43 protein-coding genes (1 of these 43 only partly in view) are annotated in these 57,671 nt (G+C 54.4%); 27 read left to right on the forward strand and 16 right to left on the reverse strand.

Going from position 1 to position 57,671, the window contains the following annotated elements:
• Positions 1-106 precede the first annotated feature (106 nt).
• The 9 genes from ACFPOF_RS11685 (at position 107) to ACFPOF_RS11725 (ending at position 13,253) form a co-directional block, all read left to right on the forward strand.
• Positions 107-4,600, forward strand: coding sequence for an S-layer homology domain-containing protein (locus tag ACFPOF_RS11685; protein WP_378132700.1), 4,494 nt, complete (start codon positions 107-109; stop codon positions 4,598-4,600).
• Positions 4,601-5,010: 410 nt separating this feature from the next.
• Positions 5,011-5,634, forward strand: a complete 624-nt coding sequence (locus ACFPOF_RS11690; RefSeq protein ID WP_378132702.1) for an SGNH/GDSL hydrolase family protein — start codon at positions 5,011-5,013, stop codon at positions 5,632-5,634.
• A gap of 48 nt (positions 5,635-5,682) precedes the next feature.
• Positions 5,683-6,729, forward strand: a complete 1,047-nt coding sequence (locus ACFPOF_RS11695; protein WP_378132703.1) for a phosphotriesterase family protein — start codon at positions 5,683-5,685, stop codon at positions 6,727-6,729.
• A gap of 33 nt (positions 6,730-6,762) precedes the next feature.
• Positions 6,763-7,548 (forward strand): amidohydrolase family protein, encoded by a 786-nt coding sequence (locus tag ACFPOF_RS11700; protein WP_378132705.1) that lies wholly within the window; start codon positions 6,763-6,765, stop codon positions 7,546-7,548.
• Positions 7,545-8,372, forward strand: coding sequence for an amidohydrolase family protein (locus tag ACFPOF_RS11705; RefSeq protein WP_378132707.1), 828 nt, complete (start codon positions 7,545-7,547; stop codon positions 8,370-8,372). The genes ACFPOF_RS11700 and ACFPOF_RS11705 overlap by 4 nt, the downstream gene beginning before the upstream one ends.
• 310 nt (positions 8,373-8,682) lie before the next feature.
• Positions 8,683-10,170, forward strand: coding sequence for a hypothetical protein (locus ACFPOF_RS11710; RefSeq protein ID WP_378132709.1), 1,488 nt, complete (start codon positions 8,683-8,685; stop codon positions 10,168-10,170).
• A gap of 64 nt (positions 10,171-10,234) precedes the next feature.
• On the forward strand, positions 10,235-11,452 hold the full coding sequence (locus ACFPOF_RS11715) for a M24 family metallopeptidase (RefSeq protein WP_378132711.1): 1,218 nt from the start codon (positions 10,235-10,237) through the stop codon (positions 11,450-11,452).
• Positions 11,449-11,826: a sensory rhodopsin transducer gene (locus ACFPOF_RS11720; protein WP_378132713.1), complete on the forward strand. Its 378-nt coding sequence runs from the start codon at positions 11,449-11,451 to the stop codon at positions 11,824-11,826. The genes ACFPOF_RS11715 and ACFPOF_RS11720 overlap by 4 nt, the downstream gene beginning before the upstream one ends.
• A 314-nt stretch (positions 11,827-12,140) precedes the next feature.
• Complete coding sequence (locus ACFPOF_RS11725) at positions 12,141-13,253, forward strand: aminotransferase class V-fold PLP-dependent enzyme (protein ID WP_378132715.1); 1,113 nt, start codon at positions 12,141-12,143, stop codon at positions 13,251-13,253.
• Positions 13,254-13,599: 346 nt separating this feature from the next.
• Here the strand turns inward: ACFPOF_RS11725 and ACFPOF_RS11730 are convergent, their stop codons facing one another.
• Positions 13,600-14,082, reverse strand: coding sequence for an SRPBCC family protein (locus ACFPOF_RS11730; protein WP_378132717.1), 483 nt, complete (start codon positions 14,080-14,082; stop codon positions 13,600-13,602).
• A gap of 175 nt (positions 14,083-14,257) precedes the next feature.
• Between ACFPOF_RS11730 and ACFPOF_RS11735 the strand changes: the two genes are divergently transcribed.
• Together ACFPOF_RS11735 and ACFPOF_RS11740 are read left to right on the forward strand one after the other, a co-directional pair.
• Positions 14,258-14,629 (forward strand): DUF6864 domain-containing function, encoded by a 372-nt coding sequence (locus ACFPOF_RS11735; RefSeq protein WP_378132719.1) that lies wholly within the window; start codon positions 14,258-14,260, stop codon positions 14,627-14,629.
• Positions 14,622-14,933 (forward strand): hypothetical protein, encoded by a 312-nt coding sequence (locus tag ACFPOF_RS11740; RefSeq protein WP_378132721.1) that lies wholly within the window; start codon positions 14,622-14,624, stop codon positions 14,931-14,933. Before ACFPOF_RS11735 ends, ACFPOF_RS11740 begins: the two co-directional genes overlap by 8 nt.
• A gap of 98 nt (positions 14,934-15,031) precedes the next feature.
• Here ACFPOF_RS11740 and ACFPOF_RS11745 read toward each other — a convergent pair whose 3' ends face one another.
• Positions 15,032-15,718, reverse strand: coding sequence for a class I SAM-dependent methyltransferase (locus tag ACFPOF_RS11745; RefSeq protein WP_378132723.1), 687 nt, complete (start codon positions 15,716-15,718; stop codon positions 15,032-15,034).
• Positions 15,711-16,685 carry a MerR family transcriptional regulator gene (locus tag ACFPOF_RS11750; RefSeq protein WP_378132725.1) on the reverse strand — a complete coding sequence of 325 codons (975 nt, stop codon included), beginning with the start codon at positions 16,683-16,685 and terminating at the stop codon, positions 15,711-15,713. The genes ACFPOF_RS11745 and ACFPOF_RS11750 overlap by 8 nt, the downstream gene beginning before the upstream one ends.
• Before the next feature lie 403 nt (positions 16,686-17,088).
• Between ACFPOF_RS11750 and ACFPOF_RS11755 the strand changes: the two genes are divergently transcribed.
• Positions 17,089-18,684: an extracellular solute-binding protein gene (locus tag ACFPOF_RS11755; protein WP_378132727.1), complete on the forward strand. Its 1,596-nt coding sequence runs from the start codon at positions 17,089-17,091 to the stop codon at positions 18,682-18,684.
• 301 nt (positions 18,685-18,985) lie between these two features.
• On the forward strand, positions 18,986-19,909 hold the full coding sequence (locus ACFPOF_RS11760) for a transposase (protein ID WP_378132729.1): 924 nt from the start codon (positions 18,986-18,988) through the stop codon (positions 19,907-19,909).
• 463 nt (positions 19,910-20,372) lie between these two features.
• Here the strand turns inward: ACFPOF_RS11760 and ACFPOF_RS11765 are convergent, their stop codons facing one another.
• From ACFPOF_RS11765 to ACFPOF_RS11775, 3 genes are read right to left on the reverse strand one after another with little or no spacing between them, the layout of a single operon-like run.
• Positions 20,373-22,631 (reverse strand): hypothetical protein, encoded by a 2,259-nt coding sequence (locus ACFPOF_RS11765; RefSeq protein ID WP_378132731.1) that lies wholly within the window; start codon positions 22,629-22,631, stop codon positions 20,373-20,375.
• Positions 22,603-23,562 (reverse strand): aldose epimerase family protein, encoded by a 960-nt coding sequence (locus ACFPOF_RS11770; RefSeq protein WP_378132733.1) that lies wholly within the window; start codon positions 23,560-23,562, stop codon positions 22,603-22,605. Before ACFPOF_RS11770 ends, ACFPOF_RS11765 begins: the two co-directional genes overlap by 29 nt.
• Positions 23,559-24,716: a glycoside hydrolase family protein gene (locus ACFPOF_RS11775; protein ID WP_378132735.1), complete on the reverse strand. Its 1,158-nt coding sequence runs from the start codon at positions 24,714-24,716 to the stop codon at positions 23,559-23,561. The genes ACFPOF_RS11770 and ACFPOF_RS11775 overlap by 4 nt, the downstream gene beginning before the upstream one ends.
• Positions 24,717-24,850: 134 nt before the next feature.
• Here ACFPOF_RS11775 and ACFPOF_RS11780 point away from each other — a divergent pair, with 134 nt between their 5' ends.
• Positions 24,851-25,768 (forward strand): helix-turn-helix domain-containing protein, encoded by a 918-nt coding sequence (locus ACFPOF_RS11780; RefSeq protein ID WP_378132737.1) that lies wholly within the window; start codon positions 24,851-24,853, stop codon positions 25,766-25,768.
• A 71-nt stretch (positions 25,769-25,839) separates the two neighbouring features.
• Here ACFPOF_RS11780 and ACFPOF_RS11785 read toward each other — a convergent pair whose 3' ends face one another.
• The gene (locus ACFPOF_RS11785; RefSeq protein ID WP_378132739.1) at positions 25,840-28,164 is read right to left on the reverse strand and encodes a helix-turn-helix domain-containing protein; all 2,325 of its coding nucleotides are present in this window, start codon (positions 28,162-28,164) and stop codon (positions 25,840-25,842) included.
• 234 nt (positions 28,165-28,398) lie between these two features.
• Between ACFPOF_RS11785 and ACFPOF_RS11790 the strand changes: the two genes are divergently transcribed.
• The 5 genes from ACFPOF_RS11790 to ACFPOF_RS11810 are packed head-to-tail and all read left to right on the forward strand — an operon-like array spanning position 28,399 to position 37,218.
• The gene (locus tag ACFPOF_RS11790) at positions 28,399-29,319 is read left to right on the forward strand and encodes an ABC transporter permease (protein WP_378132741.1); all 921 of its coding nucleotides are present in this window, start codon (positions 28,399-28,401) and stop codon (positions 29,317-29,319) included.
• A gap of 19 nt (positions 29,320-29,338) precedes the next feature.
• A complete protein-coding gene (locus ACFPOF_RS11795; RefSeq protein WP_378132743.1) occupies positions 29,339-30,217 on the forward strand; it encodes a carbohydrate ABC transporter permease in 879 nt (292 codons plus the stop codon).
• 52 nt (positions 30,218-30,269) lie between these two features.
• Positions 30,270-31,319, forward strand: coding sequence for a glycoside hydrolase family 130 protein (locus ACFPOF_RS11800; RefSeq protein WP_378132745.1), 1,050 nt, complete (start codon positions 30,270-30,272; stop codon positions 31,317-31,319).
• 1 nt (position 31,320) lies between these two features.
• Positions 31,321-32,268 carry a DUF1861 family protein gene (locus ACFPOF_RS11805; RefSeq protein ID WP_378132747.1) on the forward strand — a complete coding sequence of 316 codons (948 nt, stop codon included), beginning with the start codon at positions 31,321-31,323 and terminating at the stop codon, positions 32,266-32,268.
• A 60-nt stretch (positions 32,269-32,328) separates the two neighbouring features.
• Positions 32,329-37,218 carry an S-layer homology domain-containing protein gene (locus ACFPOF_RS11810; RefSeq protein ID WP_378132749.1) on the forward strand — a complete coding sequence of 1,630 codons (4,890 nt, stop codon included), beginning with the start codon at positions 32,329-32,331 and terminating at the stop codon, positions 37,216-37,218.
• Between the two features lie 251 nt (positions 37,219-37,469).
• Here ACFPOF_RS11810 and ACFPOF_RS11815 read toward each other — a convergent pair whose 3' ends face one another.
• Positions 37,470-38,453, reverse strand: coding sequence for a polysaccharide deacetylase family protein (locus ACFPOF_RS11815; RefSeq protein ID WP_378132751.1), 984 nt, complete (start codon positions 38,451-38,453; stop codon positions 37,470-37,472).
• 182 nt (positions 38,454-38,635) lie between these two features.
• Positions 38,636-39,157, reverse strand: coding sequence for a MerR family transcriptional regulator (locus ACFPOF_RS11820; RefSeq protein WP_378132753.1), 522 nt, complete (start codon positions 39,155-39,157; stop codon positions 38,636-38,638).
• Positions 39,158-39,333: 176 nt separating this feature from the next.
• Between ACFPOF_RS11820 and ACFPOF_RS11825 the strand changes: the two genes are divergently transcribed.
• Positions 39,334-40,200, forward strand: a complete 867-nt coding sequence (locus ACFPOF_RS11825) for a nitrilase-related carbon-nitrogen hydrolase (RefSeq protein ID WP_378132754.1) — start codon at positions 39,334-39,336, stop codon at positions 40,198-40,200.
• Position 40,201: 1 nt separating this feature from the next.
• Here ACFPOF_RS11825 and ACFPOF_RS11830 read toward each other — a convergent pair whose 3' ends face one another.
• The gene (locus ACFPOF_RS11830) at positions 40,202-41,113 is read right to left on the reverse strand and encodes a GNAT family N-acetyltransferase (protein ID WP_378132756.1); all 912 of its coding nucleotides are present in this window, start codon (positions 41,111-41,113) and stop codon (positions 40,202-40,204) included.
• Between the two features lie 207 nt (positions 41,114-41,320).
• On the reverse strand, positions 41,321-43,111 hold the full coding sequence (locus ACFPOF_RS11835) for an ABC transporter substrate-binding protein (protein ID WP_378132758.1): 1,791 nt from the start codon (positions 43,109-43,111) through the stop codon (positions 41,321-41,323).
• 126 nt (positions 43,112-43,237) lie between these two features.
• Between ACFPOF_RS11835 and ACFPOF_RS11840 the strand changes: the two genes are divergently transcribed.
• From ACFPOF_RS11840 to ACFPOF_RS11870, 7 genes are all read left to right on the forward strand, one after another.
• Complete coding sequence (locus tag ACFPOF_RS11840; protein ID WP_378133133.1) at positions 43,238-44,749, forward strand: DUF4153 domain-containing protein; 1,512 nt, start codon at positions 43,238-43,240, stop codon at positions 44,747-44,749.
• A gap of 20 nt (positions 44,750-44,769) precedes the next feature.
• On the forward strand, positions 44,770-45,240 hold the full coding sequence (locus ACFPOF_RS11845; protein ID WP_378132760.1) for an NUDIX domain-containing protein: 471 nt from the start codon (positions 44,770-44,772) through the stop codon (positions 45,238-45,240).
• A 27-nt stretch (positions 45,241-45,267) separates the two neighbouring features.
• Positions 45,268-45,738: an NUDIX hydrolase gene (locus tag ACFPOF_RS11850; protein WP_378132762.1), complete on the forward strand. Its 471-nt coding sequence runs from the start codon at positions 45,268-45,270 to the stop codon at positions 45,736-45,738.
• A gap of 87 nt (positions 45,739-45,825) precedes the next feature.
• The gene (locus tag ACFPOF_RS11855; protein WP_378132764.1) at positions 45,826-46,131 is read left to right on the forward strand and encodes a DUF6509 family protein; all 306 of its coding nucleotides are present in this window, start codon (positions 45,826-45,828) and stop codon (positions 46,129-46,131) included.
• 168 nt (positions 46,132-46,299) lie between these two features.
• Positions 46,300-48,042, forward strand: a complete 1,743-nt coding sequence (locus ACFPOF_RS11860; protein WP_378132766.1) for an ABC transporter ATP-binding protein — start codon at positions 46,300-46,302, stop codon at positions 48,040-48,042.
• Entirely contained in the window at positions 48,039-49,829 is a 1,791-nt protein-coding gene (locus tag ACFPOF_RS11865) for an ABC transporter ATP-binding protein (RefSeq protein WP_378132768.1), read from the forward strand. The genes ACFPOF_RS11860 and ACFPOF_RS11865 overlap by 4 nt, the downstream gene beginning before the upstream one ends.
• Before the next feature lie 114 nt (positions 49,830-49,943).
• Positions 49,944-51,107 (forward strand): iron-containing alcohol dehydrogenase, encoded by a 1,164-nt coding sequence (locus ACFPOF_RS11870; protein WP_378132770.1) that lies wholly within the window; start codon positions 49,944-49,946, stop codon positions 51,105-51,107.
• 80 nt (positions 51,108-51,187) lie between these two features.
• Here the strand turns inward: ACFPOF_RS11870 and ACFPOF_RS11875 are convergent, their stop codons facing one another.
• The 5 genes from ACFPOF_RS11875 to ACFPOF_RS11895 form a co-directional block, all read right to left on the reverse strand.
• Complete coding sequence (locus ACFPOF_RS11875; RefSeq protein ID WP_378132772.1) at positions 51,188-51,673, reverse strand: hypothetical protein; 486 nt, start codon at positions 51,671-51,673, stop codon at positions 51,188-51,190.
• A 118-nt stretch (positions 51,674-51,791) separates the two neighbouring features.
• A complete protein-coding gene (locus tag ACFPOF_RS11880; protein WP_378132773.1) occupies positions 51,792-53,816 on the reverse strand; it encodes a helix-turn-helix transcriptional regulator in 2,025 nt (674 codons plus the stop codon).
• Positions 53,817-53,921: 105 nt separating this feature from the next.
• Positions 53,922-55,028 (reverse strand): Ger(x)C family spore germination protein, encoded by a 1,107-nt coding sequence (locus ACFPOF_RS11885; RefSeq protein WP_378132775.1) that lies wholly within the window; start codon positions 55,026-55,028, stop codon positions 53,922-53,924.
• Positions 55,025-56,125 (reverse strand): GerAB/ArcD/ProY family transporter, encoded by a 1,101-nt coding sequence (locus ACFPOF_RS11890; RefSeq protein ID WP_378132777.1) that lies wholly within the window; start codon positions 56,123-56,125, stop codon positions 55,025-55,027. Before ACFPOF_RS11890 ends, ACFPOF_RS11885 begins: the two co-directional genes overlap by 4 nt.
• Positions 56,122-57,671: the 3' portion of a spore germination protein gene (locus ACFPOF_RS11895; RefSeq protein ID WP_378132779.1), read on the reverse strand. Its footprint extends 28 nt past the window's final position; the window shows 1,550 of its 1,578 coding nt (coding positions 29-1,578); its start codon lies beyond the right edge, outside the window; it ends in the stop codon at positions 56,122-56,124. The genes ACFPOF_RS11890 and ACFPOF_RS11895 overlap by 4 nt, the downstream gene beginning before the upstream one ends.

Raw genomic sequence — 57,671 nt, forward strand, 5'->3', positions numbered from 1 at the left:
AGCTGCATATGTTTTCGCAGAGACAGCAGGAGAACAGTATATTAAGCCGAATGCTTCGGACTCTCTTCAAGCAAATGTGCCCTTTGAACCGCAACAGAATTCACAAATGAGCGTAGAGGCGGATCTATGGCCGGACAGCAACGGAACGGGGTTCATGGCAATCGGGTTTAATAAGGGAGAATCTGAATTTTGGTATGACGGCCAAATTTGGATGAATATCAGAGGCAATGGGGCTTACGAAATTTATGCGAATGGGACGGCTATTCCCATTGGACAAGGAACATCCACAGCTTTCATTCCGAATCAAATGAACAAATTGAAAGTGAGCTATGACTCATCTTTGAAAACGGTAACAGCATGGGTAAACAATGAACAAGTAGTCGATCATTTTAGTCTCGGTAGCTTTACACCGGATATCCAATATGCAGGATTTATGGTTACCTCGGGAGATGTAAATGTCCAAAGGATTGATAATTTCGCTGTAAAGGGAGTGCGGATACCACAACCTGATACGGAGTTGCCGGTGGCTATATCCGACACCTTCCAACAGACGGACATAGATCGAGTTCAGGGATTTCCATTGATCGGAACAGCAACAGAAGTTGGAGGCCGGAGATGGATTGGAAACGAATCGATAGTGTTTGCAGGTAGTGGCGCAGATGCTAATGTGTCAAGTCATTCGAATTGGGGTCATAATCTGGCTATTGTGCCCTATGTTCCTTCGGGTCCAAGTATGAGTGTCGAAGCGGATGTATCAGTGACAAATATGACAAGCTGGATGGCTATTGGCTTCTCTAAAGGTACCCGAGAATTTTGGTATGATGGTCAAGTCTGGATGAACTTGCGTTCAAACGGCAACCTTGAAGTCTATGTAAACGGGGCAAAAAATCCTGTTTTTCAAGGCCATGCAACCGCCTTTAATGAAAGCGGATACAACAAAGTGAAAGTGGAATATAATGCCGCCAATCATACAGTAACAGCTTGGGTGAATACGGAGAAAGTCGTTGATCACTATGATATCAGCGGGATTGCAGGGTTTACTCCGGATATAAGGTATGCAGGGTTTGTCTTTCAGGATCCGACGCCGTTAGGACAAAAGGTCAAGAATTTCATCGTGAAGGGCGAGATGCAACCCTTGCCGCCTCCGAAGCCGTTGCCTACAGACATTGTACCGTTGAAGAAAAGCGATTTTCCCATCGGGGTATTTGGGAATATGCCAACCGGAAATCGGGAATTATTTCAGAAAACGGTAGCCGATTTATATTCAAAAGGATTCGATTCCTATTATGCTGTTAATGGATCGCTAAACCAAGATGTATTAGATTTTGACATCGCAGATGCTTATGGTATGGGGCTTTACTATAATCCTATGATAAATCTTAGAAATTTTATACAAAAGACCTCTGCCCCGGACGATGCGCAGAAAGCACAGGATATCGCAAGGATGCTGAAAGCTCGACTTGAAGGACATTCCAGTGTCAGGAGCGTTATTCTCTCAGATGAACCTCGAATGGATACAATGGCCAAACATGTACTGATGACGGATGCGATTCATGCAGAGATGCCCGATATGAAAGTACTCTCACCTGTAATTGGGATTGGTACGGTGAGTGAGATGTATTCAGCGATTAATTTGGATGCCTTTATGATTGACGTGTATCCTTACTCAGTGAAAAATGCGTTCGGAGATATTACGATGAATGGTTATGGGTATACAGAATGGGATTTTATCAGCTATATCCGAAAAGTGACAGAAACGAAGCAGGCTGATCAACCTCTATGGGTTATATTGCAAGCCCATACCTTCGACAGTGGAGGACGATTCTCTCTCCGTTCACCTTTGCGTTCAGAATTGCGAATGCAGAATTGGATGTCCATCGGTGAAGGGGCAACGGGCATCTTCTGGTTTCTATATGAAACGCCGCCCAATGGAAATGTAACGGGGTTCCAGGATCACCCGGAATTATATGACGAAGCGAGCCAACTGGCTAACCGGGTCAAACCTCTGCGGGATAAGTTGCTTGCAGCAAAGAAGGACAAAGATCGTTTCACTGCTAGTGCGTCGGGAAATGTTAAGCCCTATACAAGCACGTTGGTAAGCAAAGACGGTACGAAAACGTATGTGGTAGCGGTTAATATGGATGCTGAACATCCGCAGAGTTTAACTGTTCAGTCGACACAATATGAAGGAACTTTAAAAGATTTGGAGACAGGTCAGGAATACACGCTGGGCAGTTCGGCAATTCCTTTTGTAGCAGGAGATGGCAAGCTGTTTGAACTCATCCCGTCGCAGAACCACAACGAACCTGTTGTCGTCTTGACCTCGCCTAGCCAAGACGCCGTTTATTCAGGAGCGAGCCCGACGGTTCACTTGACGGCCGATGTCGGGACTGGAATCAGTCGTGTTGAATTTTTTGCAAACGGTAAAAAAGTGGGCACTGCGTTGCAAGCTCCATACCAAGCGACTTGGCTGCATGCTCCATCGGGTGGTTATACGATTACGGCAGTTGCAACGGATAGCAGAGGAACGAGCAACAGTTCTGCATCTGTTAGCATTACGGTACAAGGCACAGACAATCTGCTGAAGAACGGTTCTTTTGAAGTAGAGAATGGCGATTGGACAGAAGGATTGCTGAGCCAAAGCGCAAGTCTTGATTATGATTCAACGGTTGCCCGTACGGGCGGTAAGTCGATCAAAATGACGGGCATCGCAGCCCAGAGTGTATTAAGTCAGGGGGTTGCTCTTCAACCCAATACGGATTATGAGCTCAGTGCGTGGGTCAAAACAAATCAAATAAGAGGTTCGGGCATATCGATACAGTGTATACAATCCGGGATAACAACAATGATGGATTACGCCCCATTTCCGGTATTTGGGACGAAGGATTGGACACGAATAGAGGTGAGCTTTACAACGCCAGCAGTCGTGTCACCAAGTAAGGTAGAAATTTACATGAATTCCTTGATGGATGGCGGTACGGCATGGATAGACGATATCAGTCTCATTGAAACAGGTAAGAAAGCCAACAACGATGGATTGGAAGCGCATTGGGCTTTCGATGAGGGTAATGGGCAAATCACTTTAGACTCCGCATCGAAATCGAGCCCGCAAAAGGTGGGGACCATTGTTGGCGGTATATGGGTTCCCGCAAGTTTGACTGGTAAATTCGGTACCAATTCCATTTTTATGTATGGTGGATCACAGTACATCGAAACACCTGCGATTGATTTGACGAATTGGACGGGTTTCACGATATCTTCATGGATCGAATTGGAAAGTGTGGAAAAACGGCAGATTATTTATGCCAACGGAGGTATCGTTCTTGAAGTGGCAGCAGGAGGACGGTTTGATGCTAAAATGCGGACTGGAGATCCTGAGGTGCCGTGGACTACCATTCAAGGAGGGCAACTTAAAGCAGGAAAATGGGTTCATGTAGCTGTTACCTATGGAAGTTCTGGAGGGATTCAGCTTTATATTGACGGCGTTCAAGTCGGACAGCATAATCCGGTAATTTATTTGCATGATGGCAGCTTAAGTGATTACATCGGGGGTGCCGCAAACGAGACAGGGGCAAGCTTGCATGGTCTAATAGACGATGTGAGGGTCTATAGCCGTACGCTCAGCGAAGTGGAATTAAAGCAATTGGCTCATATAGCAACTCAAGCGACTCCTCATACCGATTTAAGCGAATTGACGGTCAGTACAGGCAGTCTGAATCCGGTGTTTGATCCGAAGGTCACATCCTATTCTGTAAAAGTTGGTCATGAGACTGCAAGCCTGACTATTACACCTACGACTAGCTTCCCTTCATCAACGATCACGGTACTGGGTCAAGTTTACGGAAGCGGTACGCCAATTGAGGTGAAATTGAGTGTAGGGATCAACACGGTACCGTTATTAATTACGGACTTAAATGGAGCTATGAAGACTTATACGGTCGTTATTCAACGGGCGGCATCCGGGAACGGTAATGGCAATGGCAATGGTAATGGTTCGGATAACAACGAATCAGGCAATAACAATCCTGGTCAATCGAGTTCGAATGTTAAAATAACGGATATTGTGAAGCATTGGGCACAGGAGTCCATCGAGCGGGCAATTGCTGATGGGTGGGTGAAAGGCTATGAGGATCAAACCTTCCGACCTAATCAAGGGACGACGCGCGCGGAGTTTATTTCCCTGTTATTCCGGGTACTGCGACCGAATGATACGGTGATAGGAGATGTATTAAATGGTTTTCCCGATGGTAATAAAGTCGGAACGTGGGCACGTGATGCGATCGCGTATGCGATCAATGCCGGTTGGATCGTCGGCGATTCAGGCAATAATATTCAACCAAACCGCATGATTACCCGCGCTGAGATGGCAGTCATATTGGCACGTGTGCTCAACCTGCCACGAGTGGGTGGAGATGTTTCCGTAAGTGCCGATGACAGTCAAATTCCGAAGTGGGCCAAGGATCAAGTTTATGCTTTGATACAAGCGGGTCTCATAGTAGGCACGGGTAAAGGCTCATTCGCACCATTCAAGCAATTGTCCCGGGCGGAAGCTGTAGTTGTCCTACTCCGTATGCAGGAATGGCTTGCTGCCAAAAACTAATCTAATCTCGTGAAAAATTGCCGCTGCATGTCTGGGTTGTTATAACCGCATGCAGCGGTAGTTTGTTATATCTTCCGTTTCACAAAATCCCCAATCCACCTGCGACTGTTCACTCGGGAGTGTATCGAATCTATTAAATTTCGGGCAGTCTGGTGCTGCTAGTCTTCCGATTCCGTCAGGCGTATCCTTCACTTAAAACGTTCCATTTGCAAGCGACCATTATCGAGATATAGATGAGGAGCCTTACACCATGAACTGCCGACGGACGTTGCTGCCGTCGGCAGTTCGCGTTTCCACCCCCTCATTTTACATAGTCGTGGACAAAAGATAGGGAAAGTGGAGATCGGAAAGTAGTTGGTCCATATCCCTCTTTGTATAATTAAGCTGATTTTCACCAGGAGGTAAAGCGAATGCAAAGTCTGAGTGACATGCTTGGAAGTGCGGATAAGGCATTCATTGTCTGCATGGGAGATTCGATCACGGAGCAAAACGAACATACGCATGGCAAGCTGAACTACGCGGGCCAGTTCCAAGAAAAACTGCTCAAAAAGTTCGGCCGGCGGCAATTGGTGTTGAATGCCGGTGTAAGCGACGATACGACGAGGGGGATTTTGGAACGGTTGGATCGAGATGCGCTAAGGTTTCGTCCTAATGTCGTAACTTTGATGATCGGTATGAACGACTCCTTATGGGGAGCAGGAGAAGTGCAGCAGTTCAAGGCCAATCTGATCTCTATTGCAGAAAAAGTCAGATCCGCAGGCAGCACTCTTATTTTGTTGACGCCTAATACGATCGATATCCGCTTGGAGGAAAATCACATTCGCAACAGCTATCCTCTCTATATTCAAGCCATGAGAGAATTCTCGATCACGGAACAAGTTCCATTATGCGATGTCTATCGGGCTTTCGGGGATCGAAGCGAGAAGGAACCGAACAGTCGAGGGACGTTGATGAACGATTGCATCCATCCGAATGAATACGGTCACGATCTGATGGCGGAAACCTTGTTTCGATTTCTTGATTTAACGGCTTGAGTACGGAAATTGAATGTTATGTAACGGGATAAGGGAGGAGGTCGTCAAATGTCCGTCATAACGGTAACAGGCAGGATGGAGACGGAAAACCTGGGCTGGGTTCTGCCGCATGAGCATGCGTTCATCGATCTGCGCCCACTGGTGCCTGAACCCCAGGCGATCGGGGCGAAGTCGTTGGCGGCGGAAAAAGTGAGTCTCGCCAATTTCGGGGTATTGACCCGTAACCCATATGCGGTGCTGGATAACGCCGTCATCGACGAGGAAGACGTCGTGAAGGCAGAATTGATAGCGTTCAAGCGGGCAGGAGGCGGCGCATTCGTCGACCTGACGCTGAGGGATATCGGACGCGATCCGGCGCTGTTGGCGGGCGTGTCGCGTGAGGTCGGCATTCCGATCATTGCGGGGTGCGGGTATTACATTCATGCCTCCCATCCAAGGGATATGGACGACAAGACTGTGGACGACATCGCCGAGGAAATTCATCGCGACGTGACGTACGGCATGGACGGGACGAACATTCGTGCCGGCGTCATCGGGGAGATCGGGACGAGCGCGGTTATCCATCCGAACGAACGCAAAACGCTGATCGCGGCGGCGATGGTGCAGCAGCAGACCGGTCTCGGGCTGCATGTGCACACCGATTTGTGGGCGAGGCGCGGGTTGGAGGTAATCGATATTCTGACAGCCCATGGCGCCGCCGCAGATAAAATCTGCATCAACCACGTGGATGTCGATATTGTCCCGGACTATTTGAAGGCTCTGCTTGACCGCGGAGCATATATCGAGTTCGACAATTTCGGCAAGGAGTTCTATTCCGACCGGCGGCACAAAAGCGTGCTGAGAGGATTGTTCGCGCGGGATATCGAGCGGGTTCGCACGATCAGGGAACTGATCGGCTGCGGTTATCTTCGCCAAATCCTCGTGTCCAACGACGTCTGCCTGAAAATCGGCCTGCACCGCTACGGCGGTTGGGGTTATGACCATATTCTGACGAACATCGTGCCGATGATGGAGGACGAAGGAATCGAGCCGGAGCAAGTTCGGGAATTGATGTGCGGCAATCCGGCGCGGTTTCTGGACAATGATTGCCAATAAAGCCGCTTGCACCGCGTATAGGGAGGGACTCACATGAAAATCGTCGATTTCAGCTGCGCGATCGGCTACAAAACGTTGAATTATGAAGTTGTGAACCATGAGCATTTGCTTGTCCGCGAGAAGGTGAAGCAGGCGCGCGGCGCAGAGGAACTGCTCGCCGAGCTGGATTTCTGCGGCATCTCCCAAGCGGTCGTCAGCCATAACGCGATGGCGGACGTCGATCCCGATTATGGCAATCGGCTTGTGGTAGAGGAAACTGCGAAAGCGCCGGACCGGCTGCTGCCGACCTGGACGATTCTGCCTCCCATCACAGAACGGCAGTATGCGCCGGAGCGGCTGTTTCCGGCGATGAAAGAGAACGGCGTGAAGTTGCTCCGCGCCTACCCGGAACGCAACCGCTACATGCTGAATCGGGTGGCGATGGGCGAGCTGCTGTCGGCCATCTCCGACGCGCGCATTCCGCTGTTTCTCTCTCCGAGCGAAGGTTGGGAGCCCGTCTACAACGTGCTGCAGGAGTTCCCGGATCTCACCGTCATTTTGTGCAACTACGGGTTGTGGAGCCATGCCCGGCTGACGTTCCCGCTGCTGCGCAGCTATAAGAACTTCTACATCGAGACGGGGGATATGCAGACGGCGGGGGAGATCAAGGAAATCTGCGGCAAATTCGGTTCGGAACGGCTGCTGTTCGGTTCCGAATTTCCGAGCAACGCGATCGGCGGGCCGCTGGCTTGCTTGCTCGGTTCGGGCATCAAGCAAGACGAACTGGAGAACATCGCTTACAAAAATGCGGAAAGACTGCTGGGCGAGGTGAGCTTATGAGCAGAGTGCCGATGACCAATCCGTCGCTGCTGGCGCGCGAATTCGCGGAAACCGGCAGGCTGTCTAGCCTGTCCTACATCGACATGCATACGCATATGGGACCGTTCTACGGAACGTATTTGCCGGAAGCCGATCTGGAGGCGATGATCGCGGCGATGGACCGGGAGAACATCGAATGGATTATTTCCGCGCCGCACAGCGCTTTGTTCGATCCGATCGGGCGTAATTCGGAGATTCGGGCGGCGATGGCGAAGTATCCTACCAGGATCAAAGGTTATTTTGTCGTGAATCCGCACTATATCGAAAGTTTGGAAGAGGAACTGGCCGACTACGACGCGGTCGAGGGTTATGTCGGCTTCAAGGTGCTCCCGGACTATCACAAGTATCCGCTGACCGGAGAGAAGTTCCGTCGAATGTACGAGTTCGCGAACGAGCGGGGGCTGCTGCTGCTATCCCACACCTGGGGCCATAGCCCGTACAATTCGCCTCAAATGATCGGAGAGCTGGCGCGCCAATATCCGAACATCAAGTTTTTGATGGGACACTCCGCGCCGGGGGAGACGGATGTCGCAATCGAACTGGCGAAGGCGTTGCCCAATGCTTATCTGGAGTTGTGCGATACGGGGCGACTGAACGGCATGATCGGCAAAATGGTGCGCGAGGCCGGTTCGGAGAAGGTGCTGTTCGGGACTGATTTTCCGTGGTATGACCCCAATTACATGCTGGGCAGCGTGCTGTTCTCCGGCATTGGCGACGACGATATCGTCAACATCATCCGGAACAACGCCATTCGGCTCGTGTCTGGCATCCGGGGCGGGCGCTGAGGGGCGAACTTCTAAGTGCAGAAAGTGCAATTAGTTTCGGTATTTGGCGTGTTCTGCGTTACTTAGGTGTAAAAAGCGCAGTTAGTTTCAGATGAAATCGCGTGCTGCCGCGAAATGCGGGGAACTAAATGTCGTTTTTACACGCAGTTTGTCCGATGCGCCGGATTATGCCGAACTAGATGCTGTATTTACACTTAGTTTCACCGTGCTGGATATACGTGCAGGATGCGCACCGGATTTGTACCGGATGTGGACTTAGGACTTTTGGCGGGGACAGGAGCGCCATTCTTATTGAAAAGGAGCATAAATCATGCATGAAATTATCGAATCATTTGAAACCGCGAAAGGCAGCGTGTTCGGCGACCTGTTGACGAATCGGGCGGACAACCGGCCGCTTAAGATCGGGCTACTGACGCTCGGGTTTTTCGAATATTGGCGGATGTTCCCGGGCAGCCTGCACGCGAATGTCACATCGGATATGACGGTCGTATATGAACGGTTGAATTGGGCGCTGCCGGGTGACATCGTTATCTGGCCGGGACTGGTCGACACGCTGGACGCGGCGGATGCGGCGGGACGAAAGCTGGCGGAGGAAGGGGTCGACCTGATCATCTACGTCGCCGGAACTTACTGTCCCGATTATATGGCGATTCAGGCGCTGGAGAACTTGCGCCATCTGCCGCTGTTGATGTTCAACACGCAAGGCAAGGGCGAGATCAACCTGAAGACCGATTATGAAAATATTTTGCGCAACAGCGCTTTGATCGCCAACCTGCAGCTCGCCGCGACATTCCGCAAAATGGGCTGGTTCGGCGGATTGAAGGTGGTCGTCGGCGCGATTGAAGACGGGGACGCTTATGCGGAGATAGGCCGTTACGTGAGGGCTTATCGGGCGTATGTCCGTCTGCGCAGCGTCAATATCGGCGTGATCGGCCACGTGTTCAGAGGCATGTACGATTTCGAGTACGACAAAACGATGATCAAAGGAACGCTCGGGCCGAACCTGATATCCATTCAGCTGCATCATCTGCTGGAGCGGTTCGAAGCCGCATCCGAGCAGGAGGTTGCGGACGGCGTGGCGCTGGCTCGCGAGAGCTTCAATATCGTCGGTCTGGAAGAGGATGATATTCGCAAAGCTTCGCGCTTATATGTTGCGCTGCGCGGCACGCTGGAGCGGTTCCGGCTGGATGCGCTCACGTTGCTCGGGCAGCATTACGTGGAGCAGAAGACGGGAACGACGCCGTATTTAGCCAATACGTTGCTGAGCGAGGAAGGCAGATATGTCGTCAACACCGAAGGCGACGTGCACGGCTTGATCATGATGACGCTGATGCGGGAACTGGGCGGACAGGTGCCGGCGTTCGCCGAATGGGGCGAGTACGATGAGCGGCTGAATGCCCTGCTGATGGTGCATCATGGCTACGCGAATCCGGCTTATGCGCGGGACCGGAGTACAGTGAAGGTGAATCGCTCTCCCGAGCAATGGGGATTGCAGGGGGCCGGCTTCGGCTTCGAATATACGCTGAAACCGGGCGTCGTGACGATCGGGCATCTGATCATCGACGCCGAAGGGTACAAAATGCTGATCATCCGGGGCGAGGCGCTCGACATCGGACACAACATCCCGTGCGAGGAGATTACCGCCGTCGTGAAATTCCCGGTACCGATCAAATCGTTTCTCGCGGAATTGATTAAGGAAGGCTTCGCGCACCACTGCATCATCGCTTATGGGGATTTGACGGAAGAACTGTCGCATGTCGCCGATTTTATGGGAATTCGCAAAGTGACGTATTTGTAAAATTGGCCGGATATTGGACGGCAACGACATCCATGCGGAATGGAACAGAGAGGAGCGGACGGGAATGAACGGAATACCGGCGGAGGAGTTCCGCGTCAGAGCCGACAGGCTGCGCGGATTGATGAAGGAGAAGGGATTACAAGCCTGCCTGATCTACGGGGATGAATATCGCAAAGAAAACTTGCGTTACATGTGCAATTACTGGCCGCTGTTCGAGCGAGGGGCGGTGCTGGTGCCGCTGATCGGCGAGCCGATCGTCATCGCAGCTCCGGAAGGGGAGCTGATGTGCCGCGAGATGGCTGCATGGCCCGACGTGCGGCTGCTGCCCCAGTTTACCTGCGTGACGGTACCGGATGAGATCGAGTACCCGCAGGCGAATTATACGAGCCTGAAAGCGATTCTCGCCGAGCTGCATGCGGTAAATCCGTTGCAAGCGATCGGCATTGCCGGTTTGGATGCGATGTCCGCCTCGCTGCTGGCGACGATCGAGGGCAGCGCGGAAGGCGTGGAATGGATCGATGCGGGAGATTTGCTGTTCCGGCTGCGGATGACGAAGACGGAGCACGAAATCGCTTGCCTGAAGGAAGCGGCGCGCATCGCGGATGAGGGCTACAAGGCGATGATCTTGAATGTCCGGCCGGGAATGACCGAGCTGGAGCTATCCGCTTACGCCTACATGGCATGCACGAAGGCGGGCGCGGAGTTCGTGCCCTTCGTAGTCATGACAAGCGGCGAGCGGGTGAACACGATTATCGGCAGGCCGACCCGCAAGGTGATTGAGGACGGCGATATGATCATGACGGCGATCGCCGTTCAATATGAGGGTTACGTGGCTACCGTGGGATTCCCGTTCGTCGCCGGCCGGATGAGCGAGGAGCAGAAGGCGTTCATTTCGTTGCTCGTCGAGGCTGAAGATATCGCTTTGTCGCGGCTTGCTCCCGGTAACGATATGAGCGGTCTCGTTGCTGCCGTTAAATCCTATTTTGCCGATAAGGGCGTCACCGCCTACGATCTGTACCCGCCTCTTCACGGCTGCGGACTTGCCGAAGCGGAATCGCCTTATCCCGACGAGAACAGCACGGCCCGGTTCGAAGTCGGCATGACGGTCAACACCGACATCAGCCTGTTCGGACATCCGCATGGCTCGAACCGGGTCGAAGAGAGCCTCGTCGTGACCGAGAACGGCTACGAGTCGATGTCGGCGCTTGTCCGGCAGCTTAGCCGGACGTGGAAGGAACGCGGCGTCGTGGCGTTGGCTCCCGAGGATGGAGGAACGGCATGAGCGGACAAGGTGCAAAAAACTGGTATATTGTCGACGGATATTTGCCGTACAAGGGCAAGGTGGACGGGGAGCCTTTCGAAGGGCATGAGGCGGTGATGATCCTTAACTGCCAAAGCGAAGACGCCGAGGTGCGGATGGATATCTTCTACGAGGACCGCGAGCCCGATCGGGACATTTTCATCCCCGTCAAGGCGGAGCGGGTCCGCTGTCTTCGCATGGATCATCCTGAGGACATCGGCGGCATCGTCCTGGACCGGCAATTGCAATACTCTCTGCGGTTCCGCAGCGACAAGAACGTCATCATCCAGTACGGCAGAATGGATATCGCGCAGCCGAATCTGGCTTACATCGGGATGATGGGCTACTCGGAGTAGGCGGCGATTGGTAGCAAAAGCATCACTTATCGCGTAGCACGCCACACTTCACTTTCCTGGTACAGGGAAGTGAAGTGTGGCGTGCTTTTTCATTCGGGTCAAGCTCGACTGCGAACAATCCGTTTGCTTTTTGACGATGGTACGCCTTCGCTTTAGGCAAGGATCGACCGATCGACATTTTGCTCAGGAGACATCGGCATCATGAAGCTTCATCGTGGTCGAAGGACAGTAGCGCACCATCGGTACAATTCCGTATAATTTGATGAACGACTTGGACGAGCAAGGAGTATCGGGACCATGGGAGGCGACAATGAGTGAATATATATGAACGGCTGGGTGTGAGGACTCTTGTTAATGCGGCAGACTCCTACACGATAATCGGCGGCTCCCGGATGCCAGCAGAAGTGATCGAAGCGATGGCGGAGGCCGCGGAAGCTTTTGTCTACATAGACGATCTGCACGATGCCGTCGGGCGACGGCTGGCACAGTTGACCCGCAACGAGGCAGCGATGGTGACAAGCGGCGCGGCTGCTGCGTTGGCAATCACGGCTGCTGCTTGCATGGCGGGCGCGGACGAGGAGTTGGGCGCGCGACTGCCTTGCGCCGATGTGCCCAGGGACGAGGTCATTCTGTACGGCTGCCAGCAAAACGGATTTGTGCAAGCCGTCCGCATGACAGGAGCCAGAGTCGTCGAGCTAGCCGACCGGAACGCCGAATCCGCGCGCGAGTTGCGGGCTGCCGTCACGGCCCGAACGGCGTGTTTGCTTTATTTCGTGTCCCCGCAGTTTGAACGCCATGCACTGCCGCTTAAAGAAGCCATCGCGATCTGCCATGAGCTTGGCGTACCCCTGGTTGTGGACGCGGCGGCGCAGTTGCCGCCCGTCTCCAATCTATGGGCGTACACGGAGATGGGCGCCGACCTGGTCATCTTCTCCGGTGGCAAGACGCTGCGCGGTCCGCAGAATACCGGGCTGATCGTCGGCAGGGCGGAACTGGTGGCGGCGTGCCGCGTCCACTCCGGCCCGCGCTCGTCGATCGGTCGGCCGATGAAGGTGAGCAAGGAAGCGATGGCCGGGTTGCTGGCGGCGGTTGAGCGTTACGTTGGCCTGGATCACGAGGCGCTCAACAGGCAGCATGAGCAGGCTGTCGTGAAGATCTGCGCTCATGCCGGGCGTCTCGGCTTCCGGGCCGAACGGGCATATCCGGGACCGACGGGGCAGAGCTACTCACGCGCCGCGCTATATCCCGAGCCTGCGCTCGGACGGACGGCGGTGCAGCTTCAGGCCGAACTGCGACACGGGGAACCTTCGATCTGGGTCACCTTGTCCGAAGACGGCACGGCACTGCTTGTTAATCCGCTGCATTTGCGGGAGGACGAGGTCGGACTGATATGTGACCGCCTGACGAAACTGGTAGACAGAAGATAGCTGGAGTGATCATTTATCGCGAAGCACGCCTCACTTTACTTTCCTGGTACAGGGAAGGAGGAGGGCGTGCTTTTTCGTTCAGGCTTAAGCTCGACTGCGAAAAATCCGTTTGCTTTTTGACGATGGTACGCCTACGCTTTAGGCAAGGATCGCCGTATCGACATTTTGCTCAGGGGGCATCAGCCGCGATGAGCGAACGCGAGCTGGCTGCAAGATTATAAGTAAACAGAAGCCTCGCCTACCGTGCGGGGCTGCTTCGCTACCCATTCGTAATTTTTTGTGCCGCCCACTTGGGACAGGCTTCTCCTCCCGCGGGCCGCCAAGCAACATTACAGTCTCTACAGCCTCAGCTTTCGACGAAAGCGGCGAGATTGCCGAGCGAGGAGTTGAGACCCATGTCGTGATCCTCCTTGCGGATACCCGACGGCACGTTCTCGCAAATAATCGTGACTTCGGTGCCTCCAGAGGCGGCGGCGAGCGCCCACGTCATGGTCATAATGCCGGCAAAAGCAGGGTCGTCGGATTCGAACTCCACTTGCTGCACAATGCGTTCATTCGGGATCAGCTTCAGGAACGTTCCTTGCACGACGTCGGTATTCTCGGAAAATTTGCCGGAGGATGCGTGTCCGGGATCGAGATACGTGAGCGACATCCGGTAAGTTCCGCCGTCCCGGGCGTCGAATGCGTCAATTCGTCCGCTCATACCCGAAGGAGGAAGCCATGAGATCAGCGCTTCGGGGTCGACGAATGCTTGATAGATTTCGTGTGGGGATGCTTTGATCACGCGCGAGGCGGTGTCGGTTCTTCCGGAGCCGGACTGGTTGGGCATGGGATAGGACCTCCTTTTTCCATATTATACGACGTGTTGTCCTTGGCTCGCCATGAGGGGACGAACGACGCGCATCGTTGGTAATTCTGGTGTCATGTATGCACCGCCGCGCTCGTACAATAGAGCGATGAAGCTCGTACGATGGCGTAGGAACGCCGCGGGAAGGATGGCGCTCATGAAAATTACGTCCGGAGGTTTCGAGGCCGTGTACCACGGCAAAGTGTTCGCATACGGGATGAGCCCGATCGAGATCGTTCTGTCTGAGGAGCGCGATCCGCTCACCTTCGTTTTCTGCATCGAGCGGCAGCCGGAGAGGGACGAGTTCGCCACCGACATCGAACTCGTCCGCTATAACGAAGTGCGCATCTCCTGCGTCAATTTTCCGCGGGGCAAACCGGTCGGCAACGAGGAGATGATTCACCTCGGCGTGCTGAACAATCGCAAGCTGTCGCTCCGGTACGAGGTGACGATCAGCTTCGATGCCGCTTCTTGGGCGTTGACGTATACGTTTTATGCGGGTGAGGGGGTTCCTCCGGACCATGAATAAAATCGAAATCCAGGACCCGAAGGTTGCCAGCAAAATGATTGCGGCCAATGCCGAGAACGAGAAACGCAAGGCGGAGCTGGGGTTTCTTGGGCGTTTTTTTGGGTCGGGGGACAATGTGCGGCTGTATATCGTCGGCACGATCGCGCTCGGTGTTCTGCTCATCGCGCTCATTTACACGCTCACACCCGAGAAGTTCCGTTCGGCCGACTTCGGCCTCAAGGAGATGTGGACGCTTGTCGTGTTACCCGTGGAATCGACAATCGTCGGCTATCTGATCGGATCGCGCTCGAAAGACAGCGGGTAGCGAGCGGGAAGAATGTGCCGAGCCGACCATAGCCCGACTCGACGGCTCGGATCGGTACATTTTGTGCGTCATTTGCATGTTTTGCGGACATAGTTACTTTAGATCGTCAACCACCAAACCCCCGCACATTCCGGTAATTCGCTCAGTTGTTCGCGGGCGACGCGGTCCGCAAGCTCGTCGCCGAAGAAGAAGCGGGAGAGTCTTTCGGCTTGCTCGGCGTTATCGAAACAGTAGTCGGTGCGAATCCACTTATGAGAGAAGTCGTACTTGGCAGTTAACGCTTCGTAATACGGAAGCAGAAATTCCGGCGGATTCGGTGTCTCGAGGCCGGTTCCCATCGTCTCGAACAGGATGATCGTGCCGCCCGGACGCAGCACTCTGTGCATCTCGGCGAGCACTTGAGCGAGATTGCTCTCCCACTCAGGGAGGTTCGAGCTTGTTAAGTAGCAGACGCTCCAGCCGGACACGATCAAGTCTGCGCTATCGTCCGGCAGCGGCAGCTTTCGGTGGTCGGCGACGACCGTCCTCCAGTTACGGGCACTAGTCGCTGCCAGCCGCTGGGCGTTCTCGATCAGCATCGCTTCCGAAGCATCAAGCGCGACGAGGGAGCGGGCTTCCGGCGCCAGATCGACGGACAGTCTGCCCGTGCCTGCACCCATATCCACGATGTCGAGGCCGGCGAACGGGCGAATGCTTCGAATGATGTCGGCGAGCGGAGGCTGTTTCGAGATCATCTCGTGGTAACTTGGCGCTTCTTCGGCGTAAATTCGATCGTGGTCAGGCATCTTCGATATCGACTCCTTCGACGGCAATTAAGATGGACAGCGTATCGTTCACGCGATGTACCTGAGGGCGGAAGTTATGTTTGATTAGCCACAGGGCAAGACGCTGCTGTTCGTCTTCGTCGAGCCGGTCGCCGATGCATAGGCGACCGCCCGGCTTCAACACACGCAGCATTTCTTCCAGCGCGAGCAGGTGCTGCTCTGCAGTCAGATGACGGAAGGCGAAGCTTGTGACGACGAAATCGAACTGCTTCTCCAAGTAGGGCAAGGCGAGGAAGTTGCCGACTTTCGTCTCGATGTCGGGATGTTTGCTTCTGCATCGCTTAAGCATCTCCCTGGACTGATCGACACCAGACATCCGGCAGCCGGCTTCGAGGAATCGGGCTGCTAGGTTGCCTGTTCCGATCCCGATGTCGAGGCCATGCTCATCTTCGACAGGCAACGTATATGTAAAGATGCAGTCGAGCAGTTCTTCGTAGTCTTCGTAACCGTCGAGACGAGCTTTCACTCGTTCGTCGTGCGTCGGCGCAAGCTGATCGAATCCCCACTTGTCGGTCCATTTTCCCCTCTGCCGTTTCCATCTCCGCGATTGTTCTGCAAGTTCGAATATGCGTTCCAGAGGCAGCGATTGCTCAGCTTCGAGCGTCGCGATCATCCCTTCGGTCGTCTCGATCACTTGCTTCAGCTCGAGCCATTGCTCCACCAGGGACGCGCGCTGCAGTTCGAGTGAATGACGGAGTTCTTCCGCTTCGCTCCTCTCCCATTGCGCCAAGGCGTGACCGATGTCCGCCAAGTTCATTCCTGCTTCCCGCAAAGACAAAATCGCTTGAATGCGCCAGACGTCCTGTTCCGTGAATTCCCGATAGCGGTTCGTTCGCGACTTGGCGGGCGACAAAAGCCCTTTCTCTTCATACAGGCGAATCGTTCTTGTCGTCGTGTTCAATCGATCCGCGACCTCTTTAATTCTCATGCCGGTCTCGCACCTCCGTAGAGACATTGTAAACGTTCACGCTGCGTGAATGTAAAGCGAAAAAACAACTAGTCGATTCAAATGGTTGTTTACAATGCTTTTTATTTAGGATAAAAATGAATTTCCGGGATATTGGACGATGGGTCATTTTTCTTTGCGCAATGCGTTCAATAGCTCCAGTCCCGCGTTCAACCGGCGGCTCAAAATAGGGATTATGGGACTTCAATCGAGGGAAATTAGAATAGGTTTTGTTTTTTGAAATCGTTAAACCGCTCGTTACTGACACTTCCTTTACATTTCGCAATGGTCTCGGCGAGGCGGCTCGCCGTACGATAAGCATGAGCTTCTTCTTCGCAAGAAGCATGCTTTGTCAGAACGCCTATATATAAGGAGGATGTTGAATTTGAACCAAAGGGGAAAAACCTGGCAACAAAATAGCGCCATACGGCGCAAAGGCTCCGCCGCTCTGCTCTCCGTGATGGCCTTCATGCTCGTCTTCGCGACCGCGTGCTCCAGCGAGAATAACGAATCGTCCGGCAGCACCGCCGCTTCTTCCGATTCTCCGAGTTCGTCGGCATCGGCATCGGCGCCGGCGTCCGAAAAACCGGCCGAACCGCCCGTGGAGTTGAAAGCGTTCTTCCCGGGCGACAAGCCGACCGACTTCGAGACGGTCATGGACGCAGTGAACAAAAAACTCGTTGCCGACGGCATCGGCGCGACGCTTAACATTCAATTCATCGGCTGGAACGACTACGGCAACACAACGACGCTAAAGACGTCCGCGGGCGAGGAATTCGATATGTTCCTTGACGCCCCTTGGCTGCACATCTCGCAAATGATTTCCAGCAATGCCATCATTCCTTTGGATGATCTGGTTGCCAAGGCGCCCGAGCTGCAAAGCTCCATTCCGCAGCCCATGTGGGATTCCAACAAGTTTGGCGGCAAAATTTACGGTATCCCGCTCGGCATATCCCAAGGCATCATCGGCGGGTTCCTGATCCGCAAAGACTTGCGCGAGAAGTACGGTCTGCCTCCGATTACGAACGTGGACGAATTGGAGACGTTCCTCTATAAAGTAAAGGAAAAAGAAAAAGGCATCGTGCCTTTCGCTACGGACGGCCGTTATGCCGACGGCCTGGTCGGCCTGTTCAATTCCAAGACAAACGGCGACAACCAGGCGCTGACGATGGGCATGGACGTCTTTTACAATGGTGATAAGAACGGCAACATTTATCCGATCTACGAACGTCCCGGATTCGAAGAAACGTTGAAAAAGCTGAACCGCTTCTTTAAAGACGGCATTCTCGAGAAAAACTTGGCCCAGCAGGAAAATTCCACGGCGCTGTTCAACCAAGGCAAAGTCGCTTCCATCCCGTATTCCGGTGACGGCGTAGAAGGCCTGAAGTTCGCCGACGCGCTCAAAGTTTCGGGCGTACAGCTCGAAGTCGCCATCATGAACGAAAATCAGACCCACTACTCGGACTTCAAACAATGGAATTTCCTGTGCGTGCCGTCCGCGTCCAAGCACGCGGACAAAGTCATCGCGGTGATGAACTGGCTTTCCATCCGGGAAAACCATGACTTGCTCGAATACGGCATCGAAGGCAAGCATTGGACTCCGATCGGCGACGATCAATACAAAGTGGTGGAAGGCAGCCAGTACTCGTTCCCGGGTTACGTGCTGACATGGCGTCCGAACTTGGTCCGCACGCCGGACAATATGATTCCGGACGACTTGAAGTGGTTCAAGTTTACGCGCGACTCGAACAACTTCCAGCTGTCGCCGTTCGCCGGATTCACGCCGAATACGGATGCGTTCAAAACCGAGTACGCGCAGATCAGCCCAATCAAGGACGAGGTGCTCAAACCGCTCGGCGCCGGCGTTCTGAACGCGGACAAAGGCTTGAACGAGCTGAAAGACCGCTTCAAGAAAGCGGGGAACGACAAGATCTTGCCGGAGCTGCAAAAGCAATTTGCCGATTTCAAAGCCGGTAAGTAACAAAAAAGAGGGCGTTCCTCAGGCCGCGTTATGCGACCGGGGAACGTCCTTTTTTGCCAGGAATTATAACATTTGAGGGTGAGGACGGGCTTCACCCTATTTACGTTATTTGGTAAATTAAGCTCTTGTTCCCCCAATGCCCCGAACCCAATGCCCCGAAATAATCCCTTTAGCACGAAATCCCCTTCGCTCAGGGACTGATTATCACATGGATAAAATTTGCATTTCCACTTGAAACGAGAACAAATATTTGATAAAATTTTAAATGAGAACAAATGTTCTGATAGGGGGGGTTGCATGGATGGGGAATGTTTCTTTCGAGACTTTCTGTGACCAGTTTGCTACGGAGACCGACTGCATTTCCGCCTTATTTGCAGCCAAATGGCCGGACGGCTTTCGCTGCCCTCGTTGCGGACACTCGCAGGCTTATCTCATCCAAACGCGCCGTCTCCCTCTCTATGAATGCCGCTCTTGTAAAGCGCAGCCTTCCTTGACTTCGGGTACCGTTTTGGAGCGCACACGCACATCGCTCCGCTTATGGTTTCAGGCCATCTATCTTCATGCGCGCCCGAACGGAATCAATGCATTGCAGCTCTCTCGCATCATCGGCGTTTCCTATAAAACAGCTTGGCTCATCTGCCACAAACTGCGCCATGCCATGTCGCAAGCGGAGGCAGAGGTGTTGCTCAGCGGACTCGTCAGAGTGACCGATGCGGTACTTAACCCCCGGATTCCGTTGGCAAGCGGAGAGTGGCATAAGAAGGAGCAAGCGCTACTGGCCGGCGCTTCGGAAGAAGGGAGTGGAGAGTCGCCCCGCGTTATCCTCAAATGGTATGACAAGAACACGCTTCCGGACAGACGCAGCTCGCCGGATGTATCGCCATTTATCGCGCAATTTGTGGATCCTGCGGCAACGACGGTCGTTGCTCGTCGCTATGATAAAAGAGCGAACCGAACCCTCGGACATCCTTTGCGCGAAATATGCAGAGCGGCAGGGTGGTGGCTTGCTTGGAAGTTCGGGGGTATCGGCGCGAAGCATTTGCAGGTGTATCTTGATCATTACTGCTATATGCATAACCGCGAAGGGAAGGGTATCTTTCAAATGCTACTGCAGGATTGCGCGACCCGACCGACGATAACGTACCCGGAACTGACCGTAACCGCTACCTGTCGATCCTATCGCCTTCCTCGACCAGCGGTCTATGGTCGTGCCGTGGCCAGCTAAACGATGGTCGCGGAGGAGAAGCGTTTGTTGAATCCTCATATGGAGGGAAATCGGATCGTTCGCTGATATGCGCTCATATGGAGGGAAATCGGATCGTACGCTGATATGCGTTCATATGGAGGGAAACCGGATCGTACGCCGATACACGTTGTCGAAGAGGCAAATAGACTCTCCTGAGCGAAGGGGATTTCGAGGTAAAGGGATTTTGGAGTCTACTTTGCTCATCGGCCTTTCATACAATACACACCTGAGTGACGGGGATTGATGAGTTCCGTGCGTAGTTGTCGGCGGATGTCGTGCGCAAAACGCCGAGAGCGTGTTAAACGTGCACGGTCGCTCGCCGGTTACGCTTATCGTTGTCATGCTTCCGCCGCAACGAAGAGGGCATCCCTTAAGCCAACCTATCGGCTCAGGGACGCCCTCTATGTCGTTAACCTCGCTTCAAGTTCAGCCGTTCAGCCGCTTAACCGTTCACCGTCACGTATAAGTTCTCGTCCGGGCTCAGCGTAAGCCGGATGACGTTGCCTTCCGTCTCGAGCGTCGTCGTTACGCTGTCGGGCGCCCGTCCGCAGCTCGCGGTACGCACGGTTACTTGGTCCGCGATACGGAGCTCGAATGATTTGCTTTCCTGTTCCGGATTATAAACGATAAAGGCCAATCTCATGCCGGATACGGCGTCCGGGTCGACCCGTTTGTCGTCGTTGACGTTCAGCACCATCACGTCGCGGTCGGAGGACTTCCCGAACGCTTCCCACATCAGGTATGCCGCGAACACCTGCCCCGCGCCGTATATTTCCTGTCCGATCCACCCGGTTTTTTCGTCTTCCAGCAGCCCCAGATTCTCGAACGGAATATGCAGCAGGTTCGAACGGTGTTTGTTGTCGGGCAAGCATTCCGGGAACAGGTAGAAATTGTTCTTGCGCGCGTGGTTAAAGATTCGCAGCAATCCGACATGCGGCGCGTGAACGTCCAGCGTGACGGCGATCCGGGCGAGCACTTCGACGTTTTCGAAAAACGCGGGATAAATAATCGGCGTGCAAGCCTGGAACATCGCGAAAATATTGTAGTCCTTGTATTCGTCCTTCGTGTTGTCGTCGAACCAGTACATCATCCGCAAGTTTTGCGCGAGCAAGTAGTCGTAGACGTTCCGATAATGCTCGTCCCCGGTTTCTTGATAGATCAGCGAAGCGGCCTGCACGCCCATCGCCAGCAGGAACACCTCCTGGGACAAGCTGTTGATCGGCATCTGGTACAGGGGCCGCAAACCGCGCAACGCTTCGTCGAAGTACGCTCGGGAGCCGGTCTTCTTGTACAGGTTAAACATGAACAATGCGTACAAACCGCCTACCGGATAGTTGTCGCCGTTGCCGTGCTTGGCCATCGTCTCCGTGTTGAAGCTAAGCGGGAACAAATAGTCGACGTTCCGGCTGAACGGAATGAGGAAGTTATGAACCTCGTTCATGACGTAACGGTCGATGCGCTCATCCTTGTTTAGTTGGGCGACAAGCCAAAGCTGTTCCAGAATGTAAATATACTGCCACGTTCCCACGACCTCGCCGCCCGGTTTCACGGGCGCGTCTTCTTTGCGTTCGACGTACGCGCGGATGAATTTCAGTAGCCGCCGGAGCAGATCGCCGTAGCGTTCGTCCGTCTTGACCGCGTTCACGATGGACAGCGGGAAACCGATGAACGCGGCGGAATCGATGCACGGCGAATGTTTGAAGTCGATCGGCAGCTGCTTGGCGGCGAACGCTTCCTGCCAGGCGGGGGAATAGCCGTTTACATAGTTCAAAATAAAGTCGTCGTAATCTTCGTTGCTGCCCCAGCACTGTTCGTCGTCCATCAGCTCGTCGGCGCAGCGCTCCGCGAAATCCTGCCAATCCGTCGCCTTGGCCGGCCACACCGCACGGGCAGGCACAAGCTCGAGACAATGGCGCACAAGCTCCGCCATCGCGGTTTGCTCGGTCGGCGGCGCAACCCGGCTTCGCGCTTTCAAGTAATATTCGAACGTTTGCTTTCCCTTAGGGAATGTTTTTCCGGAAAAACCGTCTGCATACAGACCCAGCTCATAGGAAGGGGACGGCTTGTAGCTCCGGCGGAAGCCGCAGCGATAGTTCAAGAACCGGGCGACGTTGTCCCGGTTCATCCAGTTCATCGCGGTCATGTCGAAGAACATCATCGTTTCGAACTGGTGATAGGCGTCGAAATAATACATCGCGGGAAAATCGTTGCCGTACGCTTCGTCGTTCCATTTCGTCGGATTGTTGATATTTGTTTTGAACCAGACGTGGTCTCCGCGGTCGTACGGCGGCATCTGCCCCATCCGGATCGTGATTTCCGGTTCGACGCCGTCGATCATCCGCAGGCCGATATCTTCCGGCGCATGCACCTCTAGCCGAAAGCGTATCCAGCCGTTCCGCTTGTCCGCACGGATCGTGCCGTGCCATGAATAGACGCCCGCATTGCCGCCTGTCGACACATACGTGCGAGTCCCGGCGACGAGCAACTCCCCTTGTTCTCCTTCCGCGATTGTCTCGGGATACAGATCAAAGCTTAGACCGCGCACGAGAGGATTGCCTGCATCCGATATGCGTTGCCATTGCTCCTGTTTATTTCTGACGTAAACCGCATATCCGTATCCTTGAAGAAGCGGGTCGAATTCGAATACGAGCTTCTGCTCGCCAGTGGCAAGTTCATAGGTTGTTAAAAGCGCTTCGGACATCGTTCATCCCACGATCCTTTCGTTCGTTTGTTTCATCGATCACGCGAAATGCCAGATTGGCTCTGCGCTCTTCCCACGCCCCGAATCGGATCGCGGTTCCGGCATCCCGGCTGTCGGCAAGCGAGGCGGCCGGCGGCGAGGTGAACATCTCGAGACCGATATTGTAGTGACAGCCGTAATAAGGACCGCCCTTGTCGGCTCCGAAGTCCCTCCAGAACCAGAGGTACGGCCATGTTTCTAAATCCCATTGCACTTGCGCGCCCAGCCCGTCCGGACGGATAAGCCGATACAAGCCTTCGGACAGATCGTCCAGCACGTCGAACCCGCCCGGCGCTCCCCGCTCGGGCATGACGATCGTGCCGTTCGTCCTCGGCAGCTCCACGACGACGCCGGGCTGCAGATAAGGCGTCCCGAACGTAATGTGGTGGCCCCAGTCCGCATATACCGTTGCGGGAGATTCGTTCGCAATCGACTCGCTTACCCGGAAGCCCGGCTCCCCGGCCCGCATCGCGATCGTCTTCTTTATGCGAAACGGCATCGCGCGCAGCTTATACTCGAACCGTACCGCAATATCTACCTCGTCATCGCAGACGACGGCATAATCCCACTCCGCCAGCCAGGCTTCGCCGTAAGTGGCCAGCTTCGTGCCTTCGTACACATGCTCGCCGCTAAGCGAAGGGAAAATCTCCTGCCAGCCGCCTTCGTAGCGGCTCTGGAAGTCGGCGAACGCAGTCTCCGCCCGGCGCAGCCCGAGCTGCGTCAGCCAGGCGAAATCCATGTCCGCCGGCTTATATAGCAGCTCGATGACATCGGTTCCTTTGCCGGGCAGCACCGACAGCCGGAACAGCTCGTTTTCCATTACGATCATGGCGTAGCCCTTGTATTGCAGATCCGTTTTGATCCGGCAGCCGTAATTGCGGTCCGCTCTCAATCTCGCGCCTCCGCCGTCGCCAGGCAGGTGTAATACTCGCTTCCGCCGTAATAGAGCCACCACTTGCCGTCATGCTTCGTCAGGCCGGTGAAGAAGATCGTGTCGCGGAAACTGGAGATGATCCGATCCGGATCGTCCGCGCTGCGGCAGTCTTCCCAAGGATACTTCTCCTCCGCGTGTAGAATCGGTTTCGGCAGCCAGCCGAGCGCCTTCTCCGGATTGTCTTTGCGGAGCAGCACTTCGCCGACCGCGTAGAAGTGGCCAGTGTGGTGCCCGCCCGTGAACAGCACGACGGCGTCCGGATCCGCCGCCGAATATTCGGCGAGGGCGAAGCAGCCTTCGCCGCCAGGCCAATAGGCGTCCAGCTTCTTCGATTCCCAGTGCAGCAGATCGTCGGAATAGGCGACAATCCCGTCGTTCAAATACATGACGAACTTCCCGCCCGCCCGAACCGCTTCGTTATGCGGATTTTGCAGGACGCACGGATTGCGGTGAATGGTCGCCGCATTCGGGAAAGCGAGTCCGCGCTTCTCCCAATGCAGCAAATCTTTCGATACGGAGATGAACACGCCGTTTTTCTTCGGATCGGTGAAATTCTTCCAATCCCACTGGTTGCAAAATAAATAATAGGAGTCCTCATGCCGGACGACGCAGACGTCCTCGTAACTATACTTGGCGTCTTCGCCATGCCGGAATAAAGGGCTAATCTCCTTCAGCCTCGTAAAGCGGACGCCATCCTCGCTAACCGCGATACCGATATCGCAGATATAATCGATTTCGCCGAATTCCGTCGACTGAACGTTGGTCCCGCTCCAGTAATCGTCAGGAAGCGGAAACTCCCCCCGGTAGATGTAGTAAAACTTGCCGTCCTTGCGCACGACGGCCCCGTTGTGTACGCCGCCCGAGAACCTGCCGCAGTCCCAGCCCTCTTCGTCCGGTGCGAAGATCGGGTTGCCTTCGTACTTCTCGAACGGCCCTACCGCCCAACCGGGCAGCTCCCCGTCTGCCGAATCGTCCGTCTCCTCGGGAAAACCGCCCCAGTACTTCTCTTTGTTAAACGGCGTTTCTTCGTACATCTTCTTGTAGTGGTCCTTGCCGGCGAACTGCCACTCGAAAAAGCCGTTTCCGAAAAAAGATTTGCCCTGCTCGCTCATAGCCGCTTCCTCCCCGCACGTATCTGCAGTTTACTAGTCCCGCTAGTTCTATCATAATAGCGGTACACGGATCAAAAATACCGAGAGCATGCTTAAAAATAAAACATATTTGTCATGAGAGGAGCGGTGACGGCATGACTAACGTCATCTTCGAAGAGCTTGCCCGCGACGAGGGCTTCCACTGCCACGAGACGGATTACTCGGGCGGGGCATGGGAAGTCGCCCCCCACTGGCATTACTATATTGAGATGGTGTATATCAAATCCGGGAAGGCCCAGGCGTACGTGAACGACGAAATGTATTTGCTGAACGAAGGGGATTTCGTCTTCATCGATTCCTTGATGATTCATTCCTTCTTCGGCGAAAGCGACTGGAATACGCGCATCGTAGTCGTCAAGTTTAATAAACAACTCATCCTGCCGTCGTCGCAGTTTTCCGAGCCGCTTTTTTTGCAGCTAATGGCGGCGGATCACCGCCTGTTCCGGTTCGGCCTTCATTTTCAGCGGCAGGAGACGAACGGGTCGGACATCGCGGGCTTGTTCCCGAGGCTTGCGGCGGAAATCGCTCAAACGAGGTTCGGTTACGAGTTGGCTATTCGCACGATGATCGGGCAGCTGTTTCTATGGGTCATCCGGGAGCGCGAGGAGCAGTACGAGAAGCTGAGCGGTCTATTCCGGGATACCGAGCCATTCTACAAGCCGATTCAGCGGATGATGGAACATATAGCAGCGCATTATCAGGAGCCTCTCGACGCCAGGAAAGCCGCGAAGATGTGCAACATGAGCTATAGCTACTTCTCCAGGAAGTTCAAGCTCGTCGCCGGCCGAACATTTTCCGAGCACTTGAACCTGATTCGGATCATGGAGGCGGAAAAGCTGCTGATCGGTTCCGATTTGTCCGTGACCGATATCGCGATGCAAGCGGGCTACGCGAATACGAGCTACTTCATCAAGCAGTTCCAGCGGGTCCGCTCGATCTCGCCGATGCAGTACCGCAAAAAATTGCTGCGCGGCAGTGCGGCGGACGCGCCGGCGAATCGGCCTGCCCGGTAACGCGCCTTCAACAGGCGATTAGATCATAAAGAAAGCCCTTGTCCGCACGTCCGGACAAGGGCTTTCCTTCGTCATTTCTGATGGTTTTTTCGATATTGGATCGGCGTCACGCCGAATTTTTTCTTGAATGCGATGTAAAACGAATTGATCGCCGGAAATCCCATTTGCGTGGATATCTCTTCGACAGTCCGGTCAGTCTCGACAAGCAGGCGAACGACTTGCTCCAGCCGCTTCTCCGCAATGTAATCCGCGAGCGGTTGACCGACTTCATCCTTAAACAAGGTGCGAATGTAATTAAGCGACATTTTCATCCGGTCGGCGATCCACTTGGAAGACAAATTCGGATCCGTCAGCTGCGCGCCGATTAGATCCATCATCTCCTGTACCGTCTGCTCGGTGCGGTTCGTCCGGTTGGCTGCCGACCTCTGACGCTCCAGGAAGCCGCGGATTTGCGTCTCGATCCATGCCGTGACCGCCTCCGCCGTCTCCAGGCGATCCATCGTTCCTTGAATCGACCGAAGGTTCCACGGCTGTTCGTCTCCTTCCGCAGAACGGATTTGCTGCATCGTCTTTCCGATGTTCAGAATCAGGTGAGTGAGAGACAGCCGACCTTCGGACACCGTCGTGCCAGTCGCTTCTTCGACGAAGGCGCGCAGATGGCGGATTGCCTCATCTTCGTGGCCGAGTTTGACGGCATTGAGGATTTTGCGTTCCTTTTCCTCAGGATACTTGTAGGCCGCCGTTGTCTCCATCGATGCCGCGGGCGCGAAAGAGATTTGCCCGTGGCCGAGAAAGAACCGTTCTTCGGACTGCAGCAGCGTCGCCTTGTACGAATCGTGCAGGTCGATATAGGATTCGATCACCGGGCTGACGGTCAGGCTGATCCGGACGCCAAGGTAATCTTTGATTTGCGATTGACAGACGCGCAGGTCGTCCGCCAATTCCGCATCTCCGAACGCTTCCTCCGCCCCTATGATGACAGCGAACCGGTCATGGCCCAAGTCGACTGTATCCAAGGCGTACCCGGCCAGCGTCTCTTCGACGATGTTGGTCATCGCGTAACGAAGCAACCGGATGTCGGCCTCGGAATATTTTTGCGCCAGACTGTCATACCGGTCGATCCGGCCTATTGCCAGCTGCAGCGACTGCAGCGGAATGCGAAGTCCCAGGTCGGCGAACCGCTTGGCCATCATCTGCACGGGTTCGTTCGATTTGGCCGCGAGCAGGCCGCGCAGCAGCTCGTTCCGCGTATCGTTTTTGTAGTTGCGCCACGTATCGGACAGCCGATCGATGCGTGTCTGCTGCTTTCGGTAAAATTCGGACAGCACGGACAACTCGCTCTCGGCTTCCGCGCGGTCGTAAGTCGTTTCGTCCACCGGCACGTCCTCGAGCAGCCGCCGGATCGGGAAATAGATTTTTTTGGCGAGCAGCCAGACGACGAACAACGTTGCCAACACGACGGGAATATAGAACAGCAAAGTCCAATTCCGCAATGCTTGCACATTCCCGAGCAATTGGTCTTCCGGAATGAGCGACGCGATCCGCCAACGCTCGTGGCCCGCGAACGAGAGGTCCGCGTAGACGAGCAGGGACTTGCCGCCCGCCGCGGCCGTCTCCACCCACCCGCTGGACGGCTTATGGCCGATAATATCGGCATAGAACGGCGATTTTTGCAAAAACAAACCCGGATCCTGCGACGCCATGATCGTTCCCGTCTCATCGAGAAGCATATAGCTGCTGGCCGATTCCGAGAAGTTTTTCCCGAACAGATCGATCAAGCTTTGCTCTTCGAAGTTAATGACCAGCGACGATGAAGATTGGTTCGGCTCGTACGGAAACACGAACGAAAGCAAATGAACGCTGATCGGACGGATGTCGTTGAGCTTACCCTCCATCGTCCGCGGAATGAGCGAATGAATATTTCGGAGGCTCTGCGGCTGCAGGAGCTTCAGCATCTCTTTGTCGTAAAATTCGTCCGTCGCGTAGACGCCGCTGCGCGTGTCGACAACCGTATTCGTATACCCGTTGACCAAATAGATCGACTCGATCAGCGGGTTGTTCGTCTGGATTTTGCGCAGCGTTTGCCATGCTTTGAAATCCTCGTAATGATCCTCTTGATTGCTTAAGGCATAAGACACGAGGGAAGAATCCCTGCTCCACCGCTGCGCGTAAGAGAGCGACCAGTTCATCATATAGGATGTGTTGTAGGCCGCCTTCTGCATGGAATCCTCCATATGGCTGCCGATGCCGTCGACGATCGTGCGCGACGACAATTTGTACAGGAACAAGGTGCTTAATGACAGAACGGTTACGCTGGCGACTATAAAATAGGTCAATATACGTAAAAAGGTTTTCCTGCGCTTCAGCTTGGATCTGAACCGGACGAGCAGCTTCAAGGCCATTCCCCTCGCTTCGCCTGTAGAAGGCATTTTCTATGTCTGGTCGTGCGTGTGAACCCCATTATAGAATCGAAAGCCGTTTGAGAACAGCGCAAGCGCGTTTTTCGAACGGATCGTTGCTTTTTGAAGTCGCCGATCATCGCTTTTTGACGGCTCTGGCCTTTTTCTTCATAGCATTCGAATTTCGATATTCGTTACAATGCGGTCAGGAACATCGAAGGAGGCATTAACGTGAGAAAGCGAACCTTGCTGCGCGACATCGGGCGCAACCCTTTCCTTTACTTGCTGGCGTTGCCCGGCATCGTATTCGTATTCGTGTTCAGCTACGTCCCCATGTACGGACTGCTGATCGCGTTCAAAGACTTTAATATCCGCAAAGGCATTTTGGGAAGCAAATGGGTCGGCTTCAGCAACTTCAAGTTTTTCATTACGACCGACAAGCTGGCGCTTGTCCTTCGCAACACCGTCTATCTGAACGCTTTATTTATTCTGGCTACGACGTTCTTTGCGGTGCTTCTCGCCTTGCTGCTGAACGAGGTGCAGCGCAAATGGATCAAGCGCAGCGCCCAATCGATCATTTTCCTTCCCTACTTTATGTCCTGGATCGTCATCGGTATGTTGGTCCAATCGTTCCTTGGCGGCATGCATCCGACCGTCGATGGCTGGCTGAACGCGCTCGGCATCGAACCGCTGAACTGGTACTTCGAGGCGCACCTCTGGCCATGGATTTTAACATGCATTAAAGTGTGGCAGGGCGCAGGGTATATGTCCATTATCTTCTTGGCGGCGATCACGAGCTTTCCCGACGAAATCTACGAAGCGGCCCGCATTGACGGCGCCTCCAAGTTTCAGATGATGACGCGGATTACGGTGCCGCTGCTTATCCCGACCATCTCGATCTTGACGATTCTGGCCGTCGGCAAAATATTCAACGGCGACTTCGCCATGATCTACGCGATCGTCGGCGACAATTCCATGCTGTTCCCGACAACGGACGTTATCGATACGTATGTCTTCCGCTCGATGCGCGTGCTGAACGATTTTGGCATGGCGGCTGCAGTAGGCTTGTTCCAATCGGTCATGGGCTTCATTTTCGTCGTTGCCGTTAATACGCTCGTCAAGCGATTCTCGCGGGATTCCGCTCTCTTCTAAAAGGAGGATTGGCTTTACTATGATAACGACTCGCTCCGACAGGCTGACGACAGCGTTCGCTTACGGCTTCGTGCTCGCGTTTGCCGCTTTCTGCCTGTTCCCTTTCCTGCTGATGGTATCCGGCTCGCTCACCTCGGAGGATTGGCTGATCTCGAACGGATACAGTCTCCTGCCGGTAGGGCTGAACTTCGACGCGTACGCCATCCTGCTGAAATCCGGCATGCTCGTCCGCAGCTACGGGGTAACGCTGTTTATTACGCTGGCCGGCACGCTGCTTGGCTTGACCGTCAGTTCTAGCCTCGCCTATTCGATCGCGAATCGTCGCAATCGGCTGCGCAACGCCATTTCGTTCTATGTTTATTTTACGATGCTTTTTAACGGCGGCATGGTTCCGTTCTATATTCTCATTTCCAAGTGGCTCCATCTGTCGAACACATTGTCCGCCCTGATTCTGCCGCTGGCCGTGCAGCCGTTTCTCGTGTTTTTGCTCGTCAGCTTCTTCCGTACCGTGCCGGAGGAGCTCGAAGAGGCAGGCCGCATCGACGGCGCGAGCGAGTTCCGCATATTCGCGCAGCTAGTACTGCCCATCTCCAAGCCGATACTGGCGACGGTCGGATTGTTTTACGCCTTGATTTATTGGAACGATTGGTTTATGGGCGTATTGTTCATGAGCGACGAGAACAAGTTCCCGCTTCAAATGATTTTGCGCCGGATGGTGTCGAACCTCGAAGCGGCCAAAACGCTCATTCCGTCGGGAGCCGGCATCGCTTTGAAAGCGCCGACGTATCAGATCCGAATGGCGACGACGCTCGTCACGATCGGTCCGATCATCCTGCTGTATCCGATTCTGCAACGGTATTTCGTCAAAGGACTGACGATCGGATCGGTGAAAGGCTAAAGAAATTATCAAGAGCCGACCAAAGCTAGAAAAGCAGATAAGGAGATGCAGGATGACCATTCGAAGATCCGATATGAATCCGATCATGGCGCCGAATCAAGTTGTCGCTTCCAATCCGGATTGGGAAGTGATAGGCGTGTTTAACGCCGGCGTCGCCAAGTACAAGGATGAAGTGATTTTGCTGCTGCGCGTCGCGGAAAGACCGCTGAATGACGATCCGACCGTCTATTTGACGCCGCTATACGACGCCGCGTCCGACCGGATGACCGTACGCTCGATTCCTAGAACCGACGACATCGATTTCTCGGACGTCAGGGTCATTAAGACGCCTGCCCAAAATTACTTAACGTCGATCTCTCACTTCAGGGTTGCCCGCAGCAAAGACGGCATTCGTTTTGAAATCGATGACAAGCCGACGATTCTCCCGGGCTCGATGTACGAAAGCTACGGCATCGAAGACCCGCGAATGACGCAAATCGGAGATATTTATTACATTACCTACTCGGCCATCTCGGAATACGGGATTTGCACGGCCATGATGACGACCGGGGATTTCGTCTCTTTTGAGCGGCAAGGCAACGTATTTCACCCGGATAATAAAGACGTCGTCATCTTTCCCGAACCGATAGGCGGCAAGTATTATTCGCTTCATCGTCCTTCATGCTCGCATTACGGTCAGCCGGTCATGTGGATCGCCGAGTCGAGCGACTTGCTTCAATGGGGCAATCATCGCTTTATCGCCGGCGTGCGCGACGGTCTCTGGGATGAAGGAAGGATCGGGGCGAGCGCGGTTCCTTTCTTAATCGAGGAAGGCTGGCTTGAAATTTATCATGGCGCGGACAAGAACAACCGTTATTGCGTCGGAGCGATGCTGCTCAAGAAGGACGAACCTTGGAAGGTGATCGCAAGAAGCGAACTGCCGTTTATGCAGCCGGAGCAGCGATTCGAAGTCGACGGCTTTTTCGGCAATGTCGTTTTCCCATGCGGCGCGCTTGTCGAGGGCAATATCGTGAAGCTCTATTACGGAGCCAGCGATACCTATGTCGGCTATGCAGAGGTTCCTCTCGACCTCATTAAAGCGAGTTTGAAGAAGGAGGATTGACATGCCGGGACTGCAAGCCGGGTATCGGACCTGCGCGGAATTATTGGAGGAATATGCGGGGAGAACGAAAGCGTCCGACGGAAGACGCATTCGCTTTACGGGCGTAGGGGACAAGGACGTTTACAATATTACGGCTCCTTTTACCGATCGGGGAGAGTCTATCATCGCGGGGCGGGTAGAGGGGCGGGATTCGGAAGTTTCTCAGGTCGTCTTTTTCCGGCAGGAGGGCGAGGCTTGGGCGCCTCACCCTGATTATCCTGTCTATGATCTGCAGGATCCGTTCTTTACCCGCATCGGCGGAGAGCTCGTCTTCGGAGGCGTAAGGGTCATCAGCGATCCGCTCCATCCGGATAACATCGTGGCGTGGGCGACCGAATTTTATCGCGGCAAAGATATTGCCAGCCTGCGGCCGTTTTTTATGGGCCCTTATCATATGAAAGATTTACGGCTCGTCGAATTGGCGACCGGCGAGATCGGGGTGTTGACGAGACCGCAGGGCTACTATGGCGGAAGGGGGAAAATCGGTTTTTACAAAGTCGGCTCATTGGAACAATTGAAGGTCAAAGATGTTGCTCTTGCGCCTTTGTTCGAGGAGCAGTTCGCCGGAGAGGAATGGGGAGGGGCTAACGAGCCGCAGCTGCTGTCGAATGGATTTATCGGCGTGCTGGGCCATATCGCTTCCTTCGACGAGAACGGGATTCGCCATTATTATGCCGTTGTCTTCGCGGTGAATCCGGATACGTTGGAAAGAACGCCGATGAAGATCATTGCGCGCAGGAGCGATTTTCCCGCCGGCGAGGCGAAGAGGCAGGATCTGAGCGACGTCATCTTCAGCGGAGGACTTGTGCGCAAAGCAGGGGGCATGGCGGAGCTATACGTCGGAGCAAGCGATGCGGAAGCGTTTGCGATCGAGATCGAAGACCCGTTCTTGGAATTTGAAGCGTTGTAAACGGGGCAAATCGGCAAATCGAAGGAAAATCGGATCAGAAGCCGGATTGGGGGATTTCTCGTGAAAAAGCTATTGTCATTGTTGTTATCCTTAACGCTCGTCATCCCTGCTTGGACATTTTCTGCAAGCGCTTCCGATGGGGATACGATTCAGGTTGATTACGCATGGGAGAATGCAGATTTCAGCGAAGGGTTAACCGGTTGGGACAATAATAACTCGAACGGCGCGACCGATAAAATCAGGGCCGAGCAGGTTCTCGTTCTGGAGCCCGGAGCGGCCGTCTGGCAGCCGATCGACATCGGCAATGGCGGGCCGAGCGTTGGCGACACTGTCTACGCGAAGGTTCGCGCGACGTTAAGCAGCGACGTCACGCGGGACGACAACGTGCTCGTCCGGTTGGTTGCCGGAAGCGAGCTGGCCGAGGTTAACAGCTTGGCCGGCGTACAGCGGGAGGTTCCGGTAGAAGTCACTTCGTCGGTGAAGCAATCGGGAGGCAAGATTCCGGCAGGCCAGCAGAAGCTGTGGATCGAGATGCACAACGATACGCAGGGAACGATCGAGGTTTCGCGCGTCGAAGCATGGGGCATCGATGCCGATAACAACGTGAAGTCTTATACGGTGTCCAACGGAGATTTCTCTCAGCCCCTGAACGGCAATTGGGAGCATAACGACAAAGTCGGCTTAAGCAGCTACGCCATTCTCGAACCGGGGGCGGCGGCTTGGCGGAGCCTTCCGGTCGGGAACGTGCCGGCCTCTCCGCAAGCCGGGGACAAGGTCGGCGTCAAAGCGAGCTTGTTCGTTCCGTCGGCGGTGAACCGGACGGACAGCGTATTCGTCCGCGTGAACGACGGGCATAACACGCTGCGGGACGTAGACAACATTGCCGATACTCCTCGCGGGAAATGGTTCTCCGCCGAAGGGCGGATCATTAGCGCGGGCGGCACGATCGGCGCGGATTCGACGGAGCTCTGGATCGAGCTGCACAACGATACGAATGTCCCCGTCCGCCTGAAGGGACTCGCTCTGACTGCGGAGAGATCGGCCGCGTCGATCTATGATTTGAATCGAGACGGCGTAGTGGACGAGGCGGACGCGGCCTGGTTGAGCGAGCGAATCGCCGGCGGGACGTTCGACCCTCGCGGGGACTTCGACGGGGACGGTCAATTGACCGCGAAGGATCTCGTTTATTTCAAGAAATACGGCCTCCGCCAAACGAATGTGTTCTATTTGAATTTGAATCATTTTAATTTCATGAACGAGAACGTGACGATCGACGGCGAGCCGATGATGATCACCCACCTCTATTCCGAGCCGATCGACCGAAGCGATCCGTCCAAAGGCTACGCTTGGGTGGGTGACCCTCAGGAAGGCATAGCGGCGGTAGATGACGTTTCGCGGGCGGTTATCGCGTACGCGGAGCATTACCGCTTGTACGGAGACGCGAATAGCTACGACAAAATCAAGCGTGGACTGGCGTTTCTCATGTGGATGCAGCACGCGGACGGAGATTTCGATAACTTCGTCGCCGAGGAACCTGACGGTACGATTCATCCGAAGGACAGCGCCTCTTCGCAGAAGAGTTTTAGCTGGTGGGCGGTGCGCTCCTACGAAGCTTTCGCTATGGCGCTGCCGCTGCTAAAGGCGGATGACGACGCGCTGGCCGGACGGGTGAAGGACCGTCTCGCCCTCTGCCTCAAGCGTCTGAAGGAGAAAACGGACCCGAATTATGGCCAATACGTTGAAGTGAATGGCATCAAGACGGCCAAGTGGTTGCTGTACGGCGATACCTGGCTAACCTCTTTGGCGATCGATGCGTTGGCCGTGCATTACAAGATCGCGGGCAGCGACTCGGCGAAAGCCGACATCCGGGAATCTGTTCGCAGGCTGGGCGAGGCCGTGTCGATGGCCAAGTTCGGCGACTACCGGGATTTCCCTTACGGGGGCTATATGCATCTCTACGCCGGCGCTCCGGGCATTTACAATTGGGACGAGTGGAGCAGCATCCAGGTGAGGGCGATGGCTTATGCGGGGCGGATCGCCGGCCAACCGGCCTGGATCGAAGCGGCCGAGCACGCGGCGGACAGTTTCCTGTCCGACTTGCTGATCTCGGGCAGAGCAGAGACGATGCACCCGAACAAGAAGCCGTATCCGCAGATCAATTACGGAACGGCAAGCTACGTTGACAATTTGCTCGCGTTATATGAAGTCACGGGCAAGGCGAAATATGCCGAGCTTGCCGGGATTGCGGCGTCCTGGTGGACGGGAAACAACGCGATCGGCTTGCCGATGTTCAACGAATCGCAGGGCTACGCGTACGACGGCTTGTTCGAAACTGAGGCCAACATCAACAGCGGCGCCGAATCGGTAGACGAAGCCATTCGCGTTCTGTCTCGAGTGCTCGACAACCCGATTGCCAGTAAGAACTTGTATGCCCGGACGGCCGCGGCCAAACCGGCGATGACGGTGGAGGCCGAAGCGCTCTACCAAAGGGCCGCGCCTCCGGACGAGAGAATGTCGTTCCCTAACGGGGACCTGAACAATCCGAATGCCGCTCTCGTTAAACAGGGCGCGGACTCGGGCACGGACGAAGCGAAGATCTACGAGGACGCCCAAGCGCTGACGGGAGAGCGGGAAGTATATTCCGGCTGGACGGGATCGAAAGCGTTGTTTGTTGCAGCGACCGGCTATAACAACATTCGCCTCTTCAACGGAAGCTGGATCAAGACCGAACTGCCGGTGGGCGGAGATAATGGCAATTTCAAAGCCGGAGACTCGGTGAAACTGGAATTCGCGGCGAGGGTGGAGTTCGACACGTCGTTGAAAGCCGAAGTATACGCCGTTTTGGACAATGGAAGCCGGGTACGGGTGGCGGACGCGAACGGTATGAAGTATCACCCACGTACCTGGTACGCCGGCGCGAGCTCGGTGAAGTCGACCCCTGTTGCAAAAATTCCGGAAGGGACGACGAAGTTGGAAATCCGGTTCGATGTCGTCTCCTCGAAAAACCCGCCGCAGGAAGGCTATGCCATGGTTACGGAAGGGAAACTCTACAAGATGAGCGTCCCGGAGATCCGGTACTCGAACACCGACCTGTCCGGATCGAGCTACGTGCAGATGCCTCCAGGACAGAAAAAGGATTTCGACATCCAAGTGCGCGAAGCGGGTACGTACGATGTCATGCTCAGTTATATCGCGAATCCGCAGGCGAAGGTCAACATCGGATTCGGCTCGCTGGCATCGAAGACGGTCTCGCTGAAGGGTTCCACTAGCGACGCCGTGCAAATCGCCCGCGTGGATACGGTGGAGTTGCCGGCAGGAACCGTATCGCTGCATTTGGAAAACCCGGATGCCGCCGTGCCTGCGGATATTGATGCTCTTATTCTGTATCCGTTGAGTTCGTACGCGACGTACACGTTGCCTGGAGGGGAGGCAGTAAAGGTACTTCGGGACAGCTTGACCGGAACGCTCGCGGTCGGAACGGCCGGGCAAGTGGACGATAGGCATACGATCCGGCTGGAGCCGCATTCGGCGGCCGCTGCGGCGGGTTCCGCCTTGAACGTGTCCGGCGATGTCCGGAAAGCGGATGGAACTCCCGCCGTTAACGAGAACGTAACGGTATCCGCATTTGGAGGGAATGTTGTCGCGAAGACGAATGCCGAAGGGCGGTTCGCGGCCTCGCTCGACATCCCGTCACAGACGGAAGCCGGGGCGTACAGGCTGAAAGTCTCGACGGCGCTTGGAGAAGCGAGTACCGGAATCGCGGTCGTTCGACCATCAGACGGCGGCTCCGGAGAAGGGACACAAGCGACGGGGAATCCGGACCTGGAAGGCGTTCTCGAGGTGACGAAAGCTCATCTTCATTCCCGGGAGAAAGGCGGTCTCCTGATCGCGATTCCCGAAAGCGCGAATGTTATCCGGATTCCGCAAGCCATTTTTGAGGATATTCAGTCAGACCCGGTCGAGCTGTCAGGAGCGGAATTCGGCCTAACGATCCCTCCCGAAGTTCTGGCCGATCTCGCCAAGAAGGCTACGGCCGCCGGAATGAAGAATTGGTCGGTATCCTTCGAAATCGTGAAAATCGAGGAGCCGGCCGCGAACGATCTGCTGGCTAAGCTGGATCCGTCCGTTCAAGTGAAACTGACGCTCGGAAACTCCTTGTACGAGTTCAAGCTCTCGATCGCACAGCCGAACGGGAAGTCGCTGGAAGCCGGATTGTTCGCCAAGCCCATAACCTTAAGCCTCAAGCTCGGCGGCAACGTGAACCCGGCTTGGTCCGGCATATACTATTTCGGAGATCAAGGCTTGGAATACGTGAAAGGCAAATCAAGCTCCGGCTTTATGACGGCGAGCGTAAGTCACTTCAGCAAATACGGCGTGCTGGAATACGTGAAAACGTTCCTCGACGTTCCTTCCTCTCATTGGGCGTATGATCAGGTTACCGCGCTCGCGGCCCGACATATCGTGAACGGGAAATCGGAACGGCTCTTCGGCAAGGACGCGCCGGTTACGCGGGCGGAGATGGCTTCCCTGCTGGTCAGGGCGTTCGGGATCGAGGGCGCCGGAGCGATGGAGAAAACTTTCTCCGACGTGAACGCGGGGAGCTGGTATGCGACAGATGTCGCCGCCGCGGCGGCAGCTGGCATCGTAACGGGCAGAACGCTGGAGCGTTTTGATCCGGGATCGGCCATTACCCGCGCTGAAGCTGCAGCCATGCTTATGCGTGCCGCGGACCGGCAAGCGGTTAAGCTGCCGTCTGGAGCGGCGGCACTAAATCAATTCGCGGACGAAGCAAAAATTCCGGCGTTATTCACCGACGCGCTGGAAAGAAGCGTCGGAGCGGGATTGTTGAAGGGAGACGCGAGTCAGCGCCTTCGTCCGAACGACGCCCTGACCCGCGCCGAAGCGGCGGTCGTCCTGGCGAGACTGCTGAAGATGTCTGAGACGGAATAGCGGGATTGAATGCAACGGTCTGTGAATCTGTAAACTCCGTCATGGAGTCACAGATCGCAGGCCGTTGCTTTTTTGGGAATACTGCATCGCCGTAAGGAGTATTGGCGTTGTCTTGGTATTCGTCGATAGCTATAGATTGGTTGCGTCGAGCAAAATAAAAAATACATCGCCCGGGCATACGACCCTATGGCGATGTATTCAACAATAAATGATTGTTATAAGTTCTGTAAAACTTCATCCCGGCGGCAGAATTATTTCACTGCTGAAGAGGAAGCTTGCCCGGAGGCGATCAGTTCGTTCACCGTTACGAATTCGTAGCCTTTGGCTTGCAAATCTTTAATGATAGCGGGAAGCAGTGCTACTGTATGATCGATGGCGTGCTTGCGGCCTCCGAAGGAGTGCATCAGGATGATGCCGCCTTTGTGCGTGTGGCTCATTACGTTTTTGTACATGTTGGCGACCGATGTGCCCGCCCAATCTTTCGTATCGACGGTCCAGAACACGTGTGTCATTTCCTGCTTATGAATTTCATTAAGCACACTGTCATTGTATGCGCCGTACGGCGTTCTCATCAGATCGGACGTCACGCCCGTCGCCTTGAAAATCGCAGCCTGTGTCTTGTTTAGCTGATCTTGCAGCGCCTGCGCCGAAAGTTTAGTCAGATCGGCGTGAGACCAGGAGTGGTTACCGATGTCGTGGCCTTCGGTCACGATCCGCTTGGCGACGCCGGGATATTTCGCAACTTGCGTTCCTACGAGGAAAAATGTCGCTTTAACATGTTTCTCCTTCAGGATGTCAAGGATTTCGCCTGTGTACTTACCATCCGGCCCGTCGTCGAACGTCAGCGCCACAAGTTTGCGGTTCGGGAACTGATCTTTGCCCGGGGAGACGGGCCGAACGTTGTTCCCCGGAAGCGGCGTCTGCGTTGCCGGAGGCTTCTCGGGTTTCGTCGGCGGTTTCTCCGCTGGATCAGGAGATTCCGGGGGAGGTGACTCGAATTCGTCCGGGCCAGGTTCCTCGCCTGATCCCGGATTGACGATCGTTGTTCCATCCCCGTCCGGACTGCCGGTTACGCCGGTAGCGACCGGAGTCTCCGTATCGGCGTAACTGGTGCTGATCCAATTACCGTGCTTTAGTTCCCATGCTCCGAACGCCGCAAATACGACGGTCGCGAGCAGCATCAAACCTGTAATGCGTCGCCAGGCGCGCCTTCTCGATAGTCTTGTTCCCCGCATGGCCTGTGCCTCCACGATTTCTAATTGCCAGTCAGAAACGAGAAGCCGATTGGGGATGATCCGGACGGAAGGGATCCCCATCCCCGTCCATCAGGACCGATTCGCTTTCTGTTCTTGTTGGTTACCTATTAGACGGAGGAAGGGGGAATAAAGTTCGAGAAAATGGCGTCGATTTTAGAAAATTATTGTCGGCGGAAAAACAATCCTTTTTTCTTGGCGGGAGGCGGTGAAGGGGGCAGAGGGGAGAATTGGAAACCAGCTTGCGCGGTGGCATTGGAAGTCGTCGGCTGCAGCTTGTCCAATGCGGAGGCAAGTTGCGCAACCATCTGACGCAGCTCGTCGATCTCGGTCCGGTGCTGAAGCACTTGCGCTGAGACGACCTCGTCGGCTTTCTGTCGAACGGAGCGTTCGACTTCGTCTAGGCGGAACAGCAGCGCGTTCGTGTCGGGGAACAGCGGCGGAGGCTCCGCGGAGCTCGGAGCTTCCATGGCGTGGCGGCTGGGCAAGGAAATCTGCTCGAGCGTCTTGCCTAGCTCGATCTGGTCTTTGATGTGGAACAGTAGTTCCATGTCGACGGAGTTAAACGTGTAATGTCCGAGCGGGTCTTTGCGGAATGTAGCAGCATACTGGGAGGCCCATCTTTTGACTGTCGTTTGGCTGACGCCGAGCAGCAGGGCGGCGTCTTTTGTTTTTAACATTTTCATCGCAACCACTCCTACATCATGCTTATGATACCTAGATTCGAGGCTTGTGCCTGGCTCCCTGCAAGGACGACAAAGGTAGTGTCTGTTCGTCAAACAAAGTGGGATTTCGCGCGGTGGACAGGCAAGCTTCGGGAAGGTATCGTTAGGAGGACGATATGTTGACGGAGGGAACGTTCATGAAACTGAAAATAGCGACGACGCAATACGGGTTGAACGATGTGGGATCAGAGGATCTGTTCTGGGCGAGAATCGAGGAGAAAACGAAAGCGGCGGCCGATGCGGGTGCAGGGCTGATCGTTTTTCCCGAATATATGACTGCGCATTTGTTGAGCCTGACGCCGCCGATGGCGCATGCGGAGGCTTGCGGGTATTTGGCCGATCGAACGGAAAGGTATGAGAAATTTTTCGGGGAGCTTAGCCGGGAGGCGGATATCGCAATATTGGCGGGTACGCACGTGGCGCGCGCGGAGAAAGGGTATGCGAACAGAGCTTATTTGTTTTTCCCGGACGGGCGGGTTGAGAAGCAGGACAAGGTGCATTTGACGCCGGAGGAACAGAAAGAGTGGCCGCTGACTGCAGGCGAGTCGCTAAAAGTATTCGAGACGGCATGGGGGAAAACGGCGTTGCTGACCTGTTACGACATCGAGTTTCCGGAGCTGGCGAGAGCGGCGGCCGCGCGTGGGGCAGTTTTGCTGCTTTGCCCTTCTTATACGGAGACCGCATTCGGCTATTATCGGGTGAGGTACTGTGCGCAGGCGCGGGCGGTGGAAAACCAATTGTTCGTGGCGCTAAGCGGACTGACGGGCGAACTGGCGGAGGAGCGTCCGCAGATCGATCGGGCGCACTGCGTAGCGGGCGTCTTCGCGCCTTGCGATTACCCATTCGTTCCGGACGGCGTGTTGGCGTTGGGCGAATCAAGCGAGGACGCGACCGTATTGGCGACGCTGGATTTCGAGTCGCTTCGCGAGAATCGCGAGCGCGGAGCCGTCGCGCCATTCTATGACCGGCGTCCGGAGCTGTATGCCCGGGAGATGGGGGGATAATTTAGTCAACAGCCTTGGAGGAAGGTTGATCTTTCTCCTTGGCATTATCGAGTTTCCTTCGTATCCGTGCGATGATTTGATCGTGCTCAAGCAGTTTCGCTCCATCGGCAATCTGTTTTTCCGCGACCAATAACTTTGATTGTAGTTCATTGGTAATGAACTCAGCTTTATTTGAATTAGGCATAATCCGATACCAATATCTATAGGCTTCCGAGTAACCAAGCTTGGAGTAGAGACGCATAGCGGGTGCGTTGTCCGCAACGACAGCAAGGTAACTGTACTTTGCGCCGTTCTTTTTACCCCATTCAAGCAGGTTTAAAATCATCTGCTCTCCGAATCCCCGATTTCGGCTCCCGGCATCCGTTACGATATCATACAATCCGATATATTCGCGCTCAACGACCCCGAACCCGACAGCAACGACCTGATCCCTTTCGTAGAAAGAAATGAATGCGATCGGAGTGCTGATCAGCGAGATCATGCGCTCCATCGTAACTCTAACCTCACTCTTGATTTGGTTAAGTCTGCAATAGTCATCCAACCATTCAGAGTCGACAGCTTCTACGATTCTAACGGATCGGATTTGCGGCTCGCGTATGTTTGCCAATTCCAGTGTCTGGACGCTCGTCTGATCGACGAGTGAATAGCCTCTGGCAGCGAGAATGTCGTCTAGGTTGGCAGGATGTACGAAGGGGGTAATCTTGAACGTTGCGGGCAGGCGGTGGGTTGCATATACGCTTTCGCAGTGTGCGATCTTGTCGTTGGTGTCGAAGGTAGTTCCATAGAGGGCGCTGACCGAATTGGCTCGTTTCGTGTAGCCTTCGGCTAATCGTAACACCCAACCATCGCACAGCAAGGTTGTCAGAGCAGGCCAGTGGTTCAACGATAACTCTTCGATAAATTTGTAGTTCACGAGGATGTGGCCTCCGTTAGGGATTATTCGAATAAATATACAATAACACTCATAATAATTCAACGGTGATAGCGTAAAGCATCCGATTTGGATCGGTTAGAGTTGCTTGCGAGACAACCAACTGGCTGCTCGAGGTGCGTCAGCGTGCTGTAGTTGCTTGTGAGACAAACTAACTGGCTGCTCAAAGTAACTTCCGCCCGCCACACATCACTCGTCTTCAAGATCGGCGTCCTTCGGAGGGAACCAGATTGTGCGCAGGTTGACCCAGCCTTGGGAATTGAATGTGACGCCGCGAACGGATGGAAGATAGGCGGTGGGCAAAGGTTTTTCCGACAAAATGTAGAGCTGGCGTTCTTTAATCAACAATTGCTCGACTTTGCTTAGCTCGAAGGAGCGAATGGCAGGGTCGGCCTCTTTGTCGATGCGTCGAAGCGCGGTTTCGATATCGATTCGGGTGTGTGCGTCGACGTGTTCCGCGATCGTCAAATATAGGTCGTAAAGCCGAAGTTGCTCATCCTGATCTCGCAAAGAGGAAAACAAAATCAGGTCGGATGCAAGACGTACGTCACCCTTGAACTCTTCGGGCGGCACAGAGACGACGCGGCAATCGTACCCGTGTCCGGCCAGCTTCGCAGCAAGCGCTGCGGCTTCCGCACGATACGGCGTAATCGTGGCAAGCTGCAGAAAAACAGAGTCACCGGTCGACGCGCTTGCACCCTTCGTTTTTTTGCCGATGCTGGCGAACAGCCGCTTTCGCTCGGCCGGATCCGATAAAGGGCCGGCTTTCTTGGTGTTGCAAGTAACGAACTTGCGAACAGTCGTATCGGAGTGGATGTGGCTCCAGCCGCTTTCTGCGGACGACGGACTATGGATGACGTGAAACGGGGACAACGTCTCCGAGCCCGCACCGCCCCCACCCTCATTCGCATTGCCCGGACTTGCTACCGTGCTCGTACCTGTCGCTCTCGCCTCCATCGCATCGCCTTCTCCGTGCGATTTTTTTGCTGCGCCCGAGGCGACAGCCTCCCACGGCACATGCACAACCTCAACCCGATCAAGATGCGCCCGCCCCAGAAAATGCGCCGAAAATGCCTCCAGCACACATATACTCTCGTTCATCTCCGTCACTTTGAACGGCCCCGTTCCGAGCGGGGCCTGTCCGAACCGCAAACTGCCGAGCTGGTTCAAATCTTTCGGCACGATCGCAGCGCGGCTTGTGCACAGGAACGGGAGAAACAGCTCGTTCGGTTCCTCCAGTGTGAAACGCACCGTGTTTGCGTCGAGCGCCCGCACGGAGGCGATTCCCTTGTAAATATGGCCGTACAGCGTCCGGCGCGTCGAACGAATGAGCCTCTCGAATGTGTAAACGACGTCGTCGGCCGTCAGCACTTTGCCGTGATGAAATAGAACCTCCTTACGAAGGTGAAATGTCCAGCGCGTGCGTCCGGCGTCGACATCCCAGGCATGTGCGATGCCGGGGGCGATTTCCTCTCGTCGTGCGGTTCGCCGGACGAGTCCGTCGAAGACATTGCTCGCCACGAACGACTCCGCCAGCAAGTTCATGTATAGCGGGTCGACGGTGCGGAGCGGCTGGCGGATCGGAAGGCGGAACGTATCGTAGCGGCGATCGCTGCGTATTTCGGCGTGATGTCCGAAGTAAGAGAGCAGCCAGCCTTGCAGGTGCTCGTGAAGCGAAGCGGAGCGATAGTCGCGCAGGTCGCCTATTGCTTGCGTCATGTCTTTACGGTTCATCGCGGCCATCATCGCTTGCGCCGCAATCTCCTCCGGTTGCGCGAGGAAATGCAAGATGGACCGCTTCCCTCGTCCGCGGCTCGCCTCCCAAGAGATCCAGCCGCATCTGCTCATCTCCCGTACGATATTCGTCGCGTTCCGCGGCGTGCAGTCGAGCAGTCGCCCGAGCTCCTCGAGTGTAGTCGAGCTCTCAGCGCCTCCGCCGTAAGTGGCGTGAAGCCGTAAATATTGCCGGTGAAGCTTCATCGGTCCGCCAACCTCCGTCCGTCGACTAAAATAGGAAATTCCGCATGAAATTCTTTCTCTTTATTTTCCTATTTTAACATCTACAATGGGCATTAGAAAATCCATATCGGAGGGTTGCACGTGAGCATGAGTCCGAATCACGGCAGCATGGCGACAAGACGTTCGATCACGGCGTTGGCGGGAGCTTTCGCGCTTGCTTTTGCTAATCAGTATTTGTTTTACGGTCACGTCTTCGGCGTAGCTTATTCCATCTTCATGCTGCTGTTGTACGCGTACGTGTTCCATGACAGAAGGGATCGTTGGCGCGAGGCGAACGGTTTCGGCTTGTTCTTGTTCGTCGTCGTTATGCTGCTGTCGTTCACTTACGCGTTGTTCGATAACCCGGCGTTCCAGGCGCTCGACTTTCTTGCCGTACCGACGTTGTTTTTCCTGCACATCGCTTACGCAAGAGGAGCGGGAAGAGCTGCTTGGTGGGACGTTCGACTGATTGAGGACGCGCTGAAACACTTCGTTGCGCGGAGCCTGCGGCATGTGCCGACGGCGTTCCGGATCATGAAGCTGTCGACATCGCGCAAAAATGGACTGTCAAACAACAAAACGGCGTTAAAAGTCGCGGTGGGGCTCGCGCTTTCGCTGCCGTTGCTGCTTGTCATCGTATCGTTGCTGGCGAGCGCAGATGGGGTGTTCGAGAAGGCTTTGTCGTCAGTACCGTCCTGGTGGAGCAACCTCCCGGTTGGGGAAACATTCGGGCGCCTAGTCTGGATTTTCGTCGCGGGGATCTTGTTCTTCTGCTACTTCTGGGGGTTCGTGAAACCCGGTCATCGGAAAATGGCGACAGTGCCGGAAGCGGGGGCAGACGACGAGGAGCAACGAGCTGTCGGCTTGCGCATCGACCCGATCATCATGATGACGCTGCTCGTTTCGGTGAACATTGTATACGTCTTGTTCGTCGTTCTTCAATTCACGTACTTGTTCGGAGCTTGGCAAGGGGAACTGCCGGATGGCAAGACGTACGCCGAATACGCGAGAAGCGGATTTCTGGAGCTTGTCGCCGTAACGCTCATCAACTTCGCCTTGCTTATGCTCGCTTTGACGGCACTCGGCGAGATGACAACTGCCCGTCTGCGGCGCGCGATTTCGTCGTTGCTGTATGTGCTTGTTGGCTGCTCGGGCGTCATGCTGTACTCCGCTTACTCGCGCCTTATTTTATACGAAGACATGTACGGCTACACGTATATCCGCTTTCTTGTCCATGCATTCATGATTTATTTGGCGATCATGCTGATCATTGCGGCTGTCCGCATCCGTACCTCCGCTATTCCATTGGTGAAATGCTATATCGTTGTAAGTCTGATCGCCTATGTATTCGTCAATTACGTCGGGATGGACCGCATCATCGCGGAGAAAAACATCGAGCGTTACCGGGAAAGCGGCAAAATTGATCCGGCTTATTTATTGGAGCTTTCGGCCGATGCAGTTCCGACGCTAGCGAAGTTCGCGAAGAACGAGTATCCGAATCTGAAGCCTAACCTGGACCTGAAAAGGCAGACGCTCTCGTACAAGGAGCGAGGCTGGCAATCGTTCAACTGGGCGCGCCATGCGGCGATGAAGGAATTGGATCAGTTGCTCGACAAGTAAAAAGAAAAGGAGATCGTTCGATGGGCTACGTGGATGAGTTACGGAAATTGGTCGGAAACAGGCCGCTCGTTCTGGTCAGACCGACGGCGGGCATCGTCAACGAACGCGGCCAGCTTTTGCTTACGAGAGATATGGACGGCAAATGGTCTGTTCCGGGCGGGTTTATGGAACCCGGGGAAACGACCGAACAATGCGTGCGGCGGGAAATCCGGGAAGAGATTGGACTTGGACTCGGAGAGTTGCAATTGCTTGGCGTCTTCTCGGGACCAGAGCTTCGGACGAAGCTGTTGAACGGGCATGAATACGACCAAGTCGTCATCGCCTACGTGTGCACCGATTACGAAGGTGAAATCGAGCCGGATCGGGTCGAAGTGGAGGAAGCGAGATTTTTCGACTTGTACGAATTGCCGGAGGGAACCGACCCTTACGTGAGAGAGCAATTGGAACGATGGGGGCCGCGTTTGTTGGAGTTGCTGAAGCTGTCTAGTTAAGCGATATAGAAGGGGATGAATGGAGAGATGGGATATATTTCGGATCTGCGCTCACTCGTCGGCACAAGACCGCTTATCATGGCGGGAGCGTGCGTGCTCGTCTTCGATAAGGAGCGGCGATTGTTGCTTCAACGTCGAACGGACAGCGGAGATTGGGGCACGATCGGCGGGGCGATGGAGCCCGGAGAATCTTTGGAGCAAACGGCAGCTAGGGAGTTATATGAAGAGGCGGGTTTGCGGGCAAAATCGTTTGCATTCGTGGCCGTCTATTCCGGGGCGGATATGTATTACAAATACCCGCACGGCGACGAAGTCTACAATGTGATGGCCGTCTATGAGGCGGAAGGCGTGGAAGGCGTTCCATCCGTGAACGATGACGAAGGGCTTGAGCTGCGCTACTTTCCGCTGGATCGACCGATTAAGGGGCTGAATCCCTTTTCCGAGCATGTGCTGCGCAAAGCGGGTTACATTTACAGTGAAAGTTCAAGTACCGTGTAACATTTGAGATTCGACGTCGAATCAACTTCCTGGTGTATAATGGTGACAGCGATGCAGACTGGCGAGAAGCCCCAGGAAGGAAGATCAATGATGTTAGCGGTGTTGGAATATAGCGTAGAACTAGTGAAGGATCCTTTTCAGATTTTGGCGGGGAAGCGGTATGAGTTTCTGATCGATCTCGACCTCGATCTCGAGGAGGGCGACGAACTTTATACCGAAAAAGGCGTGTACGTCAAAGCGGTGTACAAAGTCGACGGCGAGCAAGGAAGCGTCGTCAGCTACAGTTTACGAGAGCGAGTGACTGACCGTTCGCTTGATTTCGATCTGGAAGAAGAGGAAGAAGTCGCTCTGGCGGCGTTCTGTAAGGAACATTACGCGGAAGCGGAAGAATAGACGCAACATGAGAAGCCCTTCGGCAGCGCGAATAAACGCGGGATCGGAGGGCTTTGCGGCATTTTGTGTCTTTAGCGATTTTTTACACTGTGTTCGCGTAGACGGCGAACAGTCTCAAGGTTAAGATCATAGCAGACTCTCATATTAATGGAAGAGGTGGAAGCAAGCTTGTCATTCGTTATCCGTCTCAAATGGTTTTTCAAAGAGCGTTGGGCCAGCTATGCGGCTGCGATAGGACTTATGGCGACGGTTACCTTGTTGTCGATGATACCGCCCAAGCTGATCGGCAACACGGTGGATACGTTAAAGAACGGTACGCTGACGTCCGATGAACTTCAGCGAACGGTATTGGTGCTCGTCGGGTTGGCATTGCTTGTCTATATCATGGTGTACATATGGATCACAACTTTGTTCGGCAATTCGATTCTGATCGAGAAGCTGCTTCGTTCGAGGCTGTTGCGCCATCTGTCGCGAATGACACCGACGTTCTTCCAACGCAACAGCACGGGGCAGTTGATGGCGCTGGCCACGAACGATATTACCGCCATCGGCAATACGGCCGGTTACGGTGTCATGACGCTCGTCAATACGCTCGTAGGCGTGTCGGTCGTCGTTGCGATGATGCTGTCGTTTATCAGCGCCAAATTGATGATTGCCGCGCTTGTTCCGTTGCCCTTGCTTGTCGTTGTCATCAGCAAACTAGGTGGCAAAGTAAGGAACAGATTTATCGCGGCGCAGGAATCTTTCGGACGAATGAACGATCACGTGCTCGAGTCGATCTCCGGCATTCGGGTCATACGTTCTTACGTGCAGGAGAACGACGACTTGCGCGCTTTCGACCGAATGACGACCGAGGTGCTGGACAAGAACCGGCGGGTATCCGCCCTGAACGCCTTGTTCCAGCCGTTGATTTCGTTTATCGTCGGCACGAGCTTTACGATCGGTATTGGTTATGGTTCTTATCTGGTCATTCATAACGAGATTACATTGGGACAACTCATCTCGTTCAATATTTATTTGGGTATGCTCATCTGGCCGATGATCTCGTTCGGCGAGTTTATCAATGTGCTGCAACGGGGAAGCGCATCGGCGGAAAGGCTGCAGGAAGCGTTGGCTCAGCAGTCCGATGTGCAGGATGCCGTGGAGCCGGTTGAGCTCGATACGCCTTCATCGATAGAGATGAAGAATCTGACATTCGTCTACCCGAGTTCGGTGACGCCAAGTCTCGACGGGGTTTCCTTCAGATTAGAACGGGGAGAGACGCTGGGCATCGTCGGCAAAACAGGCAGCGGCAAAAGTACATTGCTAAAACAATTGCTACGCCAGTACCCGGTCGAGCAGGGCGCTTTATTTATCTCCGACGTACCGGTAGAACAGCTATGGCTTGAACAGTTGAAAAGTTGGATCGCATACGTGCCGCAGGAGCATTTTTTGCTGTCCAAGTCGATCCGTGACAATATCGCGCTTGGCAAGCCTGATGCGACAGCTGAAGAGATCGATCGTGCAGTCGAGATGGCCTCATTCGCGCAAGATGTCGCCCAGATGCCGGAAGGACTGAACACAATCGTTGGCGAGCACGGCGTTATGCTGTCCGGAGGCCAGAAGCAGCGGCTTGCCATTGCGCGCGCGTTGCTGGTCGACGCGGAAATACTGCTTCTCGACGATTCATTGTCCGCCGTAGATGCAAGAACGGAGAGTAGGATCATCACCCGTCTGCGTCAGGAACGCGACGGAAGAACAACGCTAATAACGACACACCGCTTGTCCGCCGTAAGCCACGCGAACTGGATTCTCGTGCTCGACGAAGGCAAGGTGCGGGAAGAAGGGACTCATGACCAGCTCATGCTGCGCGGCGGCTGGTATAAGGAGCAATGGGAGCGTCAGCAGATGGAGGCGAGCTTGGAGGAATGAATACATCCACCTTATTCGAGGAGATGCCGAACAAATCCGGGCGCTCCACGGCCCGCAGGTTGCTCGATTATGCGCTTAAGTACAAATACCGGATCGCCGGGGCGATCGCCATTCTGATTTGCGCTGTCGGAGCGGACTTGGCGGGGCCGTACATCATCAAAACGATTATCGACGATCATCTTTCCGGCGGCGAAGGCAAGCTTGGACCGATTTTGGCGCTGCTGGCTGCGGCGCTTGGGCTTAATGTGTTATCCGGATTGTGCACCTTCGTGCAGTCGTACTCGTTGCAATCGACCGCACTCCGCATTATTAAGAACATGCGCATGGATCTAATGAGGCACATCCAGCGGATCCAGCTTCGCTACTTCGACAATACGCCGATCGGTCAGGTTGTTTCTCGTGTTGCCAACGATACTGAGGCGATCCGTGATTTGTTCATGAGCTTCATGGCAACGTTCGTCGTCAGCTTCGTCCAACTGGTCGGCATCTATGTCGCTTTGTTTCTGTTGAATACACAGCTAGCTTTGTTTACGCTGCTGCTGCCGCCGCTATTTGCATTCATCATGTACGTACATCTCAAATATTCGAAGAAATATATCGCGATTATGCGTGCGCGTCTGAGCGATATGAACGCGATGATCAACGAATCGATTTCCGTCATGCCGATCATCCAGGCTTTTCGCAGGGAGAAGCGGACGCTTGAGGAGTTCGAGACGCTGAACGAAGATCGTTACGTGAACCAGGTTAAGCAATTTCGCGTTTTCTCGCTTTCTTCCCGGAATATCGTCGGCACGATTGGCAGTCTCGTTACCGCGTTCGTCATCTGGTATTTCGGACGCGACTCAATCGGCGGAGGTGCCATTACGGTCGGCGTGCTGTATGCATTCATCGATTATTTGGGACGTGTGTTTAACCCGATTATCGGGATTTTCGACCAACTGACGAACGCGCAGCGGGCGTTCGTATCCGCAGAGAAAGTGTTCGCCATTCTCGATATGGAAGGCAAAGACGTCGAAGAAGCAGCGAACGCCCCACGTCCGCAGGGCGTCGTGAAATTCGAAAACGTAACGTTCGCGTATAACGAAGGAACGGATGTGCTGAAGGGGATTTCCTTCGAGGCGCGTAAGGGGGAGACCGTGGCGCTCGTCGGGCACACCGGTTCGGGCAAAAGCTCGATCATTAACCTGCTGCTCGGTTTCTATGAACCGCGCGCGGGAAGGATTACGATTGACGGCGAGATTACCTCGGCTATGTCCAAGCAAGCGCTCCGCAAACATATGGGCATCGTACTGCAAGACCCGTATTTGTTCGCGGGCGATATCAAATTTAATGTGAGTCTTTACAACAAGGAAATTACGCTTGAACGGGTGAAGAAGGCGCTGGCGGACGTCGGCGCGGCTTCTTTCGTCGAGCAATTGCCGCAAGGCTACGACGAGCCTGTCGTGGAACGGGGCAGTACGCTATCCTCGGGCCAGCGACAGTTGATTTCCTTCGCGCGAGCGCTTGCTTTCGATCCGTCGATTCTTATTCTGGATGAAGCGACGTCCAGCATTGACAGCGAGACGGAGTCGCTCATTCAGCGGGCGCTTAAAGTGGTCAGCGCCGGACGAACGACACTCGTCATCGCTCATCGGCTGTCCACGATCCGTGAGGCCGAACAGATTCTCGTGTTACATCGCGGAGAGATCGTCGAACGGGGCAATCACGACGAGTTGATGGCGCTCGAAGGGCGTTATTTCAAAATGTACCAACTGCAGAAAGGCGAGAAAGCTTCGTTGGCGGTGTAAGGCCGGCCCGCTCCATTGGGGGGCGGGCTTTCTTGCTTAAAACGTGCTAGTTAGTGGACAATAATGGTACACTAGGGAAAGTAAGCGACCATAGCAGCAGGAGGGACAAGGAGCATGAACGCATTCGAGTTATATAACCCGACCAAGCTTGTTTTCGGAGCGGGGAAAGTGAATCGGTTGGGCGAGCTGGTAAAACCTTATGGCAGTAGGGTACTGCTGGTCTACGGCGGTGGCAGCATCAAACGGTCGGGCTTGTACGACGACGTCATGTTCCAACTGTCGGAGATCCGCGCGACCGTTCATGAGTTGCCCGGCATCGAGCCAAACCCTCGGCTGACGACGGTGAACAAAGGGATCGACATTTGCCGTAAGGAGAAAATCGAATTCATACTCGCGGTCGGCGGCGGCAGTGTCATTGATGCCGCGAAAGCAGTGGCGGCAGGTGCGCTGTACGACGGGGATATGTGGGATTTTACGATTCGCCGGGCTACGGTCCAGGCCGCGCTTCCGCTCGGCACAGTGCTGACTTTGGCGGCGACAGGTTCGGAGATGAACGGCAACTCGGTCATCTCTAATTGGGAGGCAAAGGAGAAGCGCGCATTCGGCAGCAAGCTCGTATATCCGAAGTTCTCTATTCTTGATCCGAAGCTGACCTATACGGTTCCTCGCGATCAGACGGTCAACGGCATCGTCGATATTATGTCGCACGTGTTCGAGCAGTACTTTACGCTGACGACGGACATTCCGCTTCAGGAAAGATTCGCCGAATCGATTTTGCAGACGGTAATCGAGAACGGAGAAAAAGCGCTTGAGGACGGCAGCGATTTCGACGCGAGGGCGAATCTGATGCTCGCCGGCACGTATGCGCTGAACGGAACTTTGCCGAACGGGGTTTCGACCGATTGGGCAACGCACGGCATCGAGCACGAAGTGAGCGCGATTTACGATATTGCTCATGGCGCGGGTCTGGCGATTCTTTTCCCGAACTGGATGAAGTATGTCTATAAGGAACGGGTCGGCAAGTTTGCGCAATTCGCTGTCCGTGTATGGGGCATCGATCCGTCAGGTAAGAGCGAGGACGAGCTTGCACTTGAGGGCATCGCCGCGACGCGGGCTTACTTCACGCGCATCGGCGCGCCGGCTACGCTTGGAGAAGTTGGCGTCAAGGGCGATCAGATTGACCGCATGGCCCAGGAAGCGACGCGTTTCGGACCGATCGGTTCGTTTAAGCAGTTGGATATCGAAGACGTGAAGGCGATTCTGCAGAGTAGTTTGTAAGCTACAAAGAAACCTCATCTTTGTGAATGGATGCTCGGTACTTCCATTCTGCCAAAGAGAGGTTTCTTTGCGTTATGGCTTTATTTCTGCAGCTTGGTCGAATAATCGATGGATACGTACGCGTCCCCTTTGTGACCGAACGCCTTCGCGATCGTGAGCATGGCGGCGTAACTGGCCGTGTTGCCTTGGAACGTAATGACGCCGGAAGAGTCGCCCATGCTGAAGCTCAGTCCCGCGTTCGCCAAAATATCTTTGTACAGCTTCGTCGCATCTTCAACCGACATAGCCAGACGGAAATGGATGATGTAGTTGATGTCCGATTTCTTCGCTTCGATGTCCAGCGCGCCTTTGGCGATCGGGATTTCCGACGGGAATCCGGACGGGACCGCCGCTTCGCTGGCCGAATCCGTCGCCCCTGCGGTGGAAGATCCGGAGGAAGTCTGCTCGCTCGGAGGATCCGTCTTTCCCGCTGCCGTCTGCGATTTCCCGGAACTGCCGCAACCGGACATCACAATGATCGCCATTGCAACGGCAACGATGGTTAGCCATTTTCCTGCCGTTCTCATTTTCCCTTACCCCCTGCTCTGACGCATTATCATTTCTATTGAAATGTAGCACATCGACATTGGGAGTGATATTAGCCGAAAGGAGAAAAAAAGGAGTAGGCCCGCGGTCCCTCGTGTCCTACTTTCTATCCTTCACCGCCAGGAACTGCTGCGCCAGCACGGTTCTGTTTCTCACGCCGAGCTTGCGGTAGATGTGGCTTAAATGTTTCTTGACCGTAGCTTCGCTCACATACAAGGCGGCGGCCGTTTCTTGATTGGAGCGACCGTCCGCGACAAGCTCCGCTACCCGTTTCTCCATGGCGGTAAGCAGCTGAGCATTCGGTAAAGACTGCTTATCCGCCTCCACCTGAATGTCGAGCGTGGCAAGCACACGGTCCAAATACGCTGCAAGCTTGTCTCCCCTTCGATCCAGCACGAAGATCGGCGCGGAACGACTTTCGTCATAATCGCGGTGTTCGGCGCCCATTGCGATCTCGAGGCCGAGACCCAACATGACCGCGTTCGTGAAAGGATGAGGCGGCGGTGAGGCCACGCTGAAGTCCGCAGCGAACATATGCCGGATCAGCAACAGCCCTGCAAGCTGCAGCAGGACAGGGTCCGAGAAATCGTCGATATCGAGCGCTTTAATGAAGATACCCGCCTTGCGATCACCGGGGACGCGCAAGGCGTTCATTTCCGCCTCGGATAAACTTGCGAAATACGAGCGGGAAAGAGGGGTATCCGACAGATAACGCAAAGTATGTTCGTGAATGGGCACTGCGGCGAGCAAGCCCCGCACTTCGCCGGACCGATCGCGCACCAGCTTGACGATATCGGGTGATAGTTCGTACAATTCGCCCAAATCAAGATGCCGCAGCCCGTACAAACTTTCTTTCGCCGAGATCACATACTCGACTTTCTCATCCTGCTCGTATCCGGGATACGGGATTCTTAATTCTTTCGAATTCGTCCGGCGGTTCTCGATATAAGATTCGGCTTCGGTCCAATTGCCCGAATGCAGCGGCTCCAGCCCGTATTCGATCTGTTGATGGTAAAAAATCGACTGGAGAAGCTGGTCGCCGAAGTAGTAAACCCATTCGGCGTTCTCCCAGGCATTGGCCCGGCTGCGGGACGATGCGCGAATTTTGTGGCAATAGAATGCAATACAGCGGTTTCTTAGCCGTTCGAAACGCGCCGGAGACCGTAGTCGAAGCTCGTCGCGAATCGCGGTGCCAAGCAGGTCGTGCACATACCAGCCTCTGTCCCCTCGCTGCACGAACGACAAAGCTGCCAGTCGATTGAATTGCTCTGTAGGCACTTCCTTCTCCAGCACATAGGCGAGAAGCTCCTGGTTAAACAGCCTCAGCACCGCAGCGGCTTCAAGCGCTTCCTGCAAGCTTTCGGCGGGCGCTTCCCGAAGCCATATGTTGACGGCAAAGGCGAGCAGGTCGTGCGTCTCCGCCATCTCGCCCGTTTCAGTCTCCTGCAACGTCTTAACAAGCGTTGTCGATGTGAGCAGCGCCAACGTCAGCGGATGGCCGCGCGTCCGCAACCAGATCCGCCTCATTTTCTCCTCGTCGCGGATTCCGAGACGGGCGAGATAAAGGCAGACCGGCTCGTACTCGAGATCGGATAAGCGGATGCGGAATATCGTCCCCCGCCAGACAGGCGAGACGAGCCATAGTCCCTGCAACGGCACTCGCCCCGCAATCGCGAGGATGACGTGCAAATGACAGATCCTCTTGAAAAAGTGATCCCGCAGCCAGTTCTCCAGCTCGCCCGCTTCTTCGAACGTATCGAGCGCGATGACCAGCTTTCCCGACTTTTCAGTCGTCTCTCGGATGGCTTGCAGGCAAAGCTCCATTAATGCATGAACCGGAGCGCCAGGCTCCGGGAAAAGGCTCCGTCCCAGCAATTTAAGGAACTGATGACAGAAGTCCAGCGGATCATCCGACAGCATCCGGCAATCCATCATAATGAATGGCGCTCCCGCTTCCTCCGAAAGCTGTCGGTAGACGTCAAGCAAGCTGCTTTTGCCCACGCCTCCAGTTCCATAGACGTTAAACAGGCAGCCAGACGAATCGGGCGATGTCAGCTTTTCCCGGAATATACGGATTTCCTCGTCCCTGCCTACCAAATCAATCCGATTATCGTTGACGTTCATGATCCGTAATCCGCTCCGATCGTCCGAAAGTTCAACCTTCGGTGTGCATCTTCCTTTCGTTTTATTGTAGCATGCTGTACCCAGCTCGGGCATTTATGGATTCCGTTATTCCGTAATGCCAGTATTAAGAATCTCCAGGGACACACGTGTATCAAAGGAGACTCGAGGGTATTCTTTGTTCCAATTGATTTGTTTCCAGAAATCGGGGTAATAAGACATGAGCCGACGGGCGATACCGAAACCGTCATGGTTCGCTTGCTGCATCTTGTATATGACCTGTTCGGCTTTCTCGGTCAGTTCTTTAGAAAGCAACTTCTCCAATTGATGCATGACTTTCATTTTATATAAGTGATCGGACGGATCTTCGACGACGTATACTTTAAGTTTTAGTTGAAGCGTTGCTTTGATTCGATTTTGCGAAACCGATACGCGCAGCTTGCGATGGAATCGATGGACGGCAAAAGTGACAAAATCGTAGCTGCTGGCCTGCTCGCGATTGACCGACTTCAACGTTATCGTCAGGTTTTTGCTTTTGACGTCGGAAAGCAACAAATACAGCCGGGAATCGTCGATGTTTAACTTGCCCGTCATGGTAACGCCGCTGAAAAGAGCCAGCCCGTCGACGGTAGGAATGCCGTTGCTTGAGGTGAGATAGGGCAGACAAAAGTCGTAACCCCGATCAAGCGGATGTAAGGTCTGTAAATTCACGTTAGGGGTGATGTCCATGTCTTTGGTGCTTTTCAATAGTTGGTCGACAAATACGCCGATCGTTCGCGTACCGACCTTTTTCAGACGGATGAAGTTCTCCGCCGCTCCCTGCGTGACAGCGATTCTCGCACCGAGTGGACTTCTGGAATCTCGGTAGTACGCGTCCAAATAAGGCATGATGTCGTGATTTCTGACAAGATCTTCGCCGAATAGCAGCACGCGCATTTTGGCGGCCGAATAATTTCCGGCCACTTGGGCGTTAATGAGCTGTCTCGCGTTCTGGGTACTTCTTGCCACGACGGTATGGATTTCGTTTTTGTCCTCCACAGCCGTCTGTACGGCGAAATCGTCGCGGATGGAGACCGTCGCGCGGAGCATGCCGCTCTCGTCTTGGTCGAGCCCGCCGATGCTGATCGTCCTTTCTTCCTTCAGCAGCTGCTGGTCCCAGCAACCGGACAAGAAGACAAGCGCGAGTCCGAAGGGGAGCCAACGATACGGTTTCATGCGTCGGTTTGCTCCTTTCCTTTAATCCCCCGCACATAAGAGAGAAAGAGCATGAGCAGTGGGAGGAAAACGAAAGATACGCCGGCAAATACGTAAACGATGTTCTGCAGCCGATTGATCGCGTCCTGGTTGTGCGGGAATTCGGCGATAACGAGTATGAGCAGGGCGACGATCGGTATCGTTCCGCGGTGTCCTTTCTTGCCGAAGAGCGTGGAGACGGATTTCGCCGACATATATAAGTAGATAGCAACAGTGGAGAAGATGATAATCGCCCAGAAAGACAGAAAATACAAATCCGCACGTTCGATAATGGTTAACGACAATGCCTTAACCATATACAGTACGGGCTGCGGAATGATTTTGAGTTCCTCCGGACTAAAAACGACGAGACAAATGAATACAAGGAAGGTATACATGGCCGTCGAGAAAGTATTAGCGCTAAACAATGCCTTCAAAACGTCTTTACGGCTGCCTTGAACATACGGGAAGCAAAACAGCACAAGCTCAAATCCGTACAGGGAATAGGAGGCTTTAAGCGTGCCATGAGCGAGATTGGGTAACCCCGAGCGTGCCATCGGGAGAATATATAGGAGTTCGGCATTCTTGAACGCGTAGGCCGCGATGAAGATCAGTACGAATACCAATCCGAAAGTCATCACGCAGAAACGTGCAATTGTCCGGACATTCTCTCTAGCCAAATAGCCTGCTGTAGCCAGCATGAGCCCTAGAATGACCCATCGAGGCGTCTCGGAGAAGATCCAGTCGCGGGTTACGTCCGCGAAAAGAACCATGATCTGACCGGAGTTCAGAATGAACATACAGATGAAACATAAGTGAGCAATTTTCCCCGGTATCTTCCCTAACAGCAAGGGTAAATACTCGAGAAAGTTCGCCGCAGGAAATCTGCTCGCCAGTTTCCACATGACCCCTAGAATCACTGTCGTAGCCAAGCCTGCCAGTAGGACGCAGATCCACGCATCGTTCCGGGCAATCGTCTCAACCGAAGAAGGCAAGAACAATACGCTGATCCCAATTTGTGCCTGAATGACAAGGATCATGAATTGCCCCGGTGTGATTTTTTCCTTTGCGGCAATCATTCCTGGCGGCCCCCTTTCGCTTTTTTTTCTTGAACGAGCTTCTGCGGGCGTGCTGCAAGAGGGCGCTCGTTCAGCTTCCAGAAGGGCAGGCGGACAAACGCATCTTTCCAATCCAGAATACGCATGGGTGACATGGGGGCGAAGTAGGGCGTTCCGAACGACTCGAGTTTACAGAGGTGGATCAAAATCACTGTTAAGCTAAATACGATTCCGAAAAAACCAAGCAAGGATGCTGCAATCATCATTGGAAATCGGAGCAGGCGGACCGAGTAGCTCATTTCGTGCGAGGGGATGACAAACGATGCAATTGCAGTCAAAGCGACAACGATAATCATCGGGTACGAGACAAGACCGACGCGAACGACGGCGTCGCCGATGACCAGACCGCCGACGATGCCGATGGACTGCCCGAGAGGTCCTGGAAGCCGAATGCCTGCCTCCCGCAACAATTCGATCGTCAATTCCATGAAAAAAGCTTCCAGAATCGGCGGATAGGGTATTTTATCGATACTCCCTTTGATCTGGTAAAACACTTCGTTGGGAATGACTTCATAGTGGAACGACAGTACGGCGATATAAAACGCAGGCAACATAATGGCAATCATAAAGCTGAACAAGCGCAAGAGGCGGATGAACGATCCGGCAATCGACCGGCTGTTATAGTCGTCCGGGGACTGGTAGAAGGTGAAGAACGTAACAGGCATAATCAGCGCCGCCGGCGTATTATCCATTAGCAGGGCCACCCGCCCTTCCAGCAAGTTGCCGACGGCTCTGTCCGGTCTTTCCGTTTGCAGAATTTGCGGAAAAGGGGAATAAGATTGTTTTTCTATGTATTCGAGCACCAAGTAGCCGGACATAAGGTTGTCCGCGTCGATGGCTTTAAGTTTACTATCGATTTCTTCGACGAGAAGGGGATCGGCAAGATCTTTCAAATAGACGATGGATGCCCTCGTCTTGGTTAAGTTTCCAAGTGTATAGTGGCGCACGACAAGTCCGCGGTGGTGGATCTGCGAGCGGATGAGGTTTAAGTTGACGGGTAAGCTCTCAATGAATCCGTTGTGTGCGCCCTGAACCGCTTTTTCGTTCAGAGGCTCATTCACGCTGCGATTGTTGAAGCTGTTGACGAGAACCGCGTGGCAGTCCGCAGCGCCTTCAATAAATACGAGGGAGTGCCCGAGGAGCATAAGGTCGATCGCTTCCTCCAGGTCCGAAGGCTGAATGACGGAAGTCGCCGTCAAGACACGCATAAGGTCGTCCGATTGGGCGCGCGTAATCGGCTTGAGAATATCTTCGTGGATCTTATCGGAATCGCATGCGGTATCCATGTAGATCAGCAATCCATCGCGGTTCCCGAGCGAGATCGAACGGCTGACGATGTCTTCCGTTCCGGATAGCTTTTGTCTAACGAATCGTTCATTTTCTGAAAGTGCGGTGTAGAAGGCTGCCGCGTCGGCATGATGGGCCTCGTGCGGACTTCTTGAACGTTGACCTTGCTGCGACGTGGAGTTACTGTTGTTTCTTTTTTTGCCGCTCGTTCGCCGGTTGT

Source organism: Cohnella soli (assembly GCF_042655525.1).
In the GTDB taxonomy this organism is placed as follows: domain Bacteria; phylum Bacillota; class Bacilli; order Paenibacillales; family Paenibacillaceae; genus Cohnella; species Cohnella soli.

Excerpts from the sequence above, each read along its gene's own strand:
- ACFPOF_RS11685 (WP_378132700.1), top strand. The coding sequence starts at position 107 with ATGAGCGTAGAGGCGGATCTATGGCCGGACAGCAACGGAACGGGGTTC.
- ACFPOF_RS11690 (WP_378132702.1), top strand. The coding sequence starts at position 5,011 with ATGCAAAGTCTGAGTGACATGCTTGGAAGTGCGGATAAGGCATTCATT.
- ACFPOF_RS11695 (WP_378132703.1), top strand. The coding sequence starts at position 5,683 with ATGTCCGTCATAACGGTAACAGGCAGGATGGAGACGGAAAACCTGGGC.
- ACFPOF_RS11700 (WP_378132705.1), top strand. The coding sequence starts at position 6,763 with ATGAAAATCGTCGATTTCAGCTGCGCGATCGGCTACAAAACGTTGAAT.
- ACFPOF_RS11705 (WP_378132707.1), top strand. The coding sequence starts at position 7,545 with ATGAGCAGAGTGCCGATGACCAATCCGTCGCTGCTGGCGCGCGAATTC.
- ACFPOF_RS11710 (WP_378132709.1), top strand. The coding sequence starts at position 8,683 with ATGCATGAAATTATCGAATCATTTGAAACCGCGAAAGGCAGCGTGTTC.
- ACFPOF_RS11715 (WP_378132711.1), top strand. The coding sequence starts at position 10,235 with ATGAACGGAATACCGGCGGAGGAGTTCCGCGTCAGAGCCGACAGGCTG.
- ACFPOF_RS11720 (WP_378132713.1), top strand. The coding sequence starts at position 11,449 with ATGAGCGGACAAGGTGCAAAAAACTGGTATATTGTCGACGGATATTTG.
- ACFPOF_RS11730 (WP_378132717.1), bottom strand. The coding sequence starts at position 14,082 with ATGCCCAACCAGTCCGGCTCCGGAAGAACCGACACCGCCTCGCGCGTG.
- ACFPOF_RS11735 (WP_378132719.1), top strand. The coding sequence starts at position 14,258 with ATGAAAATTACGTCCGGAGGTTTCGAGGCCGTGTACCACGGCAAAGTG.
- ACFPOF_RS11740 (WP_378132721.1), top strand. The coding sequence starts at position 14,622 with ATGAATAAAATCGAAATCCAGGACCCGAAGGTTGCCAGCAAAATGATT.
- ACFPOF_RS11745 (WP_378132723.1), bottom strand. The coding sequence starts at position 15,718 with ATGCCTGACCACGATCGAATTTACGCCGAAGAAGCGCCAAGTTACCAC.
- ACFPOF_RS11750 (WP_378132725.1), bottom strand. The coding sequence starts at position 16,685 with ATGAGAATTAAAGAGGTCGCGGATCGATTGAACACGACGACAAGAACG.
- ACFPOF_RS11760 (WP_378132729.1), top strand. The coding sequence starts at position 18,986 with ATGGGGAATGTTTCTTTCGAGACTTTCTGTGACCAGTTTGCTACGGAG.
- ACFPOF_RS11765 (WP_378132731.1), bottom strand. The coding sequence starts at position 22,631 with ATGTCCGAAGCGCTTTTAACAACCTATGAACTTGCCACTGGCGAGCAG.
- ACFPOF_RS11775 (WP_378132735.1), bottom strand. The coding sequence starts at position 24,716 with ATGAGCGAGCAGGGCAAATCTTTTTTCGGAAACGGCTTTTTCGAGTGG.
- ACFPOF_RS11780 (WP_378132737.1), top strand. The coding sequence starts at position 24,851 with ATGACTAACGTCATCTTCGAAGAGCTTGCCCGCGACGAGGGCTTCCAC.
- ACFPOF_RS11795 (WP_378132743.1), top strand. The coding sequence starts at position 29,339 with ATGATAACGACTCGCTCCGACAGGCTGACGACAGCGTTCGCTTACGGC.
- ACFPOF_RS11800 (WP_378132745.1), top strand. The coding sequence starts at position 30,270 with ATGACCATTCGAAGATCCGATATGAATCCGATCATGGCGCCGAATCAA.
- ACFPOF_RS11805 (WP_378132747.1), top strand. The coding sequence starts at position 31,321 with ATGCCGGGACTGCAAGCCGGGTATCGGACCTGCGCGGAATTATTGGAG.
- ACFPOF_RS11815 (WP_378132751.1), bottom strand. The coding sequence starts at position 38,453 with ATGCGGGGAACAAGACTATCGAGAAGGCGCGCCTGGCGACGCATTACA.
- ACFPOF_RS11820 (WP_378132753.1), bottom strand. The coding sequence starts at position 39,157 with ATGAAAATGTTAAAAACAAAAGACGCCGCCCTGCTGCTCGGCGTCAGC.
- ACFPOF_RS11825 (WP_378132754.1), top strand. The coding sequence starts at position 39,334 with ATGAAACTGAAAATAGCGACGACGCAATACGGGTTGAACGATGTGGGA.
- ACFPOF_RS11835 (WP_378132758.1), bottom strand. The coding sequence starts at position 43,111 with ATGAAGCTTCACCGGCAATATTTACGGCTTCACGCCACTTACGGCGGA.
- ACFPOF_RS11840 (WP_378133133.1), top strand. The coding sequence starts at position 43,238 with ATGAGTCCGAATCACGGCAGCATGGCGACAAGACGTTCGATCACGGCG.
- ACFPOF_RS11845 (WP_378132760.1), top strand. The coding sequence starts at position 44,770 with ATGGGCTACGTGGATGAGTTACGGAAATTGGTCGGAAACAGGCCGCTC.
- ACFPOF_RS11850 (WP_378132762.1), top strand. The coding sequence starts at position 45,268 with ATGGGATATATTTCGGATCTGCGCTCACTCGTCGGCACAAGACCGCTT.
- ACFPOF_RS11855 (WP_378132764.1), top strand. The coding sequence starts at position 45,826 with ATGATGTTAGCGGTGTTGGAATATAGCGTAGAACTAGTGAAGGATCCT.
- ACFPOF_RS11865 (WP_378132768.1), top strand. The coding sequence starts at position 48,039 with ATGAATACATCCACCTTATTCGAGGAGATGCCGAACAAATCCGGGCGC.
- ACFPOF_RS11870 (WP_378132770.1), top strand. The coding sequence starts at position 49,944 with ATGAACGCATTCGAGTTATATAACCCGACCAAGCTTGTTTTCGGAGCG.
- ACFPOF_RS11875 (WP_378132772.1), bottom strand. The coding sequence starts at position 51,673 with ATGAGAACGGCAGGAAAATGGCTAACCATCGTTGCCGTTGCAATGGCG.
- ACFPOF_RS11880 (WP_378132773.1), bottom strand. The coding sequence starts at position 53,816 with ATGAACGTCAACGATAATCGGATTGATTTGGTAGGCAGGGACGAGGAA.
- ACFPOF_RS11885 (WP_378132775.1), bottom strand. The coding sequence starts at position 55,028 with ATGAAACCGTATCGTTGGCTCCCCTTCGGACTCGCGCTTGTCTTCTTG.
- ACFPOF_RS11890 (WP_378132777.1), bottom strand. The coding sequence starts at position 56,125 with ATGATTGCCGCAAAGGAAAAAATCACACCGGGGCAATTCATGATCCTT.